At 65.6% G+C, this 56,281-nt stretch carries 51 protein-coding genes and 1 tRNA gene (1 of these 52 cut by a window edge); 16 read left to right on the top strand and 36 right to left on the bottom strand.

Going from position 1 to position 56,281, the window contains the following annotated elements; all coding sequences use genetic code 11:
• The 10 genes from HALO32_RS11420 to HALO32_RS11375 all read right to left on the bottom strand — a co-directional run.
• Positions 1 to 1,255: the 5' portion of a complex I subunit 5 family protein gene (locus HALO32_RS11420; protein ID WP_151444001.1), read on the bottom strand. Its footprint begins 251 nt before the window's first position; only the first 1,255 of its 1,506 coding nucleotides appear in the window; it begins with the start codon at positions 1,253 to 1,255; its stop codon lies beyond the left edge, outside the window.
• Complete coding sequence (locus HALO32_RS11415; protein WP_151444000.1) at positions 1,252 to 2,724, bottom strand: complex I subunit 5 family protein; 1,473 nt, start codon at positions 2,722 to 2,724, stop codon at positions 1,252 to 1,254. The genes HALO32_RS11420 and HALO32_RS11415 overlap by 4 nt, the downstream gene beginning before the upstream one ends.
• Positions 2,721 to 3,392: a hydrogenase subunit MbhD domain-containing protein gene (locus HALO32_RS11410; protein WP_225809954.1), complete on the bottom strand. Its 672-nt coding sequence runs from the start codon at positions 3,390 to 3,392 to the stop codon at positions 2,721 to 2,723. Before HALO32_RS11410 ends, HALO32_RS11415 begins: the two co-directional genes overlap by 4 nt.
• A gap of 7 nt (positions 3,393 to 3,399) precedes the next feature.
• Positions 3,400 to 3,621 carry a hypothetical protein gene (locus tag HALO32_RS11405; protein ID WP_151443999.1) on the bottom strand — a complete coding sequence of 74 codons (222 nt, stop codon included), beginning with the start codon at positions 3,619 to 3,621 and terminating at the stop codon, positions 3,400 to 3,402.
• A gap of 78 nt (positions 3,622 to 3,699) precedes the next feature.
• On the bottom strand, positions 3,700 to 5,025 hold the full coding sequence (locus HALO32_RS11400) for a sensor domain-containing diguanylate cyclase (RefSeq protein WP_192576491.1): 1,326 nt from the start codon (positions 5,023 to 5,025) through the stop codon (positions 3,700 to 3,702).
• A 127-nt stretch (positions 5,026 to 5,152) separates the two neighbouring features.
• On the bottom strand, positions 5,153 to 5,821 hold the full coding sequence (locus HALO32_RS11395) for an alpha/beta hydrolase (protein WP_151443997.1): 669 nt from the start codon (positions 5,819 to 5,821) through the stop codon (positions 5,153 to 5,155).
• Positions 5,822 to 5,896: 75 nt separating this feature from the next.
• Entirely contained in the window at positions 5,897 to 7,666 is a 1,770-nt protein-coding gene (locus tag HALO32_RS11390; RefSeq protein ID WP_151444034.1) for an SLC13 family permease, read from the bottom strand.
• Positions 7,667 to 7,855: 189 nt separating this feature from the next.
• Entirely contained in the window at positions 7,856 to 8,062 is a 207-nt protein-coding gene (locus tag HALO32_RS11385) for a cold-shock protein (protein WP_040185674.1), read from the bottom strand.
• A 200-nt stretch (positions 8,063 to 8,262) separates the two neighbouring features.
• Complete coding sequence (locus tag HALO32_RS11380) at positions 8,263 to 9,924, bottom strand: GMC family oxidoreductase (RefSeq protein WP_151443996.1); 1,662 nt, start codon at positions 9,922 to 9,924, stop codon at positions 8,263 to 8,265.
• A gap of 61 nt (positions 9,925 to 9,985) precedes the next feature.
• Positions 9,986 to 11,497: a CoA-acylating methylmalonate-semialdehyde dehydrogenase gene (locus HALO32_RS11375; protein ID WP_151443995.1), complete on the bottom strand. Its 1,512-nt coding sequence runs from the start codon at positions 11,495 to 11,497 to the stop codon at positions 9,986 to 9,988.
• A 179-nt stretch (positions 11,498 to 11,676) separates the two neighbouring features.
• Here HALO32_RS11375 and HALO32_RS11370 point away from each other — a divergent pair, with 179 nt between their 5' ends.
• Together HALO32_RS11370 and HALO32_RS11365 are read left to right on the top strand one after the other, a co-directional pair.
• Complete coding sequence (locus HALO32_RS11370; protein WP_151443994.1) at positions 11,677 to 12,579, top strand: LysR family transcriptional regulator; 903 nt, start codon at positions 11,677 to 11,679, stop codon at positions 12,577 to 12,579.
• Between the two features lie 28 nt (positions 12,580 to 12,607).
• The gene (locus HALO32_RS11365; protein ID WP_151443993.1) at positions 12,608 to 13,390 is read left to right on the top strand and encodes a TSUP family transporter; all 783 of its coding nucleotides are present in this window, start codon (positions 12,608 to 12,610) and stop codon (positions 13,388 to 13,390) included.
• An 87-nt stretch (positions 13,391 to 13,477) separates the two neighbouring features.
• Here the strand turns inward: HALO32_RS11365 and HALO32_RS11360 are convergent, their stop codons facing one another.
• The gene (locus HALO32_RS11360; protein WP_151443992.1) at positions 13,478 to 13,951 is read right to left on the bottom strand and encodes a PepSY domain-containing protein; all 474 of its coding nucleotides are present in this window, start codon (positions 13,949 to 13,951) and stop codon (positions 13,478 to 13,480) included.
• 110 nt (positions 13,952 to 14,061) lie between these two features.
• Here HALO32_RS11360 and HALO32_RS11355 point away from each other — a divergent pair, with 110 nt between their 5' ends.
• The 3 genes from HALO32_RS11355 to HALO32_RS11345 are packed head-to-tail and all read left to right on the top strand — an operon-like array spanning position 14,062 to position 16,426.
• A complete protein-coding gene (locus tag HALO32_RS11355; protein ID WP_151443991.1) occupies positions 14,062 to 14,409 on the top strand; it encodes a PepSY domain-containing protein in 348 nt (115 codons plus the stop codon).
• On the top strand, positions 14,406 to 15,077 hold the full coding sequence (locus HALO32_RS11350; RefSeq protein ID WP_151443990.1) for a response regulator transcription factor: 672 nt from the start codon (positions 14,406 to 14,408) through the stop codon (positions 15,075 to 15,077). Before HALO32_RS11355 ends, HALO32_RS11350 begins: the two co-directional genes overlap by 4 nt.
• A complete protein-coding gene (locus HALO32_RS11345; protein ID WP_151443989.1) occupies positions 15,074 to 16,426 on the top strand; it encodes a sensor histidine kinase in 1,353 nt (450 codons plus the stop codon). Before HALO32_RS11350 ends, HALO32_RS11345 begins: the two co-directional genes overlap by 4 nt.
• Before the next feature lie 15 nt (positions 16,427 to 16,441).
• Here the strand turns inward: HALO32_RS11345 and HALO32_RS11340 are convergent, their stop codons facing one another.
• From HALO32_RS11340 to HALO32_RS11315, 6 genes are all read right to left on the bottom strand, one after another.
• The gene (locus tag HALO32_RS11340) at positions 16,442 to 17,356 is read right to left on the bottom strand and encodes a cation diffusion facilitator family transporter (RefSeq protein ID WP_151443988.1); all 915 of its coding nucleotides are present in this window, start codon (positions 17,354 to 17,356) and stop codon (positions 16,442 to 16,444) included.
• 38 nt (positions 17,357 to 17,394) lie between these two features.
• Positions 17,395 to 18,183, bottom strand: coding sequence for an ABC transporter permease (locus tag HALO32_RS11335; protein ID WP_407646855.1), 789 nt, complete (start codon positions 18,181 to 18,183; stop codon positions 17,395 to 17,397).
• 31 nt (positions 18,184 to 18,214) lie between these two features.
• A complete protein-coding gene (locus HALO32_RS11330) occupies positions 18,215 to 19,102 on the bottom strand; it encodes an ABC transporter permease (protein ID WP_151443986.1) in 888 nt (295 codons plus the stop codon).
• Positions 19,095 to 20,303: an ABC transporter ATP-binding protein gene (locus tag HALO32_RS11325; RefSeq protein WP_325063457.1), complete on the bottom strand. Its 1,209-nt coding sequence runs from the start codon at positions 20,301 to 20,303 to the stop codon at positions 19,095 to 19,097. The genes HALO32_RS11330 and HALO32_RS11325 overlap by 8 nt, the downstream gene beginning before the upstream one ends.
• Complete coding sequence (locus HALO32_RS11320) at positions 20,296 to 21,411, bottom strand: substrate-binding domain-containing protein (protein WP_151443985.1); 1,116 nt, start codon at positions 21,409 to 21,411, stop codon at positions 20,296 to 20,298. Before HALO32_RS11320 ends, HALO32_RS11325 begins: the two co-directional genes overlap by 8 nt.
• A 157-nt stretch (positions 21,412 to 21,568) precedes the next feature.
• On the bottom strand, positions 21,569 to 22,135 hold the full coding sequence (locus tag HALO32_RS11315) for an NnrU family protein (protein WP_151443984.1): 567 nt from the start codon (positions 22,133 to 22,135) through the stop codon (positions 21,569 to 21,571).
• A 122-nt stretch (positions 22,136 to 22,257) separates the two neighbouring features.
• On the opposite strand from HALO32_RS11315, the gene HALO32_RS11310 reads away from it, so the two are divergent.
• On the top strand, positions 22,258 to 24,201 hold the full coding sequence (locus tag HALO32_RS11310; protein ID WP_151443983.1) for an alkaline phosphatase D family protein: 1,944 nt from the start codon (positions 22,258 to 22,260) through the stop codon (positions 24,199 to 24,201).
• Here HALO32_RS11310 and HALO32_RS11305 read toward each other — a convergent pair.
• A complete protein-coding gene (locus tag HALO32_RS11305; RefSeq protein ID WP_151443982.1) occupies positions 24,189 to 24,659 on the bottom strand; it encodes a phosphatidylglycerophosphatase A family protein in 471 nt (156 codons plus the stop codon). The genes HALO32_RS11310 and HALO32_RS11305 overlap by 13 nt on opposite strands.
• Positions 24,660 to 24,762: 103 nt before the next feature.
• Here HALO32_RS11305 and HALO32_RS11300 point away from each other — a divergent pair, with 103 nt between their 5' ends.
• The 3 genes from HALO32_RS11300 (at position 24,763) to HALO32_RS11290 (ending at position 28,494) form a co-directional block, all read left to right on the top strand.
• A complete protein-coding gene (locus tag HALO32_RS11300; protein WP_151443981.1) occupies positions 24,763 to 25,383 on the top strand; it encodes a gamma-glutamylcyclotransferase in 621 nt (206 codons plus the stop codon).
• Entirely contained in the window at positions 25,380 to 26,633 is a 1,254-nt protein-coding gene (locus HALO32_RS11295; protein ID WP_151443980.1) for a threonine ammonia-lyase, read from the top strand. Before HALO32_RS11300 ends, HALO32_RS11295 begins: the two co-directional genes overlap by 4 nt.
• Before the next feature lie 121 nt (positions 26,634 to 26,754).
• Positions 26,755 to 28,494 carry an isocitrate/isopropylmalate family dehydrogenase gene (locus HALO32_RS11290; RefSeq protein WP_151443979.1) on the top strand — a complete coding sequence of 580 codons (1,740 nt, stop codon included), beginning with the start codon at positions 26,755 to 26,757 and terminating at the stop codon, positions 28,492 to 28,494.
• A gap of 98 nt (positions 28,495 to 28,592) precedes the next feature.
• On the opposite strand, the gene HALO32_RS11285 is transcribed toward HALO32_RS11290, so the two are convergent.
• A complete protein-coding gene (locus HALO32_RS11285) occupies positions 28,593 to 29,813 on the bottom strand; it encodes a GGDEF domain-containing protein (protein WP_151443978.1) in 1,221 nt (406 codons plus the stop codon).
• Positions 29,810 to 30,301 carry a molybdopterin-dependent oxidoreductase gene (locus tag HALO32_RS11280; protein ID WP_151443977.1) on the bottom strand — a complete coding sequence of 164 codons (492 nt, stop codon included), beginning with the start codon at positions 30,299 to 30,301 and terminating at the stop codon, positions 29,810 to 29,812. The genes HALO32_RS11285 and HALO32_RS11280 overlap by 4 nt, the downstream gene beginning before the upstream one ends.
• Before the next feature lie 387 nt (positions 30,302 to 30,688).
• Here HALO32_RS11280 and ggt point away from each other — a divergent pair, with 387 nt between their 5' ends.
• Positions 30,689 to 32,428 carry a gamma-glutamyltransferase gene (gene ggt, locus HALO32_RS11275; RefSeq protein WP_151443976.1) on the top strand — a complete coding sequence of 580 codons (1,740 nt, stop codon included), beginning with the start codon at positions 30,689 to 30,691 and terminating at the stop codon, positions 32,426 to 32,428.
• Between the two features lie 40 nt (positions 32,429 to 32,468).
• On the opposite strand, the gene HALO32_RS11270 is transcribed toward ggt, so the two are convergent.
• The 3 genes from HALO32_RS11270 to HALO32_RS11260 all read right to left on the bottom strand — a co-directional run bounded on the left by HALO32_RS11270 (position 32,469) and on the right by HALO32_RS11260 (position 35,424).
• Entirely contained in the window at positions 32,469 to 33,638 is a 1,170-nt protein-coding gene (locus tag HALO32_RS11270; RefSeq protein ID WP_151443975.1) for an alpha-hydroxy acid oxidase, read from the bottom strand.
• A 362-nt stretch (positions 33,639 to 34,000) separates the two neighbouring features.
• Positions 34,001 to 34,327, bottom strand: coding sequence for a rhodanese-like domain-containing protein (locus HALO32_RS11265; RefSeq protein WP_151443974.1), 327 nt, complete (start codon positions 34,325 to 34,327; stop codon positions 34,001 to 34,003).
• A gap of 194 nt (positions 34,328 to 34,521) precedes the next feature.
• On the bottom strand, positions 34,522 to 35,424 hold the full coding sequence (locus HALO32_RS11260; RefSeq protein WP_151443973.1) for a LysR family transcriptional regulator: 903 nt from the start codon (positions 35,422 to 35,424) through the stop codon (positions 34,522 to 34,524).
• Between the two features lie 156 nt (positions 35,425 to 35,580).
• Between HALO32_RS11260 and HALO32_RS17970 the strand changes: the two genes are divergently transcribed.
• Positions 35,581 to 35,748: a hypothetical protein gene (locus HALO32_RS17970; protein ID WP_192576490.1), complete on the top strand. Its 168-nt coding sequence runs from the start codon at positions 35,581 to 35,583 to the stop codon at positions 35,746 to 35,748.
• A gap of 313 nt (positions 35,749 to 36,061) precedes the next feature.
• Here HALO32_RS17970 and HALO32_RS11255 read toward each other — a convergent pair whose 3' ends face one another.
• Positions 36,062 to 36,517 carry a PAS domain-containing protein gene (locus tag HALO32_RS11255; RefSeq protein WP_151443972.1) on the bottom strand — a complete coding sequence of 152 codons (456 nt, stop codon included), beginning with the start codon at positions 36,515 to 36,517 and terminating at the stop codon, positions 36,062 to 36,064.
• A gap of 33 nt (positions 36,518 to 36,550) precedes the next feature.
• The gene (locus HALO32_RS11250) at positions 36,551 to 37,009 is read right to left on the bottom strand and encodes an SRPBCC family protein (RefSeq protein ID WP_151443971.1); all 459 of its coding nucleotides are present in this window, start codon (positions 37,007 to 37,009) and stop codon (positions 36,551 to 36,553) included.
• 448 nt (positions 37,010 to 37,457) lie between these two features.
• On the opposite strand from HALO32_RS11250, the gene HALO32_RS11245 reads away from it, so the two are divergent.
• Entirely contained in the window at positions 37,458 to 38,147 is a 690-nt protein-coding gene (locus HALO32_RS11245; RefSeq protein ID WP_151443970.1) for a pirin family protein, read from the top strand.
• Positions 38,148 to 38,250: 103 nt separating this feature from the next.
• On the opposite strand, the gene HALO32_RS11240 is transcribed toward HALO32_RS11245, so the two are convergent.
• From HALO32_RS11240 to HALO32_RS11200, 9 genes are all read right to left on the bottom strand, one after another.
• Positions 38,251 to 41,490 carry a type I restriction endonuclease subunit R gene (locus tag HALO32_RS11240; protein ID WP_151443969.1) on the bottom strand — a complete coding sequence of 1,080 codons (3,240 nt, stop codon included), beginning with the start codon at positions 41,488 to 41,490 and terminating at the stop codon, positions 38,251 to 38,253.
• A 187-nt stretch (positions 41,491 to 41,677) separates the two neighbouring features.
• Positions 41,678 to 42,334 (bottom strand): SOS response-associated peptidase, encoded by a 657-nt coding sequence (locus HALO32_RS11235; protein ID WP_151443968.1) that lies wholly within the window; start codon positions 42,332 to 42,334, stop codon positions 41,678 to 41,680.
• A gap of 70 nt (positions 42,335 to 42,404) precedes the next feature.
• On the bottom strand, positions 42,405 to 42,605 hold the full coding sequence (locus HALO32_RS11230; protein WP_151443967.1) for a hypothetical protein: 201 nt from the start codon (positions 42,603 to 42,605) through the stop codon (positions 42,405 to 42,407).
• Positions 42,602 to 44,059, bottom strand: coding sequence for a restriction endonuclease subunit S (locus HALO32_RS11225; protein WP_151443966.1), 1,458 nt, complete (start codon positions 44,057 to 44,059; stop codon positions 42,602 to 42,604). The genes HALO32_RS11230 and HALO32_RS11225 overlap by 4 nt, the downstream gene beginning before the upstream one ends.
• A complete protein-coding gene (locus tag HALO32_RS11220) occupies positions 44,056 to 46,035 on the bottom strand; it encodes a type I restriction-modification system subunit M (RefSeq protein ID WP_151443965.1) in 1,980 nt (659 codons plus the stop codon). The genes HALO32_RS11225 and HALO32_RS11220 overlap by 4 nt, the downstream gene beginning before the upstream one ends.
• Positions 46,036 to 46,138: 103 nt before the next feature.
• Complete coding sequence (locus tag HALO32_RS11215) at positions 46,139 to 46,909, bottom strand: DUF7662 domain-containing protein (protein WP_151443964.1); 771 nt, start codon at positions 46,907 to 46,909, stop codon at positions 46,139 to 46,141.
• Positions 46,910 to 46,966: 57 nt separating this feature from the next.
• Positions 46,967 to 47,350, bottom strand: a complete 384-nt coding sequence (locus HALO32_RS11210; protein ID WP_151443963.1) for a hypothetical protein — start codon at positions 47,348 to 47,350, stop codon at positions 46,967 to 46,969.
• Positions 47,351 to 47,379: 29 nt separating this feature from the next.
• A complete protein-coding gene (locus HALO32_RS11205; RefSeq protein ID WP_151443962.1) occupies positions 47,380 to 48,207 on the bottom strand; it encodes a type IV toxin-antitoxin system AbiEi family antitoxin domain-containing protein in 828 nt (275 codons plus the stop codon).
• A gap of 187 nt (positions 48,208 to 48,394) precedes the next feature.
• Positions 48,395 to 48,471: transfer RNA gene (locus tag HALO32_RS11200), tRNA-Ile, on the bottom strand.
• A 161-nt stretch (positions 48,472 to 48,632) separates the two neighbouring features.
• Here HALO32_RS11200 and fhuF point away from each other — a divergent pair.
• The gene (gene fhuF, locus HALO32_RS11195; protein WP_151443961.1) at positions 48,633 to 49,373 is read left to right on the top strand and encodes a siderophore-iron reductase FhuF; all 741 of its coding nucleotides are present in this window, start codon (positions 48,633 to 48,635) and stop codon (positions 49,371 to 49,373) included.
• 74 nt (positions 49,374 to 49,447) lie between these two features.
• Here fhuF and HALO32_RS11190 read toward each other — a convergent pair whose 3' ends face one another.
• Both HALO32_RS11190 and HALO32_RS11185 read right to left on the bottom strand, forming a co-directional pair.
• On the bottom strand, positions 49,448 to 51,652 hold the full coding sequence (locus tag HALO32_RS11190; RefSeq protein WP_151443960.1) for a TonB-dependent siderophore receptor: 2,205 nt from the start codon (positions 51,650 to 51,652) through the stop codon (positions 49,448 to 49,450).
• A gap of 113 nt (positions 51,653 to 51,765) precedes the next feature.
• Complete coding sequence (locus HALO32_RS11185) at positions 51,766 to 53,571, bottom strand: ABC transporter ATP-binding protein (protein WP_151443959.1); 1,806 nt, start codon at positions 53,569 to 53,571, stop codon at positions 51,766 to 51,768.
• Positions 53,572 to 53,717: 146 nt separating this feature from the next.
• On the opposite strand from HALO32_RS11185, the gene HALO32_RS11180 reads away from it, so the two are divergent.
• From HALO32_RS11180 to HALO32_RS11170, 3 genes are all read left to right on the top strand, one after another.
• Complete coding sequence (locus HALO32_RS11180) at positions 53,718 to 54,488, top strand: ATP-binding cassette domain-containing protein (RefSeq protein ID WP_151443958.1); 771 nt, start codon at positions 53,718 to 53,720, stop codon at positions 54,486 to 54,488.
• On the top strand, positions 54,481 to 55,365 hold the full coding sequence (locus tag HALO32_RS11175) for an ABC transporter substrate-binding protein (RefSeq protein WP_151443957.1): 885 nt from the start codon (positions 54,481 to 54,483) through the stop codon (positions 55,363 to 55,365). The genes HALO32_RS11180 and HALO32_RS11175 overlap by 8 nt, the downstream gene beginning before the upstream one ends.
• Positions 55,355 to 56,281, top strand: a 927-nt coding sequence (locus HALO32_RS11170; protein WP_151443956.1) for an iron chelate uptake ABC transporter family permease subunit, incomplete at its 3' end; no start/stop codon positions are given. The genes HALO32_RS11175 and HALO32_RS11170, both read left to right, overlap by 11 nt.

Genomic DNA, 56,281 nt, shown 5'->3' with positions numbered 1-56,281 from the left:
CGACCAGCACGGCGATCACCCAGGGCATGCCGGCCTGAATCGCCCCCGTGCCCAGATACCACTTGCTGAAAAAACCCACCACCGGTGGCAGACCGATCATGCCCAGCGCCCCGACAGTGAAGGCCAGACTGGTCAGCGGCATGCGCCGTCCGGCGCCGTCGAGATCGTCGATGCGGTGTATGCCGAGCTCTTCGGCGTAGTTGCCGGCGCAGAAGAACAGCGTGACCTTCATGAGGCCCTGGTGAAGCAGATGCGAGAAGGCGGCGATGGTGCCCAGCGGGCCGAACAGGCCGATACCCAACACGATATAGGCGACCTGGCTTACCGTGGAATAGGCCAGTCGCGGCTTGAGCTCCTGCTGGGCCAGGGCACGCAGCGAACCATAGAGGATGGTCACCGAGGCCACGGCCACCAGGCCGGCCAGCAGCCCGAGTTCGGCACTCAACTCGATACCGTACACGTCATAGACCAGCCGCACGATGCCGAAGGCACCGGCCTTGACCACCGCCACGGCGTGCAGCAGGGCGCTGACCGGCGCCGGCGCTACCATGGCCCGCGGCAACCAGCCGTGCAGCGGCACCAGGGCCGCCTTGACACCGAAACCGGCGATCAGGACCCAGAAGAGGCCCACCAGCAGCGGTCGGCGATCGAGGTCGAGCCCGGCAAGAATCTCCCGTTCACCGAAGCGGATATCCCCGGCCAGGACATGCAGGGCGATCATCCCGATCATCAGCACCAATCCTGCGGTCAGGGTGAAGCGCAGGTAGACCCCACCCGCGGCCAGCGCCTTCGCGGTGCCCCGATGCACCACCAGGGGATAGGTCGAGAGGGTCAGCAACTCGTAGAAGATCAGGAAGGTGAAGAGATTTCCGGCCAGGCTGATGCCCAGGGTGCTGGCGACACAGAGACTGAAGAAGCCGAAGAAGCGCTTGCGGTTGGGGGAGTCCTCCAGGTAGCCGATGGCATAGATGGTGGTAAACAGCCAGAGCAGAGAGGAGAGCCCCGCGAACATGATCCCCAGAGCGTCGGCGCGCAGCACGAAGGCAAGCCCCTCGAGGACCGGGAACTCGAGAGCGTAAGCGTGGCCACGACTGAGCCCCCAGACCATCCAGGCCACCAGCGTCAACTTGACCAGGGCCGCACCGAGGTTGAGACCGGTACGCGCCCGGAAGGCCCGTTCGGGCAACAGGAAGATCAGCAGCGCAGTGAACAGCGACGTGCACAGGGTTGCCAGCAGAAGCACGCCACCGCTCATGGCATGCCTCCGGCACGGATCAGCGCCAGCGGCCAGTCGGCTCCGAGCCCCAACCCCAGGGCGGCGAGCGCCAACAGCAGGGCAATGAGATTCATGCCTGCGGGCAACGGCTGGACCTCCTGGCGAGTCGCGTCCTCGACGAAGGCGCAGCGCAAGACTCGGAAGACATAAGCGGCAGAGAGCAAGGTACCGGCCACCAGCACCGCGACCCAGAGCCACTGCCCGGCGAGGATCGCCGCCTGCAGCAGCAACCATTTGGCGGTGAAGCCAGCGCTGGGCGGCAGCCCCATCAGGGTCACGGCGGCAATGCCGAACGTCATCAACGGAAACGGCAGCTGCCGGCTAGTCCCCGCCAGGTCGGTGAGGCGGCCCTCACCGGCGGCCAGCACCAGGTTACCGGCCGCCATGAACATCGCAGCCTTGGCCATGGCATGCGCAGCCAGCTGCAGCCAGGTGGCCTGCCACGCCAGGGTTGCCACCGCCGCCGAGGTGCCGGCCAGCAGCGGGAAGGCCAGCATCAGGTATCCCAGCTGCCCCACCGTGGACCACGCCACCACCTGCTTGAGCGCCTGGGCCCGCCAGGCCTGTAGCCCGCCCCAGACTACCGCCATGCTGCCGAGGAGCCCGAGCAGCCAGGCCGCGGCCACGGCTTCCGGCACCAGCCGCTGCCACAGCTGCATCAGGATGAAGAAGGACGCCTTGACCACCAGGGCGCCATGCAGAGCGCTTACCGGGGTCCATGCACTGGCGTGAACCGGTGCCAGCCATCCGTGCAGCGGGAAGATTGCCGCCTTGAGCAGCAGGCCGGCGGCCAGCAGCGCCATGGCGATGCTGGTCACCGTTCCCGGCTGGGTGGTAGCTGCCAGCCCGGACAGGTCCAGCCGTCCCGAGACCCCCAGCAGCAGCGCCACGCCCAACAGCCAGGCCAGCGAGCCCACCAGGGCGTAGAGCAGATAGCGCATGCCCGCTACTAGTGCCGCCTGCTTGCCGGGCAGCAGCATCATGCCCACGGCGCACAGCCCCATCAGCTCCAGTGCCACATAGAGGGTCAACAGATCGGCGGCCACCCAGATGATGCCGAGCGCCGTGGCCAGGCCGCCCAGCAGTGGCCAGAAGCCGGCGAAGGTTCGCTCGGCCACTGCGATGGCCCGCCGATGCCCGACCGCGTAGGTCGCGCTGGCCAGCAGCAGCAGCTGAGTCAACAGCAGCAGCAACCCCCGCAGGCCGTCCAGGCGCCAGTAGAGCAACAACTCGCCCAGTGACCAAACGCCCTCGAGTTCGCCTCCCATAGCGACGCGATGCAGCAGCCAGAACGTCGCCAGCGGCAAGGGAGTAATGACCAGGAGCAACGGCCGCATACGCTGCGGAGGAAAGCGCCACGCCAGCAGACCCAGCAGTGAGGGAATCAGCAGCGCTACCCATAGCACCGCCGTCTCTGCGGCCAGAGGAACGGCCGATAACACACTCATCGTCTCTCATCCGCTTCGACGCCAAGCGTCACACGGCCGTCCAGGGCATGGAGCCGGCGCAGGAGGGCCGCACCTAGCACCGAGCCGATCAGGGCCACCACCAATCCCACCAGGATCAGCCCCTGAACTTCGACCGATGGGCCCGCCAGGCCAGCAAGCAGCAGGAAGACCCCTGAGCCCAGCACGTTGAAGGCCAGCAGGCGACGCAGCAGGTGCAGGTGATGAGCAAAGGCCCACAGGCCCAGGGCCATGATGGCCAACCCCGTGGCCAAGAGTGGCTGTCGCGTCAATTCGTCCGACGCGACGAGCTCGCCATCCCCCGAGATCCCCCACACCGCCACCCCGGCCAGAGTCAGCCAGACAAGGGCGGCCAGCCAGCGAACCGGAGCCTCGTGGCGAGGGCGACGTTCCTGGTCATGTACAGGAAGGGAGGGCCGGGTACCCGGATAGCCCAGACCATGGAACAGGGCGAGACCGGTGAGCAGCGCGCCCAGCATGGCCTCGACCAGTGCCAGCCAGGGTGCATCGAGCCGCCACCAGGCCAGCGACATCAGTAACGCGAAGGCGATGAAGGCCAGACAGGCTCTCAGCAGGTGACGGTCCAGGAGACAGGCCGCCGCCAGGAACACTAGCAGGCTGGCAGGGAAGAGTTCCTCCGGCAGCGACACCGCCGACTCAGCGGTTGACGCGGTTGACGGCCTTCTCGATCAAGGCCTCGCTCTCGCTGCACGGGCCCTTCTTGAGGACGGTCTGCGCCTCGTGCCAGAGGCAGATGAAGCGATGGCAGGAGGCACAGTGCACCTCGTCATCCGGGTTCTTCACCTGGGAGACCCGCATCAGGTGGCTGCCGCAGCTCGGACAGGCGACCGGCAGGCGAAAATCTTCCGACAGGGACATGGCAATGCTCCTCGTGTGGCGTGGTGGATAGCCCCTATCCTGCCGATATCCTCAGCAATTCTCCAGCCATCCGGAGCGTCATTGCTGCTCCCCCTCACGGACTCCGGGAACGTCCGTCGGTCCCGCCAGTCGATTGCGTCCCTCATGCTTGGCCCGATAGAGCGCCTGGTCGGCCTGAGACAGCGCCAGGTCAAGGCTCCCCTCGGGAGGCAGCACCGCCAGCCCCAGGCTGACCGTGATGCGCAGCGTGGTGTCAGCTATCTCGATCTCGATCGCCTCCACCTCGGCGCGCAGGCGGTCGAGTACGCTCCAGGCATCCTCGGGCAAGGTGTCCACCAGCATGACGACAAACTCCTCACCGCCGAGGCGAGCAAGGAGGTCGTAGGGGCGCAGGCAGTCACGACAGGTCGTGGCGAAGGCCTGCAGCGTCAGGTCACCGACCGCATGACCATGAGCGTCATTGATACGCTTGAAGTGGTCGAGGTCGAGCATCGCCAGGGGCACCGAGCGGCCCTGGCGGGCGGCTCGGGCACGCACGGCCTCGCCGGCATCGAAGAAGGCCCGGCGATTGAGCACCCCAGTGAGCATGTCGGTGCTGACCAGACGCTGAGTGCGTTGCTCTTCCTGCTTACGCGAGGTGATGCAAAGCAGAAGGCCATCCCACAGGGTGATGCCATCGCCACGGCGAGTAGGGCTGGCCCGCCCCTCGAGCCAGCGGGGACCCTCAGGGGTGTCGAGACGGAACTCCAGTTCCCAGGGTTGCAGGCTCACCGCGGACTGAGCCAGGGAAGTGACCAGCGCTTCCCGGTCCTCACCCTGGACCCGCTCCAGCAATGCGTCGGCGCGGTCCATCACCGCGCCAGCCGACAAGCCGGCTAGCGCCCGCAGCCCGTCACTGAAATAGAGAAAGTCGAGCCTGCCCCGGGCATCCTGACGAAGCTGGAAGACCACCCCGGGAAGCCGCGAGAGAGTTCCCTGCAGGCGCTCCAGCAGGGTGTGGTCATGCAGGGCTCGTTGACGCAGCTCGGTGACATCATGGAGGGTCACCAGCAGCCGCAACGGCTCGCTCGAACCAGAGGCGAGGGGTTGAAATACGGCATCCTGGTGGATCAGCCGTCCATCGGCTCGGCGACACAGCAGCACGCCCTGCCAGGGTCGGCGGCGTGCGACACAGTGGGCCAGGGCATGGCTGATGTCGCCATGCAGCGGGTCAACGTCCAGGGAGGTGATGCGGCGACCGATGAGGGCCTTGGCAGGAGAGCCGCAATACCGCTCGCACCCCGGGTTGACGCGCAGGACGACGCCGTAAGCATCGGTAAGCAGCGCGACCCCCGGGAAGTCATCGAGCAGCACCTCAGCCAGCGACCCCCGGCCCGCCCTTTGCGTGCTCCATGTCTGCCACATGTCCCTGATTCGTGCCATACCCCACCCTGGGAGTTACCCATCGGTATCGAAACGGGGGCTCCTTCCCCCCTCTCTTTCACACCCTACCCCAGGATGGCAGGCAGCACATGCAGAATTGCCAATGTCCTCAGCGGGCGAGTCGCTCGGCGAGCCAGCGGCCGATATCGGCGATCTGCTGCGGGCAGAGCGCGTGAGCCATGGGATAGCGGCGATAGCGTGCCGGATAGCCGAGGGATTTGACCTTCTCGAAGCCGGCCTTGCCCAGCGACTCGGGGACCACCGGATCGAAGCTGCCGTGATGTACCTCGATGGGCAGGTCACGATTGGCATCGGAGATCTCGATGCTATCGGGGGTGGCAAAGTAGGTGGAGAGAGCCAGCAGCCCGGCCAGCGGCGACTCGAAGGAAAGGGCCGCCTGGTAGGCCACCGCGCCGCCCTGAGAAAAGCCCGCCAGGATGATGCGACGACTGTCGATACCCTGGGCGATCTGTGCCCGCATCAAGGCCTGGATGCGTTCGGCGGAGGCCATCAGCTGTGGCTCGTCGATCTGGCGATCGAGGCTCATCTCCTTGATATCGTACCAGGCAGGCATGACCATGCCGCCGTTGATGGTCACCGGGAGCCGTGGCGCATGGGGCAGAATGCAGCGCACGTTGACATCGTCGGGCAGGGGCAGCGCCGGCACTAGCGGTTCGAAGTCGTGTCCGTCGGCGCCCAGACCGTGAAGGATGATGAGACAGGCATCAGCGGGCTTGCCGCTTCTCGGTTCGATGATCAATTCATCGGGTTGGCTCATGATCAGGTTTCCATGGTCGATCAAAAAGCGACACCCTACCGCAATAGCGAGCAGACGGCGAGGCAAGTCGCGACGTCAGAATGGCCAGATCAGCGGAATCAGGGCCAGGGCCACCACGGCGGTCAGCAGATTCAAGAACCCGCCGAGGCGCAGGAAGTCAGTGAAGCGATAGCCACCGGGACCGAAGACCATCAGGTTGGTCTGATATCCGATGGGCGTCAGGAAACTCGCCGAGGCGGCAAACATCACCGCGACCACGTAGGGCATCGGACTCACGCCGAGATTCTCGGCGCTGGCCATGACCACCGGGAAGGTGATCACCGCGGCAGCGTTGTTGGTCACCAGGGACGTCAGCAGGGTCACCAGCACGTAAACCGCGCCCAGTAGCAACCAGGGGCTGCCGTCGGCCAGGCCCAGGGCAATATCGGCCAACATGGCTGCCGCCCCCGAGCTTTCCAGCGCCGCGCCGAGGCCGAAGGAGGCGGCGATGGTCAACAGCACCTGGGTGTCCAGGCCCCGCTTGGCTGCGCCTACCGTGCAGCAGCCAGTGGCCAGCGCCAGGGCTGCGCCCAGCATGGCGGCATTCATCATGCTGGTCACGCCCAGCGTGGCCAGCAGCACCACGCCGGCCAGGATGGCCCAGGCCAGCCAGGCCTTCTCGTGGACCGGGCGGGCCGAGCCGTTGACCTTGCTGATCAGCAGGAAATCCCGTGACTGGCGATGACGCTCGATGAAAGGCGGGCGAGCCTCCAGCAGCAGCACATCGGCGGGCTGCAGGCGAATCTGGCCGAGATTGCCGGCAACCCGCTCGCCGCCGCGGCACACCGCCAGCACGGCGGCGCCATAGAGGGTCCGGAAGTGACCGTCACGAATGCGCCGGCCGATGAACTGGCACTGGTCGGAGACCACCGCCTCCACCAGGCGGCGCTCCTTGAAGTCCTTCTCGAGGTTGGACTCGCCTTGCCGAGTCGGTACCAGGCCGCGAATCTGCTGCAATTCCACGGCGCCCTCGCTGGTGCCGGCAAACACCAGCCGGTCGCCGCCCTTGAGTCGCTCGCCCGGCCCCACCACGCTGACGATGTTGCCCTCACGTTCGATCTCGACCAGGAACAGCTCCTGGAGGTGGCGCAGCCCGGCCTCCTCCACCGTGCGATCGACCAGCGGACCGTCGGTATCCACCTCCATCTCGATGGTGAATTCGCGGGGATTCTCGAAGACCGCCTCCGCCCCGCGCCGCGCCGGCAGCAGCCGCGGTCCCAGCAGGACCAGATAGACCAGCCCCACCAAGGCCACCGGCACTCCTACCCAGGCAATATCGAACAGCCCCATGGTCAGCGCCGGGTCACGATCGATCAGCAGGCCATGCACGACCAGATTGGTGCTGGTGCCGAACAGGGTAATGGTGCCGCCGAGGATGGAGGCAAAGCTGAGCGGCATCAGCAGACGATGCGCCGGTATGGCCACGCGCCGACTCCAGCTCAGCACGGCCGGGATGAAGGTCGCCACCACGGGCGTGTTGTTGATAAGGCCGCTCAGCGAGGCCACCGGCAGCAGCAGGCGCATCAGCGCCCGCCCCTCGCTGCGAGGGCACCCCAGCACATGGCGGATGATCAGGTCGATGCCGCCGGTCTCGCGGATGCTGGTGACCAGCACATACATGAAGGCCACGGTGAACAGGCCCGTGCTGGAGAAGCCCGCCAGGGCCTGGCCAGGGTCGATCACGCCCAGTGTAAGCAGCAGGATCACCGCGCCAAGCAGCACGATATCAGGGCCTAGGCGCGAGAAGGCCATCAGCGGGAAGACGGCGGTAACGACGACGAGAGAGAGCCAGGCATCCAGCGGCATGGGCAGATCCGGTGGCGAAGAGGTAAAGGCCTCCATTGTGACCGTCACTGGATATTCTAAAAAGTTATTTTTAGAAATCTATCTATAATTAATTAGTATAATAATTCGAATGCCGCATACGAGAAAGGCCCGCTTTCGCGGGCCTTTCTCACCTGCCGTGAGGCAGGTCACATCAGGGTCGGTCGACGTTCAGCCGATGACCTGGATGTTGGAAGCCTGGAGGCCTTTCTTGCCCTGGGTGACGTCGAAGGAGACCTTCTGACCGTCTTGCAGGGACTTGAAGCCTTCGGCCTTGATCTCGGAGAAGTGAGCGAACAGGTCGTCACCATTGTCGTCCGGAGAAATGAAGCCGAAGCCTTTGGTGTCGTTGAACCACTTAACTGTGCCAGTAGCCATTATCGAATTCCTCGAATAGCGTGAGATAGTGCCGGGAAATACCCGAGTTGCAGTGGGTAAAACAAGAAACTTACACCGGGAGATCGACGCTATGAGCTTTCGATGACCACTTGCGATGTTCCAGTTGCTAACCTACTGCGCGCATAGTGCGCCGATGCCGGGCGCAGGTCAAACACTAATTGAGATAAATGACCTCCGTGTTACCCCGCGTCGAGAATCCACCGCGCGGCCTTCTCGGCGATCATCAGCGTCGGCGAATTGGTGTTACCGCTGGTGATGGTGGGCATGACACTCGCGTCCACCACGCGCAGTCCCGCCACCCCGCGCACCCGCAGGTGAGAGTCCACCACCGCCATGGGGTCGTCATCGCGCCCCATCTTCGTGGTGCCCACCGGGTGGAAGATGGTGGTACCGATATCACCGGCCAGGCGGGCCAGGTCATCGTCACTCTGATATTCCAGGCCCGGCTTGACCTCCTCGGGCGAGTACTTCGCGAAGGCCGGCTGCTCGGCAATGCGCCGGGTGACCCGCAGCGAATCCGCCGCCACCTTGCGATCTTCGGGAGTGCTCAGGTAGTGGGTCGCAATGGCCGGCGCCTGGCGCGGGTCGGCGCTCTTGATGCGCACCGTGCCGCGACTGGTCGGATTGAGGTTGCACACGCTCGCCGTGATCGCCGGGAAGTCATCCAGCGGTTGACCAAAGGCGGGAAGACTCAGCGGCTGGACGTGGTACTCGATATTGGGATGTTCGAACGCGTCGCTGCTGCGCGTGAAGGCACACAGCTGCGAGGGCGCCATGCTCATGGGACCGGAGCGCTTCAGGACGTATTCCAGACCGATCCTCGCCTTGCCCATGAGAGAGTTGGCCATGGTGTTGAGAGTCTTCGCGCCCTTCACCTTGTAGACCGAGCGGATCTGCAGATGGTCCTGCAGGTTCTCGCCGACCCCCGGCAGGTCATGGATCACCCGAATATCGTGCTCGCGCAACAGGTCGGCGGGACCGATACCGGAGAGCTGCAGCAACTGGGGCGAACCGATGGCGCCGGCAGAGAGAATCACCTCGCGGTGGGCCCGCACCGTCATCGACTCGCCGCCGCGCTCGACACGCACGCCGGTGCAGCGCGGTTCATCGCCCTGGCCGGACTCGTCATCTGGCTGAAAGTCGAGCCCCAGCACCTGGGTGGAGTGCCAGAGAGTGAGGTTGTCGCGCTTCTCGACCCCGCGCAGAAAGGCCTTGGAGGTATTCCAGCGCCAGCCAGCGCGCTGGTTGACCTCGAAGTAGTCGACTCCCTCGTTGTCGCCGCGGTTGAAATCGCGGGTCCGGGGGATGCCGGCCTCCACGGCCGCGGTGGCAAAATCGTCGAGCACCTGCCAGCTGAGACGCTGCCTCTCTATCCGCCACTCGCCACCGTGGCCATGGTAATCGCGGTGCGCCGCGTCGGCGTCACCGCCAGCATCCAGACGACAATGATCCTCGTGCTTCATGAAGTCGGGCAGGCAGTTCTCCCAGCGCCAGGCGTCGTCGCCGGTGGCCTCAGCCCAGCCGTCGTAGTCGCGCGACTGGCCACGGATATAGAGCATGCCGTTGATGCTGGAACAGCCGCCCAGGGTCTTGCCTCGGGGATAGATCAGCGAACGGCCATTGAGGCCGGGGTCAGCCTCGGTGCGAAAGCACCAGTCGGTACGCGGGTTGTCGATGCAGTAGAGGTAGCCCACGGGGATGTGAATCCAGTGGTAGTTGTCGCGGCCCCCTGCCTCGATTAGCAGCACCCGGTTGGCCGGATCGGCGCTCAGGCGGTTGGCGAGCAGGCAGCCGGCGGTGCCGGCGCCCACGATGATGTAGTCGAATTCTTGTTCAGCCATGGCGTAGGACCTCCTCTTCACGCTGCCGACGGCGCCTCTGTCCGCGCGATGGTAGTCAGTCTTATTTATGCGTCGGCATGGCGAACTCGGAGCCGCCATGTATGGAGTCGGACCAGCGCTGCATGATCGACTTCTGCTTGGTATAGAAGCGCACGCCCTCTTCACCATAGGCGTGGGTGTCGCCGAACAGCGAGCGCTTCCAGCCACCGAAGCCGTGCCAGGCCATGGGCACCGGGATCGGCACATTGATGCCGACCATGCCGACCTGGATGCGACGACCGAATTCACGGGCCACGCTGCCGCTCTCGGTGAAGCAGCTCACGCCGTTGCCGAACTCATGGTCATCGATCAGCTGGATGGCGGTGGCGATGTCGGGCACCCGAACGCAGACCAGCACCGGGCCGAAGATCTCTTCCTTGTAGATGGTCATCTCCGGCGTGACATGGTCGAACAGGGTGCCTCCCATCCAGAACCCCTCGCGGCAATCCTCGCCGGTGGCACCGGTGTCGAAATCGCGGCCATCGACCACCAGTTCGGCGCCCTCGCTCACGCCCTTCTCGATGTAGCCGGTGATGCGCTGGTGGGCCTGGGCAGTGACGATGGGGCCCATCTCGGCATCCGGCTCCAGGCCGTTCTTGACCTTGAGCGCACGAGCGCGCTCGGCCACCCGTGGCACGACCTGGTCGGCCACCTCCCCCACCAGCACCGCCACGCTGATCGCCATGCAGCGCTCGCCGGCACTGCCGTAGGCGGCGCCGATCAGCGCATCCACCGCCTTGTCGAGGTCGGCATCGGGCATCACCACCATATGGTTCTTGGCGCCGCCCAGGGCCTGGATGCGCTTGCCATGGCGGGCTCCCCGCTCGTAGATCAGGTTGGCGATGGGCGTGGAACCGACGAACGACAGCGCCTTGACGTCGGGATGGTCGAGCAGCGCCTCCACCGAGTCCTTGTCCCCCTGCACCACGTTGAAGACGCCATCCGGCAGTCCCGCCTGCTTGAGCAGCTCGGCGATCAGCAGCGAGGCGCTGGGATCCAGCGGGCTCGGTTTGAGGATGAAGGTGTTGCCGGTGGCGATGGCGAGGGGGAACATCCACATCGGCACCATGACCGGGAAGTTGAACGGCGTGATACCCGCGACCACGCCCAGCGGCTGGCGCATCGTCCAGTTGTCGATGCCGGTGCCGACCTGCTCGGTATAGTCGCCCTTGAGCAGCTGCGGGACGCCGCAGGCGAACTCGACGATGTCGATGCCGCGAGCCACCTCGCCCTGGGCATCGCTGAACACCTTGCCATGCTCGAGGGTGATGGCACGGGCCAGCTCGTCCTTGTGCTCATTGAGCAGCTGGAGGAACTTGAACATCACCCGAGCGCGGCGGATCGGCGGGGTATCGGCCCAGGCCGGAAAGGCCGCCTCGGCGGCGGCCACTGCCGTGTCCACGTCGGCACTCGAGGCCAGGGCCACCTGGCCGGTCACCTGGCCGGTGGCCGGGTTGGTCACGGCCTGGAGCTGGCCGGATTCGCCGGCTGACATTTGCCCGTTGATATAATGCTGGATACTGGCTGTGCTCATGGCGGCCTCGTCGCGTCGTTGTCGGAATCGGGGATGGGCGTCCGTTTTCGGTGATGGGAAGTGACAGAACTGGACCCATTGGCGCCAAGATTAGCCGCTTGAACGCCAGGTTCAATTGAGAAATTCAAAACCAGAGTATAAGTTCAGCTGATATCACACCACATCGAGGAAGCGACACCGTGCAGGACCTCCAGACCCTGCGTGCCTTCGTCACCGTGGCCCGGGAAGGCAGCGTCTCCCGCGCCGCCGAGCGACTGCACCTGACCCAGCCGGCGGTAAGCCTGAAGCTCAAGCAGTTTCAGGCAAGCCTCGGCCTTACGCTGTTCCAGCGCCGCCCCCAGGGGCTGGAGCTCACCGCCGACGGTCGCGCACTGCTCGAGGCCGCCGAGAAGGCGCTGGCGACCATGGCCGCCTTCGAGCAGAGCGCCCGGGCCTTGCACAGCACGCTGCGCGGCCGACTCAAGATCGGTACCATCGTCGACCCGGAGTTCATCCGCCTTGGGGCCTTCCTGCGCCGCCTGGTGGAGCGCGCCCCGCAACTCGAGACCGAACTGCACCACGGCATGAGCGGCAGCGTGCTGGAGTGGGTGCGTCGCGGGGAACTGGATGTGGGCTTCTTCTTGGCCCCACCCGGCGCTGGGCCGGGCATCGCGGAGATCGCCCACCGCGAGCTCACGCACTTTCACTACTACGTGATCGCCCCGACCGGCTGGGACAGCCGCCTGGCCGGCGCCGACTGGCCCCGGCTGGCCAGCCTGCCCTGGATCACCACGCCCGAGAACTCCGCCCATCATCGCCTGCTGGACGGCGTGCTCGGCCCGCTGGGCATCGGGCCCAACGGCGTGGCCCAGGTCGATCAGGAAGCCTGCATGCTCGACCTGGTGCGCGCCGGCGTGGGCCTCAGCCTGGCCCGTGACGCCCTGGCGATGGCCGAGCGCCAGGAGCGCGGCCTGGTGATCGCCGAGGACGTGCGCCTGCCCTGCGCGCTGAGCTTCGTCTGGCGGCGCGACCGTGGAGAGGAGGCGGTGATTGCCGAGGCACTGGAAGTACTCACCGGCGTCTGGGGAGCCGTGGCGCCATGACATCTAGATACGGGAAAGGAGCGCCCTGATGGCCGACCTCGAGATCCACCAGCTTGTGCTGATCGGGCTGATCTTCGTCTGGAGCGGCTTCGTGCGCACCAGCCTGGGCTTCGGCGGCGCCGTGCTGTCGCTGCCGTTTCTGCTGCTGGTGCTCGACGAGCCGCTGGTCTTCCTGCCGATCATCGCCATTCAGCTGTTGATCTTTTCCAGCTGGATCGCCTGGCGCGGCCACCGACAGCTGGTGGCCGACAACGCCGGCCAGGCGCCGACCGAGGGCAATATCGACTGGGGCTATCTGCTCAGGGCGATGAAAGTGATGATTATCCCCAAGCTGATCGGGGTCGTCGGCCTGCTGACCCTGCCGGGCAACGTCCTGACCAACATCATCTTCGTGATCGTGATGGTCTATGCGATCGGCTATGTGCTCGACAAGCCCTTTCGCAGCCGCAACCCATGGGTCGATGCGGTGCTGCTGGCGCTGGGCGGCTATGTCAGCGGCACCTCGCTGATCGGTGCCCCGCTGATTGTTGCGGTGTTCGCCACTCATGTGGCGGCCCATCAGCTGCGCGATACGCTCTTCGTGCTGTGGTTCATCCTGGTACTGATCAAGATGGTCTCCTTCGTGATCGCCGGCGTCGACCTGCAGCTCATCCACCAGCTGTGGCTGCTACCCTGCGCCCTGGTCGGCCATCTGCTGGGCGAGCGTGCCCACCGGCACATGCTCGCCAGCCAAACGAACCTCTACTTCCGGGTGCTCGGTGGCGTCCTCATCCTGGTCAGCGTGGTGGGGCTTGTCAGTTCGGCGGGGTAGCCGCATGCGTCGAGGGCCCCGCGCGATAGCTTCGCGCCGGGCCCTCTCCATGTCGTGAATCGCCGGGGCAAGGCCCCGGCGAGGGTCTCAGTTAAGCTCCACTTCGCCCGTGTCGCGCTCGCCCTGGCGACTCCTGATCTCGAGCTCACGACCCTGGGTGTCACGACCCTCGACCTCGATACGACCCTCGCGGTCGACCTCGATCTCCTCGAACTCGGCCAAGCCCTCGGCCACCGCGGCCTCCATGGCGAGGCGAACGTCTTCCTCGCTCATGCCCCAGGCGTCACCCTCGCGACGCTTGCGCTCCTCCTCGAGGGATTCACCGCTCTCCAGCGACAGCCGAACCTCGGCCTGCCACTCGTCATCAAGCCAGCCCTCGATTTCCACACTGTTATCGTCCTTCACCTCGATCTCGCCGAAGTGGGTAAAGCCGAAGGCGCTGGCCTGAGCCAGGATGTCGTCGAGACGCTCCGCCGGCAGGCGGCTCTCCTCGGCGTGAACCAGGGTAGCAGCGGCCATCAGGCTGGCCAGGGTAGCGGCCAGGATCATCGTATGTTTCATGGATCATACCTCCGTTCATGGGTGCCATTGCGTTTTATCACCGGGCCCCTTGCCGTGACCTGACGGGTCCGTTCATGCTGCATTCATGTTCGACCTGGCACCCTGCAGCCATGATGACTCGACGCTTTCTCTCCCGCCTGCGCCTGGCAACGCTGGGCATCCTCCTCGCCCTGTCGGCCGTCTCCCCCGCGACGGCAGACGAAGGGTGGCACGACCTTCACGAGGCGGTTCGCGACGGCCGAATCGTGCCTCTGCCCGACATTCTCGACTGGCTGGAGGCCCACTACATGGGCCAGGTACTGGAAGTCGAACTGGAGCGTGACGAGGGCTGGATGCGCTATGAGGTCGAGATGCTTGGCCCTCAGGGCCAGGTGGTGGAGTTCGAGTTCGATGCCACCAACGGCGAGCTGATCGGCATGGAGGGCGTGAACATCAACGGCATGAGGCGTGGGAAATGAAGGTGTTGCTGGTAGAGGATGACCAGGCGCTGGCCGAGGCGCTGCGCGAAGCCCTGGGTGATGCCGGCGTGCTGCTGGAGACCGCCGCCACCGGCGGCGAGGCGGATTTCCTGGTGCGCACCGAGGCCTACGACGCGGTGATCCTCGACCTGGGCCTGCCCGATGGCGATGGCAGCCGCTGGCTGGCCCAGTGGCGTGATGACGCCATCGACACGCCGGTGCTGGTGCTCACCGCCCGCACTCGCTGGGCCGACAAGGCCGCCGGCTTCTCGGCGGGAGCCGATGACTACGTCACCAAGCCCTTCGAGACCGCCGAGGTCCTGTTCCGGCTGCGCGCCCTGGTGCGGCGCAGCCACGGCCATGCCCATCCCGTGCTGCGGATTGGCGACCTCGACTTCGACACCCACGCCGGCAGCGTCACCCTGGCCGGCCGCCCGGTAAGCCTGACCGCCCAGGAGTCGCGCCTGCTGGCCTACCTGGCCCATGCCGCGCCTCGTGTGGTGACCCGCAGCGAGCTTGCCGAGCACGTCTATGATCGCGATCACGAGCCGGATTCCAACGTCATCGATGTCCAGATCAGTCGGCTGCGTCGCAAACTGGGCGCCGCGCGCATCCAGACCCATCGCGGTCAAGGGTATCGCCTGGCCGAAGTCGACGAGACGCCATGAGCCGACTGCGGGAGCTGTCGCTGGCCAATCGCCTGCTGCTGGCGTCTCTGCTGACCCTCGCCGTTGCCCTGCCGCTGGCCGGTACGGGACTCTCCCACTACTTCCGCACGACAGCGACGGACGCCTTCGATGAACGCCTGGAGGCGCTGCTCAACGTGGTCGTCGCGGGCCTCGCCTGGGAGCCGACACAGCAGCGCCTGGTGCATGAACGCTCCCTGGGCGATCCGCGCTTCGAGCAGGTCCTGTCCGGCTGGTACTGGCAGATCAGCGATGGCGCCGAGCGAGTGCTGACCTCTCGTTCGCTGTGGGACCAGCGCCTGCCGGTCCGCTCCCATCGCGACGTGATCATCCGCGACCTGACAGGCCCGCGCGGGACGCCACTGCGCGTCATCGAACGCGATATCCGCCTGACGGCGCTGGACGGCCCCCTGCACGTCAGCGTGGCGATCTCTCGCAAGACGCTGGACGCGACGCTCGCTCGCTTTACCCGACTGGTTACGCTCTTCCTGGTCGTCCTGGGCCTGCTGCTGCTGGTCACCCTGGCCTTGCAGATTCGCTGGGGTCTCGCCCCGCTGCGACGGATACAGGCCGACCTGCAGCAGGTGGAGAACGGCGATGCCGAACGTCTCGATACCCGCCTCTCTCCTGAGCTCGCACGCCTGGCTCGGGCCATGAACGGGGTACTGGATCGCGATCGACGACTGATGAGGCACGCGCGTCACACCGCAGGCAACCTGGCCCATGCACTGAAGACCCCGCTAAGCGTGCTGACTACCCTGGCCGACGGGGTCGATGAGCCGCGACGCACAAGGCTCCGCGACGAACTGACTCGCATCGATGAGGCGGTGCGCCATCACCTGGCCAGAGCGTCGGCAGCCGGGGATGCCACCCTGGCCCCCCGGGTCGTCGCCAGCGACGTGCTGGCACCCATCCTCTCGGGACTCGGCCGCCTGGCCGAGCGACGCGGCATCACCCTCAGTCACGACTTACCGGCCGAGATGCGAGTGCGCATGGAGGCCCAGGACCTGCAGGAGCTGGTTGGCAACCTGCTGGACAATGCCCTGCGCTGGGCCGAGAGCCGCGTTGAGTTGCGCGGTGGCAACGATGCCGGGGGGAGCTGGATGGAGATCGAGGATGACGGGCCAGGCATGGACGAGGCGCAGCGCCGGGACGCGCTCGCGCGCGGTACTCGCCTCGATGAGCAGCGGCCCGGTAACGGCCTGGGCCTGGCCATCGTCGCCGACCTGGTGAAGCTCAACGGCGGCCGACTGACGCTCGATCGCTCGCGGCTCGGGGGCCTGGCGGTGCGCATCTGGCTGCCTGGCCGCCCCTTTCAGCCCGCCGACTGACGCACCGAGTACGAATCAGCCTCGGCGAAACGCGCCCGATTCGGGCTCGTCGGGACACTGATGCTGACTCTCAAGCTGGATGGTGGCGTGATCCAGGCCATAGCGCTCCGCCAGCAGGGTGCGAATCGCCAGCAGCGCGGCCTCGCGATCCTCGCCCTCGTCGATGGCCGCATGCAGCGACACCAGATGGCGACCCGGCGTCACTGACCAGACATGCACGTGATGCACGTTGCAGACCGCCTCGAGCTGCTCGGGAATCTCGCAGCGCAGCGTCGCCGCGTCCAGACCGTCCGGGGCGCCCTCCAGCAGGATATGGCCGGACTCCCGGGTCAGCTTCCAGGCGCTCCTCAGGATCAGCGCCGCCACCAGCAGCGAGAGCAGCGGGTCGATGGGTGTCCAGCCGGTAGTCAGTATCACCAGGGCGGCGATGATGGCCGCCACCGAGCCCAGCAGATCGCCCAGCACATGCAGGGCGGCCCCGCGGATATTGAGGTTGTCGCGGTCGCCGCCGTGGAGGATCGCGAACACCACGATGTTGATCACCAGCCCCAGCACGGCGATGGTCAGCATGGGGAGGCCCATCACCGCCACCGGTGACAGGAAGCGGCGAATGGCCTCGATGGCGATCCACACCACGATAGCGATGAGCGTCACGCCGTTGACGAAGGCGGCGAGCGTCTGCACCCGGTGGTAGCCGTAGCTGCGCTTCTCATCGGGCGGCCGTCGACTGATCCAGGCGGCGAACCAGGCCAATCCCAGGGCGGCGGTGTCGGTGAGCATGTGGCCGGCGTCGGCCAGCAGTGCCAGCGAGCCGGATAGGATGCCACCGACAACCTCGGCGACCATGAAGCCGCCGGTGAGCAGGATGGCCCATAACAGCCTGCTCCGGCTGTCGTCTCCGGTGTGGTGATGCGAGTGATCGTGCGCCATGAACCCTCCCGTGGAAGGCTCCCAGCATAGCGCAGCCGTTAGACGCCCTTCACGCTCCGCGCCGTTTCCCGGCGCCGCTTGACCTCGTAGGCCACGGCCAGCACCACCGTGACGAGGATCAGGATCAGCCCCAGGGCATTGACCGCCGGGGTCAGGCCGGTACGTACCTTGGAGGCGATATAGACCGTCAGGGTGGTGTCGTAGCCCACCACGAACAGCGAGGTGTTGTAGTTCTCGAAGGATTGCAGGAAGGCGATCACCGCCGCCGAGTAGATGGCCGGCTTGAGATAGGGCAGCAGGATGCGCCGGAACATCTGCCACTGGCTGGCGCCCAGGTCCAGGGCGGCGCGTTCCATGGTGCGGTCGAAGCGCTGCAGCCGTGCGGTGACCATCAGCATCACGTAGGCGGCGATGAAGGTGGACTGACCGAGCACGGTGAGGAAAATCCCCCCGCCGACGCCGAGTTGGCGCCAGAAGATCAGCGTCGAGATACCGATGATCACCCCGGGCGTGAGCAGCGGCGAGAGGATCAACGCATAGATGAACGGCTTGGCACGGCCGGAGACGGTATTGAGGAAGAGCGCCGTGGCGATGCCGATGGGCACGGCCAGGCAGAGCACGCCGACGGCGACGATGGCGCTGTTGCCCAGCGCCTGCCACATGCCGCCGTCGGCGGCGAGTTCGCCGAACCACTTCAGGGTGGTGCCATCCCAGGGGGTCACGGTGGGAAAACGGCTGTCGTTGAAGGTGGCCGCGGCCATCACCAGCAGCGGCAGGAAGAGGTAGGCAAAGAACACCACCACATAGAAACGCAGGCCCAGGGCCATCAGTCGCTGTGAGCTCACGCCCGGCCTCCCGTCATTTGGCGATATCCCCCAGGCCCACCTTGAAGAACCTCATGACCAGCGACATGAAGCCGATGCACAGCACCAGCAGCAGGAAGGCGTAGGCGGCGCCCTGGTTCCAGTTGCCGCCCTCGAAGAACCAGTTGTAGATGATCTGGGTGAACCAGCGGCTGCCCGGCGAGCCGAGCAGCGCGGGTACTGCATAGCTGCCTGCGGCCAGCATGAAGGTCATGATGCAGCCGGTGGCGATGCCGGGCTTGGCGTGGGGAATGACGATGCGTCGATGGGTTCGGATCGTACCCGCGCCCAGGTCCCGGGCCGCACGTACCTGGTTGTCGTCCAGGCTCTCGATGGCGTTATAGACCGGGAAGACCATGAAGAGGATATAGGCGTAGACCATGCCCACCATCACCCCGGCGTCGCCGCTGAGGAAGCGGATCGGCCGCTCGATCAACCCCAGCATCATCAGCACCTCGTTGAGGGGGCCACGGAAGGCCAGGATGATGAACCAGGCGTAGGTGCGCAGGATCTCGTTGATCCAGAAGGGAATGATCAGCAGCAGTATGCAAAGCGCCGCCTGTCGCGGCGTGGCTACCTTGGCCAGGTACCAGGCCAGCGGATAGCTCACCGCCAGCGTCAGCAGGGTCACCAGCACACTCGACCACAGGGTCTTGAAGAAGATGACCCGGTGGATCTCGTTGTTGAGCAGGGTGGCGTAATTCCCCAGCGTCCAGCCATCCTCGGGGCCACCGCGCTGGTCGGGCAGCAGGTTGGGCCGAAAGGAGTAGTCGATCATCTGCAGTTGCGGCAAGGTGACCAACAGGATCAGCCAGATGCCCAGCAGGCCCAGGATGGCCATGGCCAGCGGGCCGCCGAAACGCGCCTGCAGCTGCCTAAGCATGGGACCCACCGTCGGGCATGGCGCGCTGCTCGGTTTCCACCATCTCGCCGGTATCCTCGTCGAGCACGGGGCTGCCGTCATCGGGTAGCACCACGGCATCGGCCGGGTCATAGCCGAAGGTCATGCGCTGGCCGATATCGAGGGAATCCGCGTACTGCCGTGACACCTCGTGGCCCAGCTGTACCCGCAGCTTCTCCCCGGAGGCCTCGAGCCGCGTTTCCAGCATGACCCAGGCGCCCTCGAAGTGCACCGCCTCGATGGTCGCCGAAAGCCGGGGGCCGGCGTCCCCTTCCCCGATCGGCTTCAGGTGTTCCGGGCGCAGGAAGAGCGCCGCCCGATCGCCATTGCCCAGGATCACCGTCTCGCCGGCCATGCCGGCCAGTTCCCCCAGGTTGCCGGCGTCGAGCCTGACCCTCTGGCCCTCGCGTTCGATCACCCTCGTCTCGAGACGGTTGTTCTCGCCGACGAAGGCCGCCACGAAGCCGGTGGCCGGTGAGCGGTAGAGCGTCATGGGATCGGCCACCTGCTGGATGCGCCCCGCCGACATCACCGCCACCCGATCGGACATGGTCAATGCCTCGCCCTGATCGTGGGTGATGTAGATGAAGGTGATGCCGGTCTTGCGCTGGATCGCCTTGAGCTCGGCGCGCATGTGCTGACGCAGCTTGAGGTCGAGCGCCGAGAGCGGCTCGTCGAGCAGCAGCACGCGTGGTTCCACCGCCAGGGCCCGGGCGATGGCCACCCGCTGCTTCTGACCGCCGGAAAGCTCGCCGATCTGCTTCGGCCCACTGCCTTCCAGAGCCACCAACGCCAGCAATTTCTCGGACGCCTCGCGACGGGTGCGCTTGTCGACCCCGCGCACCTCCAGCCCGAACTCGATGTTCTCGAAGACCGTCATCAGCGGGAAGAGGGCCAGGTTCTGGAAGATCATCGCCGTGGGTCGTCGATTGACCGAGACCTTTCCCATGGCCTCATCACCGATCCACACCCTGCCCTCGGTAGGCGTCAGGAAGCCACTGATCATGTTGAGCAGGGTGGTCTTGCCGCAACCCGAGGGGCCAAGAAAGCTGAAGAACTCCCCCGACCCGATCTCGAGCGTCGTTTTCTCGATGGCGGTGAAGTCGCCGAAGCGCATCACCACCTCGTCAAGCCGGACGCTACCGTCCATGGTCACCTCGTCGATGGCGTTACGCTCAGGCACTCAGGTAGCGATCCTGGTACTCGTTGCGCAGCGCCACGTACCAGGGCTCCTGGATCGGCCACCACCAGAGGTTGGCCAGGTCCTCGTCGGTATAGGACTCGGTGAAGAAGTTGCGCGTCGCCTCGGGCAGCAGCTCGGTGGCCCCCTTGGCGGTCGAGTTGTAGCCGGTGGCCTCGACGAACATGGCGCCCGCCTCGGGAGTGTAGTACCAGTTGATCAGCTCGTAGACGGCATCCGGGTTCTGGGCGTTACGCGGGATCACGAAGCCTTCCATCCACGCCAGCGCCCCCTCCTTCGGCGCACCATAGGCAATATCCTCGCCCTCCTGCTGCAGGCGGAAGGCGGTGGAGTCCCAAGTCTGTCCGATGATCGCGCCGTTGGTGCGGAAGGCGGCCTGGGCCTCGTTCTCTGTGTTCCAGAACTGCACCAGCATGTCCTTGTGCTTGACCGCCTCCTCGAGGATGACATCGAAGTTGGCGCGCATCGCCTCCTCGCTCTTGTAGGAATCGAGAAGCGGGTAGGGTAACCGGCCTTCACGCTCCAGCCACAGGCCGATGCCGACCAGCGCGGAATGACCGCGCACGGTGACGCCCTGGCCATGCTCGGGATTCCACAGGTCGGCATAGCTCAGATTGGCGCGGTCGATGTCGGCGAAGCGGCGGTGCCAGCTGATTGCCTCGGTACCCCAGTCGCTGGGCGCAAAATAGCGCTTGCCGTCCACCACCCCGCCGGTCTCGGAGCCTTCGATGGCGCTGTCCAGGGCGCCATCCCAATTGATGCGCGACGTGTCCAGGGGCTGGATCAGGTTGTAATCGAGATAGCCGGGCACCCTATCCACGGTCGGCATGATCACGTCGAAACCCTCGCCATCACTGGCGCGCAGCGAGTTCATCAGCTCGTCGTTGGTGCCGTAAGGCGTGAAGGTAGCCTTGATGCCGGTCTTCTCGGTGAAGTCCGCCAGCATCTGGTCGTTGAAGTAGCCCGCCCAGGCATAGATACGCAGGGTCTGCTCCTGGGCCAGCACCGTGTTGATATAGAAGGACGGCACGCTGGCAACGGCCCCGGCGGCCAGGCTGCCTTTCAGAAAACGGCGACGTGTGATCGACATGACGAACTCTCCATGGTGGGTAGGGGGCACCCCGTTATCGCGCGGCGATGTGACGACGACATGACCTTCCGATGACAGTTCAGCGTCGCCTCAATCAGCGTAGCACCATATAGAGAAATGCCCAGCCGCCAGTTCAGGCGGCCAAGCTAGTAGCTTTTTACATTACCGGCACGCCAGTGACCCACACGTGCAGGTGGAAGGCGAAGAGGTAGTAGGCCACCAGGCCGATGACCACGGTGGCGGCGGTGCCGACCATGCCCGGGGCGGCGGTGTCCGGCCGCGGACGACGACGCGCCGCGCGGAAATCGAACACGGCCCACAGCAGGAAGGCCCCGAAGAAGACGATGTCGCCCAGCCGGCCGTTGGCCAGCAGGTGAGCGAAGGCCCAGAGCTTCACCGCCAGGATCATCGGATGGCCCAGCCTGGCCTTGAGGTGGTTGCCCGGCACATAGGCCGCCACCAGCAGGATGAAGGCGGGAATCATCAGCAGCGAGACGGCATGGCGCAGGCCCACCGGGGGCTGCCAGACCCAAACCGGATCCAGTCGCATCTGGCCGTAGCCCCAGATCGCCAGCGCCAGGCCAATGATCGAGACCACCGAATAGGCCGCCTTCCAGGGCAGCTCGCCCATTCGCTGAATCTGGGTGGCTCGCCAATCGTCGGCGACGATGCGCACCGAGTGCATACCGAGAAAGATCAGCAGGCCGAGTATCATCACGGTCATGGTCGAAGTCTCCGTCAGGGGATAAGGTCAATGTGGAACGAAACCGCAGCCAGCCTAGTCGGTTGGCCTGATCACGACCAGTGCCGTCGAGCGCAGCGGCATCAACGACGCCAAGGATTGCCATGTCCCGAGATACCGCTCCCCTGCCCGAGGTCCTCGCCGGCCCCATTCTGCGGCGCCTGAGCGCGGAGCGCCTGGTGATCTGGCTGGTAGGCTCGCGCCCGCTCGAGCTCAGCCTGATGCTGCACCCGACCGGACAGCCGCCGCGTCGCCTGGCCCTGAAGGCGCCACCCCTGCAGCGCCTGCCATTGGGCCAGCATGCCTGGCTGCACCTGATCGACGTGGGCCTCGGCAAGCCACTGCCTTGCGGCGTGCGCATCGACTACGACCTGAAGATCGCCCCGGAAGGGAGCGACAGCGGGAGCGGCGGCGGCGGCATCGCCGACTGGGCGCCTCACCTGCTGCACGAGGGCGCCACCTATCCCGGCTTCGTGCTGGCCGACAGCCACCGCCGTCTGCTGCATGGCTCCTGCCGACGGCCCCATTACGACGGCCCCGACGGCCTGGTGCGCGCCGACGCCTGGCTGGCCGAGCGCCGAGAAGCGCCCGAGGCCTGGCCCGCCTGGCTGCTGATGACCGGCGACCAGGTCTACGCCGACGACGTCGCCGGCCCGATGCTGGTGGCCATCCACGTGTTGATCCGCCGCCTGGGCCTGTTCGACGAGTCACTCGAAGGCGCCACCGTGGCCGACAGCCAGGCCCTCTACACGGACGCCGCCACCTACTACCGACGCGAGGCGCTGCTGCCGGATATCGAAAGCAGCGAGGACCTGCGCGAGCGCTTCTTCGGCGGCGTGCGCAAGCCGGTCTTCACCTCGGCCAATGCCCACAACCACCTGATGAGCTTCGCCGAGGTGATCGCCATGTACCTGCTGGTCTGGTCGCCGGTGCCCTGGCGGCTGGTCGGAATGGCAGAGCCGGCACTGGACGAAGCGCACGCGGCGCGCTTCGGCGAGGAGCGAGCGGTCATCGAGCGCTTCGCCGAGGAGCTGCCCGCTGCCGCCCGGGTGATGGCCCACCTGCCCTCGCTGATGATCTTCGACGACCACGACATCACCGACGACTGGAACCTCACCGCGGACTGGGAGCGCACCGCCTACGGGCACCCCTTCTCGCGGCGGATCATCGGCAACGCCCTGCTGGCCTACCTGCTCTGCCAGGGCTGGGGCAACGACCCGGACCGCCTGGCCGAGCCCCTGGCTGAGGCCGCCACGCTGCTGGAGTCGGCGGCCAATCGAGAGGGCTGGCTGCCCGCCGGGGAGCAGGACGCCGTCATCGAGAGGCTGCTGCGCTTCCAGGGTTGGGAGGTGGAGGTCGAGGGCGAACCGAAACTGGTGGTGCTGGATACCCGCACCCGACGCTGGCGCAGTGAACGCAGCCCGAAGCGCCCCTCCGGCCTGATGGACTGGGAGGCCCTCTCGGACCTGCAGCAGCAGATCCTCGGGGCCAGATCGGTGGTGATCGTCTCCCCCGCCCCGATGTTCGGCGTCAAGCTGATCGAGGCCATACAGCGGCTCTTCACCCTGGCCGGCAAGCCGCTGCTGGTCGACGCCGAGAACTGGATGGCCCACCGCGGTGCCGCCAGCGTGATGCTCAACATCTTCCGCCATTCCCGCACCCCGGGGCACTACGTGATCCTCTCCGGCGACGTGCACTACTCCTTCGCCTACGACGTTCACATCCGCCAGCGTCGCGAGGGGCCGAGGATCTGGCAGATCACCTCCAGCGGCATCAAGAACGCCTTCCCCGACACCTTGCTCGACTGGTTCGATCGTCTGAACCGTTGGCTCTATGCCCCACGCTCGCCACTCAACTGGTTCACCCAGCGCCGACGCATGATGATTGCGCCGCGCGACCCGGATCGCGCCAAGGCCGGCGAGCGGCTATGGAACGGCGCCGGCATCAGCCTGGTGGAGCTTGACGACCAGGGCCGGCCGAGCGACATCCGCCAGCTCGATGCCCGCGGCTTCGACGTCGTCTTTCCGCCGCGCGATCAGGAGCGCTGACGGCGTCGCCACAGGACGAGACCGCCGGCCACCACCAGCCAGGTCATGGCCGCCGCTGCGCTGTCGTCGAGCACGATGCCCAGGCCACCGGATACCGCCTCGGCCTGGGCCGCCGGCGGGGGCTTGGTGGCATCGAAGAGCCGGTAGACCACGAAGGCCCCGGCCAGGGCCGCGGGATGTCGCGCCGCCGACTGCCCCAGCACCGCCACCGGGAAGGCGACGATCTCGTCGAGCACGATGCGTCCGTCATCCTTGCCGCCCAGCGCCTCCGCGGCCAGGTGGCAGACCGGCACCGCCGCCACCAGCATCGCCGCCACCAGGGCAAGCTGAAGACGGAGAGACCGGCCCAGCAACCACCAGGCCAGCGGCAGACCCAGCAGCGACCCGACGGTACCCGAGGCCCAGGGCGAAAGCCCCGTGCCCAGGCCGGTGGCCAGCCACATCACGACGTTATCCATGTTCTCCGCTCCCTGAGCGACCGATACCGGCCGAAAAGCCGCCAAGATACCCGCCGGCCCGGCGGACGTCGACATTCGTCATCAGCCGACGCATCATTCAGGGATGACACTCGACACGACCCACCGCAACCAACAGATGACCCACTTCGACGGCCACGACGAGATCTGGCTGTTCGGCTACGGCTCGCTGATCTGGAAGGCCGATTTCCCCTTCCTCGAGCGACGCCCGGCATATATCCATGGCTGGGTGCGCCGCTTCTGGCAAGGCTCCCACGACCACCGCGGCACCCCCGAGGCACCGGGCCGCGTGGTCACGCTGGTGCGCCAGCCCGGTGCGACCTGCCATGGCATGGCCTACCGCATCACCCCCGAGGTGCTCGGCCCGCTCGATGTCCGCGAGAAGAACGGCTACCTGCGTGAGGTCACCCGACTGCACTTCGGCGACGATGCCTCGCCGACCAGCGCCGAGGGGCTGGTGTATCTTGCCACCGAGGACAATGCCGCCTTTCTCGGCGAGGCCCCGCTCGACGCCATCGCCGAGCAGGTCGCCATGGCCCACGGCCCCAGCGGCCCCAACCGCGATTACCTGGTCAACCTGGCCCAGGCGCTGCGCGAACTCGGCGTGGACGACCCCCACGTGTTCGCCCTGGCAGCGCGTCTGCCCCACCCGGCAGGCGCTCGCTGCCCCGACAAGAGCCCACCCACGGAGACGACCCTCCCATGAGCGTGACCCTCGACGACGTCCAGCAGGCCGCCGCACGACTCCAGGGGAACGTGGAGCGCACCGCCTGCCTGCACTCCACCACCCTCTCGCAGCTCACCGGCTGCGAGGTGTACATCAAGTTCGAGAACCACCAGTTCACCGCCTCCTTCAAGGAGCGCGGCGCCCTGAACCACCTGCTCTCGTTAAGCCCCGAGGAGCGCGCCCGAGGCGTGATCGCCATGTCGGCGGGCAACCACGCCCAGGCGGTGGCCTATCACGCCACTCGGCTGGGCATCCACGCCACTATCGTCATGCCTCGTCACACCCCCAATCTCAAGGTGCGCAACACCCGCAACTTCGGGGCTGAGGTGCACCTGGAGGGTAACGGTGTCGACGAAGCCGGGGCCTATGCCCGGCGCCTAGCCGAAGAGCGCCACCTGGTCTTCGTTCACCCTTACGACGATGAACGGATCATCGCCGGCCAGGGCACCATCGCCCCGGAGATGCTCGAGGAGGTTCCCGACCTCGACTGCCTGGTGATCCCCATCGGCGGCGGCGGGCTGATAAGCGGCAATGCCGTGGCAGCCAAGGCGCTGAAGCCCGATATCGAGATTATCGGCGTGCAGACCTGCCGCTTCCCGGCCATGCAGCAGGCACTGGCCAACGAGACGATCCACTGTGGCCTGGCAAGCCTGGCCGAAGGCATCGCCGTGAAACAGCCCGGCGCACTGACCCGGGAGATCGTGCGCGAACTGGTCAGCGACATCGTGCTGGTGGACGAGCCCGAGATCGAACGCGCCATCCTGATGCTGCTGGAAATCGAGAAGAGCGTCGCCGAAGGCGCCGGTGCCGCGGGCCTTGCCGCCCTGCTCACCGACCCCGCGCGCTATCGCGGCCGCAAGGTGGGACTGGTGCTGTGCGGCGGCAACATCGACATGCTGGCGCTCTCCTCGGTGATCCAGCGCGGCCTGGTACGTACCGGGCGCATCGTGCGGGTGCGGGTCGGCATCTCCGACGTTCCCGGCTCGCTCGCCGAGCTCACCCGCCTGCTCGCCGAGCAGCGCGCCAACGTCATCCAGATCGCCCACCAGCGCACCTTCACCGACCTCTCGCTGCGCGCCACCGAGGTCGAGGCCACTCTCGAGACCCTGGGCAGTGACCATACCCGCGAGGTGATCGCCGCACTGCGCGCCGAAGGCTACGACCCGGTACTCCCCGCCAACGAGGTTCACCCGGACGAGCGCTGGGCCACCGACCCTGAAGGGCATTGACTCACGCCCTGCTGGCCCGGCGAACGATGACCCGAGCGCCTGGCGAACGGTTGACGGCCGGCGTACCCTATGCGCATTCCAACATCGCAGCGGTTTCCATCGTCTCAACAAGGGAAAAGTGATGAGCAGCAAGATCAACGTGAAAGCCCCCCTGGTCATCCTGCACGGCGACGAGATGGCGCAGGTGGCCTTCGAGAGAATCCTCGACACCTTCGTGACCTCGCCGCTGGACATCGAGCTGGTGGAGGTCGACCTGACGGCGGAGAATCGCCTGGTCACCAACGGCCAGGCGGTGATCGATGCCATCGAGGCGCTCAAGCGCTATGGCGTGGGGGTAAAGAATGCAGGGATGACGGTCAACCGCACCCAGCTGGGTGAGCTGCTGTCCGCTCACCCCGAGCTCGACGGCACCACCCTGCATCCCTTGGCCACCAAGTCGCCCAACGGCGCCATCCGCAAGGGCATCGGCGGCAACATCACCCGCGAAGATATCCAGTTTCGCAACCTGCAGTTCATCAAGCCGGAATGGGTCGGCCGCGACATCGAGGTCGACACCATGGAGGTCGGCGGCAGCAAGGACAGCTTCAACGAGCTCTCCCGTGCTACCGGCATCGTCAAGCTGATGTTCGTCGGCGCCAGCGGCGATCCGATAGAGCTGCACCGCCGCGAGGTCAAGAAGGGCGACCCCTGGCTGCTCGCCACCAACGACATCGACGAGATCAAGGCCTGGGCACACCGCTTCTTCCAGCGCGCCATCGACGAGAAGCGCGACATCTACCTGGGCCTCAAGGACACCGTGATCGCCGGCTACGACGGCGTGATGCGTGCCGCCATTGAAGGCATCTATGAGAGCCACTACCGCACCCAGGTCGAGAAGCTGGGGCTCAGCTACCACTACGAGCTGATCGACGCCCAGGCGGCGCGCATCGTCGCCAACCCGCCGGAGCGGGCGCTGTGGGGCGTGCCGGATAACACCACCGGTCGCAAGCTCTACAAGCTGGTCGAACAGCTCAAGCAACACGGCATCCCCACCCGCAAGGCGCACGTCTCGCTGTCGCGGATGAGTGCCGGCGGCGGCGATCAGTACGGCAGCTACAACGCCCCCGCCGCGGAAGACGGCATCCTCAAGGTCATCGTCGATGGCGACGAGAAGCATGCCCGCCACGTCAAGCGAGGCGACCCCATCCTGCTGATGTCCAACGACCATGAGGCGATCAAGGACTGGATCACCCAGGTGTTCCGTGACGCGTCGCGCAAGGACAAGGAGGTCTACTTCGGTCTCAAGCGCGAATACATGAACTACGACGAGGTGTTCAGCACCGTGATCACCGACGTGCGCAAGGAACTCGCACAGGCCGACACCCCGCCGCCGTCGTTCATGATCATGCGGCCCTCCAGCCAGCTCATCAAGATGATCACCGATCCGCCGCGCAACGCCCTCTACCCGGCGCAGAACCTCGACGGTGACATCTTCTCGGATATCTCCGCGGCGCTCGGCGGCAGCCTGGCCACCGCCAGCTCGATCATCGAGAGCAAAAGCGGCACCATGCTCTTCGAGGCACCCCACGGCACCGCCCACGACCTCTACCTGAGGTACCTGGAGAGCGACGGCAAGGAGGCGCATTTCAACTCTTCGGCGCTGATCTTCGCCGTGGCCAATGCCCTGGAAACGCTCGGCGAGCGCGAGAGCAACGCGGCCCTGATCGATTACGCCACGCGCCTCAAGGCCGCGCTGATCGATACCGTGGCCGACGGCATCATCACCGGCGATCTCAAGGGCAAGACCACCGACCCCGCGGCGGAAACCATCGTCGACATGCAAGGCTTCCTCGACGCCGTGGCAAGCCGCCTGCAGGCTTGACGCCACGACAGCGGCCTCGCGCCTTGCCTGGCCGAGGCCGCCGAATGTGTATCACGAGACAGGCAAGGCTCAGCGCATGCTTCCGTTCTGCAACATCGTCATGAGCCTCCCGCCCAAGGTTGCTGAGTGATGCCCATGCCATCATGTCGGTCCGCCCCGTCGGTGTCAGGGGCTGCCGAGACTTGATCACGTTCGGTCACCACCCGGTCGCGCCCGCTCTCCTTGGCCCGGTAGAGCAGTTGATCAGCACGACTGTAGAGCCGATCGAAGCCCATCTCATCACCTACCTCGACCACTCCGATACTCACCGTCAGCCGGCGGTGGGCCGCCGGACCGGGTAACGGCATCGCTCGGGTCGCGCGCAGGATTCGTCCGGCCAGGGCCTCGGCCCCCGCCAGGTCGCTGTCGGGCATCAGGATCGCGAACTCTTCACCGCCCATTCGCGCCACCGTGTCGACCCGCCGTACATGCCGTTCCAGCGTGCGGGAAAAGGTCACCAGGACAGCGTCGCCAAGCGGGTGGCCGAAGTCATCGTTGATCCGCTTGAAGTGATCGAGGTCCAGCAGCATCAGGCTCAGAGGCGTACCGTGGCGTCGACGCCACTCGAACGCCTGCTCAGCGGTTTCCCGCAGCCAGCGGCGGTTGCTGAGGCTGGTCAGCTCGTCGGTCCGGCTCTGCAGGCGCATGGTCTCCCGCTGACGATGCAGACGAAGCAGCATCAGCATCACGGCGCCGACCGCCAGCAGGAGCATCAGGAGCAGCAAGGCCACGGCAAGGGTCAGCCGCCCCATCAACACGCGCTGTTCGGCCGAGGCCTGGTGGAGCTGTTCGTTCAGCTCGCTGTAGGCCCAGGCCAGGCCCTCCTCGATCTCCATGCCTAACGCCAGGATGGCCTCGCCGTCCGCCTCGTCGAGCCCCTCCTCGGGAACGCGATCGACAGCGGTCTCCAACGCAGGTAGCCGCGACTCCACATAGGAGAGCTCTTCGAACAGCTGTTCATAGCTGGCCGGCACGAGTTCGCTGCCGCGAAGCTGCCGCTTGACACTCTCGATACGGCGAGGAATCCGCCACAAGACGTCATGGACCTGTTCCAGATGCATCCGGTCCGAGTGGTCGATCATGCTGTCCAGTCCCATGCGCAGTGCTGCGGGGTCCTGCTGGGCCCTCACCACGTCGGTGACCAGCGCCGTGTAATCGGCCCCGACATGCTGACGTGCCTGAGAGACGTAGTAGCCGAAGGCCAGGGCACAGAGGGTGGCAATCAGGCTGAACACCACGACCAGGCGCATCCCCAGGCCACGGCTCGAGCCCGGTTTCATCGGGTACTGATCTCCTGGATCGACCAGATCCAGCGTGCCGTCGAAACACGGCCCTCCAGCGCGGCGGCGGCGTCCTCGGGCACGATCAGCATCAAGGGCCCCAGCATATCTTCACTGAGGGGCTCGCCATCGAACCGCGTGGCCAGCAGATAGCGTTTCTCCTGACGCTGGGCCGGTGTCAGGAAGCTGGTGTAGCCGTCGAGAGCGAGGAACCTGACGCGACGCGCCTCCTCGAGGCCCTGGGCGGCGAGGAAGTCGTTCAGCCAGACGCCCGCAAAGGTGCCCTCGAGGCCTTCCGGATGGTGCATGTCCACCTCATGAAGGCCCGGCTCCTCGATCTGTTCGAGGGTGAGTTCACGGGACTCGGTGCCCTCTGTCAGGGTCAGCACCGGTGAGGAAGCGTCGGCCAAGGCACTGCCGGCAACGGACAGCAGGAGAAACCAGCCAACCAGGAAGCTGGCGTAAAGAGGGAGGGCACTGATACGCATGGAAACTCCCCTATCGGGATAGACAAAATGGGGTGACAGCAATGTCAGGCGACTCGCCCGGCCAATAGCGCGAGACGCGTTTGGCGTGACCAACACGAATCGTCTTCACCAGTGTCCACTTTTTGCGACATTAGCACCACCAACGTAGCGCCAACCCGGCATTTTGGATACCTCAGGAGCACGCGACGTCTGGCAACAAGATTCAGGAGGGTACAGCCGCTTACGTTAGCGGCCCGGCTCGGCCTCTGGCCAAGCTGGCAGTAAATCCCCCGCTTGCTAAGGTGAAGGCGTGGGCAAGCATCCCGCTCACCGCCGCCTCGTGCCCCATTCGGGACGACGGGCCCTTACTCAGCCCCTCCTCCTGCACAACAAGAAAGGACTAACAACATGACGACAGCATTTGATACCCGACACGCCCGACAAGCGCTAGCCGCCGGCCTGGTCATCGGCGGCCTACTGATGACGCCCACCCTGTTCGCCCAGCAGGCCATCCTCGAGGGCGAGCGTTTTCATCCCCAGGAGAGCGCTCGTGGCATGGTCGCCACTAGCCATTTTCTTGCCTCGGAGGTGGCTCGAGACGTGCTCGCCGATGGCGGCAATGCGGTGGATGCCGCCGTGGTGGCCGGTTTCGCCCTGGCGGTGACCCAGCCGCGCTCGGGCAATATCGGCGGCGGCGGCTTCATGCTGATCTCCGATGAGAACAGCGGCGACGTCATCGCCATCGACTACCGCGAGACCGCGCCTGCCGCCGCCTTCGAGACCATGTTCCAGGACGAGAGCGGCGATGCCGTGCCCCAGCGCTCCCGCTTTACCCATCTCGCCGCGGGCGTACCGGGTACCGTCGCCGGCTTGGCCCTGGCGCTGGAGCAATACGGCACCATGAGCCTGGCCGACGCCCTGGCGCCCGCCATTCGCCTGGCCGAAGACGGCTTCGCGGTGCCTGCGCGCTTCGTCCAGGGCCTGCGGGACACCCGAGAGCGTTTCGAGGCCTGGGATGCCAGCATGGCCAAGTTCTTCAAGGAGGATGGCAGTGCCTATGAGGTGGGCGAGGTCTACCGCCAGCCGGATCTCGCCGCCACCCTCAAACGTATCGCCGCGCTGGGGGCGCGCGAGTTCTACGAAGGCGAGACGGCGGAGATGATCGTTGCCGAAATGCAGCGTCACGACGGCCTGATCAGCATGGAGGACATGGCGAACTATGAACCGGCGATCCGCGAACCGAGTCACGGCACCTACCGGGGCCACGATATCTATGCGATGAGTCCGCCCTCTTCCGGCGGCGTGCATATCGTGCAGATGCTCAACATCCTCGAGGAGTATCCCATCAGTGAACTGGGCTTCGGCTCCGCGGAAAGCATGCATCTGATGGCCGAGGCGATGAAGCGTGCCTACGCCGACCGCTCGGAGTTCCTCGGCGATACCGATTTTGTCGACGTCCCCCTCGATGGCCTCACATCCAAGGCGTATGCCGCGGAGCTGCGCGGCCAGATCGGTGACCAGGCCACGCCCAGCAGCGAGATTGCGCCCGGCAACCCCTTTGACTATGAGTCCAACGAGACCACCCACTTCTCCATCGCCGACGGAAACGGCCTGGCGGTCTCCAACACCTACACCATCAACTTCAGCTATGGCTCCGGCATCGTGGTCGACGGCGCCGGCTTCCTGCTCAACAACGAGATGGATGACTTTTCCGCCAAGCCCGGGGTGCCCAACGCCTATGGCTTGATCGGGGGTGAAGCCAACAAGGTCGAACCCGGCAAGCGCATGCTCTCGTCAATGACCCCCACCATCGTCAAGCGTGACGGCAAGAATTTCCTTATCACCGGCAGCCCCGGCGGCTCGCGCATCATCACCACCACCCTGCAGGTGCTGATGAATGTCATCGACCACGACATGAACATCCAGTCCGCGGTCAGCGCGCCCCGCATGCACCATCAGTGGTTGCCCGACGAGATTCGCGTCGAGGCCGGCTTCAGCCCCGATACGCTCGAGTTGCTCGAGGAGCGCGGCCATACCATCAACCTCCAATCTGCCATGGGGGCCGCCCAGTCGATCACGATCCGGGACGGCATGTTCTACGGCGGCGCCGACCCGCGCCGCTCGACCTCCTCCGCCATGGGCTTGTAAGCCCTCATGCCCGTGCCTGGTTCGCCAGGCACGGGCACGCTCAGAGCTTGACGGTGGGATCGGCAAAGCCCTGCGGCACATAGAGGTTGTGCGTCCCGAGGTTCTTGACGTCGGTCTCGCCGCACAGGGCCATGGTCGTATCCAGCTCCTTGTGGATGATCTCCAGGGCCTTTGTCACGCCTGCCTCTCCGGCGGCACCCAGGCCGTAGGTGAAGGCGCGGCCGATATAGGTGCCCTTGGCTCCCAGCGCCAGCGCCTTCAGCGCATCCTGGCCGGAGCGAATGCCCGAATCGAAGTGGACCTCCACCTGGTCGCCCACCGCCTCGATGATCGATGGCAGCATGCGGATGGAGCTGACGGCCCCGTCCAGCTGGCGCCCGCCGTGGTTGGAGACGATGATCGCATCGACCCCGACCTCCACCGCGCGCCGCGCATCCTCCGGCGTCATGATGCCCTTGACGATCAGCTTTCCGCCCCACCATTTCTTGAACTGGGCGATACGCTCCCAATTCAGCGACACATCAAACGCTTCCGCCGTCCAGGTGGAGAGCGACGACGGGTCCGTCACCCCTTGGGCATGGCCGACGATATTGCCGAAGGAGCGGCGCTTGGTGCCCAGCATCTCCAGCCCCCAGGGGATCTTGGTGGCCATGTTGGCGATCGAGCGGGCGGTCAGCTTGGGCGGCGCCGATAGCCCATTCTTGATGTCCTTGTGGCGTTGGCCCAGCACCTGCAGATCGACCGTGACGACAACCGCGGAACACTGGGCGGCCTTGGCCCGCTCGAACAGGCGACGCATGAAGTCGTCGTCCTTGAGGGTGTAGACCTGAAACCAGAACGGCTTGGTGGTGTGCTCGGCCACATCCTCGATCGAGCAGATCGACATGGTCGAGAGCGTGAACGGCACACCGAACGCCTCGGCCGCCCGCGCCGCCTTGATCTCACCGTCAGCCGACTGCATGCCCGTCAGCCCCACCGGTGCCAGCGCCACCGGCATGGCCACCTCCTCGCCGATCATCTGGCTGCGCGTGGTGCGTCCGGCCATGTCGACGGCCACCCGCTGCTTGAGATGGATGTGCTGGAAGTCGCTGCTGTTTTCGCGAAACGTCTGCTCCGTCCAGCTGCCGGATTCGGCGTAGTCGTAGAACATCTTCGGGGTGCGACGCACATAGTGACGTCGCAGATCTTCAATATTGGTATAGACAGGCATGTGCTCTCCTGAACAAAGGGGATTCCCGTCGCGGTCGATTCGCCACGGGTGCCGACGAGTTCCGATCTGACGAGCGCCCCTGCAGGCCCGCCGGCGCGGCGTGTGTCCAAGACACGAGTCGGATCACTGTAGCACCTGCGGCGCATTCCGCCGCGAGAAGCCGCCGAGCCACCACCCTCCGCGCGTTGATCTGTCAGAATGGACGACATTTGCAGGGGCGTAGCCGGCCCATGGCCATGGACATATACCACACGGGCGCTCAACGGGAGGCACAGCTGGCAAACGCTTCCCGGCACAGTGCTGAGAGACGAAACGGGCGGCTCACAAGAGCCGCCCGTAGCGTGTGCCGTCATCCGGATCGGTCAGGCCGCGTCGCGCTGCTCGAACCAGTCCTGGGTGCCGCCTTCATAGTCGTATACCTGAGTGAAGCCGGCTTCCTCGAGCTTCCTGGCCGCCTTGGGAGAGGCGTCGCAATCGAAATTGGCGCAGTAGACCACGACCTTGCGATCCTTGCTGCCGACGACGTCAACCACCTTGTCGACGAAGTGCTCATCCTTTACCGGAATGTTGATCGACGTACGGATGTGCTGCTCGTTGAAGGCCTCCCGTGGCAACACATTGATGAGCACGAAATCTTCATGCTCGGTCTCGTTCATGATCTTGAGCTCGTCGCGGGTGATCGCTTTCATATCCACCTCCTCTGCGGTAGCGGATTCAGCATTCACATCTTCTCTCTACCCCTCAAGATAGAAGCCAACTCTTTATTTTACAAGGATTTTTTGTTCCGGGAAGACATCGACCCAGGCTTCTGCATCGCACCCCGGGCGGAGACAGCCGCCATCCTTGAGGGATGGCCTCGGGTGCCCGGCATCCCCCGGGCCCGCTAGCGGCGCAGCTCGCGAAATGCCTTGACCACATGGCCGGCCAGCTCCTCGCTGGCTTCTCCCGCGCCACTCCGGTGCACCAGAACGACATGATAGTCACCGAGCGCCGGCAGCCCGACCTCGCGCGAGAGTTGGCGCAGCGGCGGCCTCACCAGGCCCAGGGGAAAGGGCGCCACGGCGAGGTCGGCGAGTATGGCAGCCTGCTGGCCAGCACAGTGCTCGCTGGTGTAGGCGATGCGGTAGGCTCGGCCGACATCATCGAGGCCGGCCAGCGCCCTGTCACGCCAGGGACAGCCCTGCCCCGCCAGGGCCACCGGCAGCGGGGAGCGCCAGGCCGCCACGCCACCTTCGCGACCGGCCCAAACCAGTGGCTCGGTATGCACGATCTCGCCCTGCGACGCCACCTGGCCGGCGGTACCGGCGGTCATCAGGATCAGGTCGAGTTCGCCAGCCTCCAGCCGGCGCTGCATGGCCACGCTGCCGCCGACAACGACATCGACCTGCACCGCCGGATGGGTGCGCGCAAACTGCGCCAGCACCCCGGGCAGGATGCGTGAGCCCAGGTCGTCAGGGGTACCGAAGCGCACCGTGCCCTCTACCGGCGGAGAGAGGAAACGCGTCACGGCCTCCTCGTTGAGTTTGAGCAGACGCCGCGCATAGCCCAGCAACACCTCGCCTTCCGGAGTCAGCCTCACCTGGCGCGCCTCGCGCACGAACAGCCTCTGCTCCACGGTGTCTTCCAGCCGCTTGATCTGCATGCTCAATGCCGAAGGAGTGCGGGACACCTGTTGCGCGGCACGGGTGAAGCTGCCGCTTTCGGCAATCGCCACGAAGGTACGCAGCACCTCGGTATCCAGCAGTGGCAGCGGTCCGGCATGGGCCGTCGAGGAAGAGCGCGACATGGCAACACCTTTCAGAATTTCTTAATGGTAAATGTAATTCTTTTCGTTGGATTCAACGAATATCATGCACCATGCTGTTCATGAGGTCACGACAACATCCTCGTACCTCGAACCATGGATCGCCTTAATCGGCGACCGACCAGAGGAGGCATCGTCATGCGTCAACTCGACCCGACTCGCAAGCTCGACACCGCCGCAGAGCGCCCCGATCACACTGCCATGCCGAGGTTCTGCATGCCCGCCATGCCGCCACTCGGGCTGGTGGCGTCCATCGAGAACCGGCTGCGAGCCTGGCGGCAAGGCAACCACCAGCGTACCCATTGAGGCAAGCGGGTCACCGCCGGTATTCACCACCGGCCTATCTGGGTAGCCACCCAACGCCCCGGCGCCAGGATGCCGACAAAGGCACCAAGCGAGCCCCCTGACACAACCTGTGCCTGGGGGCAGTCGCTGACGCGAACCTGGCTGGAAGGGATTGAGGAGGTCATGCACGATTCGGCCCTGACGCCGGGGGCGTCACCCTGATTCATCGCGCTTCAATAGGGACGTTGAGGTCGCGACTCGCTCGCCCTCGCCCCATGGGCATCGCGAACGGGAGGGCATCACGAACGGTAGGGGCGCCTCGACAGGGTATCGCTCACGTTGCTGAAGACGCATTCAGGATGTTTTCAAGACGCGCGATCTCGATGCGGGCGTTGACGAGTTCGCTGACGTCATACTGCACGCCGAGGTAGTAGATCAGCTTTCCCGAATCATCCCACAGCGGCTGGATCGACAGCCGGTTGTGAAACAACGTGCCGTCCTTGCGGTAGTTGCGCAGCGTCACCTCCACCGGCTCGTGCACCCGCAGGGCCTCGCGAATCTCATCGAGCGCCGGCTGGTCGCGATCCTCGCCCTGCAGGAAGCGGCAATTGCGCCCGAGGATCTCTTCCTGGCTGTAGCCCGTCAGTTGCTCGAAGATACTGTTGGCATAGACGATGGGAGAGTCCGGCTGGTCCGGGTCGGAGAGGGTCACACCGTTCACGCAGGTATCCAGGATCTGCGTCAGCACATGCGGGATGATGCCGGTGTCTTTGTCGGGAATGAATAGCATGATGTCTCCAACCAAGGGCGCTGGGTAAACGAATTAGTCCTTCGGCTTCTGGCCGAGTTCCCGCTCGGCCAGGAGGCGCAGGTCGCGCACGACCCGCTCCGTGCCGTCCTTGACCGCCAGGCGAATGAGCTTTTCGAACGGGCGCATGGCAAAGTTCAGCTTCGCCAGTTCGAAGCTGAAGGTCAGTCGCGTATGGCCCTGCTGCGGTTCGAAGAAATAGTTGATCTCGAACGGATCTTTGATGCCCTTGAAACAGACACGGCGCTGAGGTTCGAGCGCGATGACCTTGAAATCGGCCTCGGAGCGGCGCCCCTGATCGATTCGCACCTGCCGGGCCTTCCAGCCGACGGCCAGTGGCCCGCTGCTCAGGGGCGTCAGTTGCTGGACCTCGGGCGACCAGCGCGGATAGTTGCGGACAAAATCGGTCACAACGAAGCCGAACACAGCAGGCACCGGGCAGCGAATCAGAGTACTGGACTGGGACTTAACCATCGATCAAGCGATTCCCATGAAGACGGGTGACGGGAGTTCGCAACGCGGGGGCATAGGCGTAAGAGACACGTCATCGAGCCTGGCTGCCAACACGACCAGGCTTGACGATAGCAGCATTTTCCCGGTGAAGCTCCATGGATCATTTGCCCGAGCCCATGCCGGTTCACTCCGTCAGGTGCCTGCACGGAGGACGGGGCTGCGCTCGCCCTCCCCATCCCGGTCACTCACCTGGCATAAAGCGAGGCACACGATGAGTTCCCTCCCGCACCCCCTGGGCGGCGGATTCGACATCGCCGCATCAACGGACCTGGATACGACTGTCTCGCGGCGTGCATGAATGCCGCGCAGGACTCAAGCGCGTCGTTGACGCAGCGGGACAGTGGCTGGTGCCATCAAGGTGGGGTACCTTGAAAGCACCGCCATGCTGCCCCCTATAGAGGAAACTTCGATGATCATTCGTCACGCCAACGAGCGCGGCTATGCCGATCACGGCTGGCTGAAGTCTCGTCACACCTTTTCGTTTGCCGACTACTTCGACCCGGACCACATGGGCTTTCGCAAGCTGCGGGTGATCAACGAGGATCGCGTTCAGGGCGGCCAAGGCTTCGGCACCCACCCCCACCGTGACATGGAGATCCTCTCCTACGTGCTGGAAGGCGAGATGGCCCACCGCGACAGCATGGGCAACGGCGCGATCATGCGCCCTGGCGATGTGCAACGCATGTCGGCCGGCACCGGCGTGCGGCACAGCGAGTTCAACAACGACCCCGACCGTGAGTTGCACTTCCTGCAGATCTGGATCGAGCCGAAAGAGCGGGGTATCCCCCCCGACTACGAGCAGAAGGCCTTTCCCGCCGAGCAGCGCCAGGGGCAGTGGCGGCTGGTGGTGTCACAGGAGGGGCGCGACGGCTCGGTGAGCGTGAACCAGGACGTCAACCTCTACGCCGGGCTGTTCGATGCCGGAGAGCGAGCGCCAACGCCTGCGGTGCGCCACGCCTGGCTGCACGTGGTACGTGGCGAGGCGGAGATCAACGGTCGGCGACTCTCGGCCGGCGATGCCGCTGCCTTCCAGCCAGGAGAGACCATCGAGGCGGTGGGCGTAAAGGACGCGGAGATCCTGCTCTTCGACCTGGCCTGACCGGTATTCGGCGTGACAATGGGGGCGGTAAATGCCCGGCTTTTTATATGGTTCGCTGGTTATCGGTCTGTCACATAACCGGTGGCGATGATCCGTCTACTGCCTAAACTCGAGCCTCCCGCCCCGCCAGCAACTTCAGAATCAACAACGCAAACTGCCTGCCAGTCTCCTCATCCTCCAATAGCGGCATGCTGAGCTTCTCGTGGTCACTCATGGCGTCGAGCACGGCGTCGGTGACTCGCTTGGGAAAGAGGCCGTGCATGACCTGACCTTCACTGTGGTTGCGGACCTGGGTCATCACCGCCTCGTCGCGTTCGATACGGTCGGCGATGCCGTTGGCGAAGTGCAGCTTGTCCTCATCGCTGACTTCGGCGCCGTAGAGATCATTGAGCTTGTCGATGATCTCGGCCAGGCGCTGCTTTTCGGGGTCATAGGGCTTGCCCGAACCCACCTCGGTGATCGGCTTGAGCCCGTAGTCGCCGCTCTCCTGCTCGAGCTGCAGGCGCTGCTCGGCCCGCTTGGTGAGGCGGTAGTGGGTCAGCGCCAGTTCGCTGACGTCGATGGGCTCCTCTTCCTGCAGGCGGTCCGTGCGCAGCAGCGGGTGGAGATGGCGCGCGAACACGCAGAGTTGCTCGAGTTCCACGTCATCGAAGCTGACGATCTGCGACAGGAACTCGTAGGCGCGCACGAAGCTCTGCAGGTTCTTGCGGAACAGGTCGAGCTCGTCGCGGGTCTTGCCGGCATCTTCCAGCTCCTGGTCGGCGCGTTTCAGGCCCTTGTCGTCGCCCTGCTGCTCGGCGCAGCGGCGTTCCTCCTTCCAGACCTGCAGCTGCTCGAGGATCGCCCGGTAGCGGTGCCGGAAGCGATCCTGGGCGGGACGACAGTAGTAGCTGAGGCTGGCAGACGGCGCCTTGGGATCGAAGAAGGCCTTGGCGAAGCCCTCGACCTCCTCGCGGTAGTAGATCCCGCTGGCGTCGAGGCTGCGCTGCAGGTCGAAGACCACCTGGGGGTCGGAGACGTCGGCCAGCTCGGCCTTGCGGTAGTAGGGCGCGAAGGCCTCGAGGATCTCCTGGGGATCGTTGAAGAAGTCGAGGATGAAGGTCTGCTTGCCGGGGAAGGTGCGGTTGAGCCGCGATAGGGTTTGCACGCAGTCCACGCCCTGCAGCTTCTTGTCCACGTACATGGCACACAGCTTGGGCTGGTCGAAGCCGGTCTGGAACTTGTTGGCGGCGATCATCACGTTGAAGTCGCCGGTATCGAAGGCGTCGGCCAGGTCCCGCCCCTTGAGGCCGGGGTTGAGGATCGTGCTGGTCTCGGACACCTCCTCGGGGATCTCCTCGTCGGGCGGCACCGTGCCGGAGAAGGCCACCAGCGGGTGAACGTCGTCATAGCCCTGCCGGGCGATGTAGGCCTTCATGGCCAACTGGTAGCGCACCGCCTCCTGGCGGCTGGCGGTGACCACCATGGCCTTGGCCTGGCCGTCGAGCAGGTGGCGCACGTTGGCGCGGAAGTGCTCGACGATCACCTCGACCTTCTGGTTGATGTTGTAGGGGTGCAGCCGCACCCAGCGCGCCAGGGTCCGGGAGGCCTTCTTGGACTCGACCTCCTCGTCGTCCCCCTCGGGATGGGCCAGCTTCCAGGCGGTGCTGTAGGTGACGTAGTTCTGCAGCACGTCGAGGATGAACCCCTCCTCGATGGCCTGGCGCATGGAGTAGAGATGGAACGGCTCGGGCAGGTTGTCGGCACTGGCCGGCAGCGAGGGATCCGGCGGCCGGCCGAACAGCTCCAGGGTCTTGGCCTTGGGCGTGGCGGTGAAGGCGTAGTAGCTGATCCGCTCGCTGGGCCGCCTGGCGGCCACAGCGGCATCCATCAGGGCCTCGGCGCTCACTTCAAGCTCGCCGTTGCCCTCGCGCCCTTCCAGCTCGCCGCTGCCCTCGCTTGCGTCATCTTTCCCCTGAACTTCTCCCGCAGCGGCCAGCAGGGCCTTGAGCTTGCTGGCCGAGCTGCCCGTCTGCGAGGAGTGGGCCTCGTCGGCGATCACCGCATAGCTTCCCTCGGCCAGGGCCGGACGCCTGTCGAGGGCGTCGAACAGCGCCGGGAAGGTCTGGATGGTGACGATGATGATGCGGGTGTTGGTGGCCAGCGCCTCGGCGAGCTGCTCCGACTTGCTCAGGTTGCCGACATCGCGGGTGATGGGCTTCACCACGCCATGGGCATGCTCGAACTGATAGATGGTGTCCTGCAGCTGGCTGTCGAGCACGGTGCGGTCGGTGACCACGATCACCGAGTTGAAGCGCTTGTGGCCGGCGTCGTCGTAGAGGTTGGCCAGCTGGTGGGCCGCCCAGGCGATGGAGTTGGACTTGCCCGAACCGGCGCTGTGCTGCACCAGGTAACGACGTCCCGGGCCCTCGTCGCGCGTCGCTTCGATCAGCCGGTTGACCACCTCCCACTGATGATAGCGCGGGAAGATCAACGTCTCCCTGGTCTGGCGCCGGCCGTGGAAGTCCTCATAGGGTTTCTTCTCCAGGTGCAGGAAGCGGCCCAGGACCTTCAACCAGGCGTTGGGGGCGAAGACCTCCTCCCACAGGTAGGCGGTGGCGTAGCGGTTCTCGTCCGCTGCGGGCGGGTTGCCGGCACCGCCCTCCTCAGTGCCGCGGTTGAAGGGCAGGAAGAAGGTCGCCTCCCCGGCCAGCTTGGTGGTCATGGCCACCTGCTCCTGGCTGACGGCGAAGTGGACCAGGGCGCCGCGCTTGAAGGTCAGCAGCGGCTCGGGCTTGCGGGTGACGGGATCCTTGATCGGCCGGTCACGGCGATACTGGCGCTTGGCATTCTCCACCGACTGCTTGAACTCGCTCTTGAGCTCCAGGGTGGCGGTGGGTAGGCCATTGACGAACAGCACCAGGTCGAGGCGCGGGTTGTAGCTCTGCTGGCCGGTGCTCGTCTCGCGCGCGTGGGGCGAGTAGGCCACTTCCGGGACGACCCGCAGGCGGTTGGCGCGGGAGCGGGCCAGGGCATCGGGGTTCATGCCGTGGTCGGGCGGAAAGCTGCACAGGTCGAACGACACGCCAGGCACCTTGAGGCCATGGCGCAACACCTCCAGAGTGCCCGCCTTGTCCAGCTCGCGCACCAGCTTCTGCACGAACACCGTCTCGGGTGCCTGGGGATTGGCCTTGCAGAACTTGGCCCAGCGCTCGGGCTGGGCCTCCTGCACATAGGCGAGCAGATCCTCGGTGTACAGCGCATTGCCGCGGTCATAGCCGCTGGCCGGCCCGGTCTTCCAGCCGCCGGCCACCATGGCGTCGATGATGTCCTGCTGGAACGGCGCTTCCCTGCTGTCCGCCATATCATCCCCTGCGCTTGGCGTGGCTTTTGAACAGACTAGCGCTTCGGGGATACAAGGAGAAGGCGACTTAGGCCGAGGCGCCCCCGCCGGTTTACATTGAGCGACGAAAGTGGCCGCAGAAGCTGATTTCACGGTTATGTCTAAACCGTGCCCTCTCCACCGGCAGCAAGAGCCTCAAAAGAGCGCCTTATGAGACAGGCTCGATCATCGCCGGATCATCCTCCACCGGCTTGTTGACACGGGTGCTCACCGGCCAGTGGGTCAGCTGGTCGTGCGGGAGATGATGGACCCGCTGGCGGATCGTCTCGCGGTCGGTCAGCTCGGGATCGAGCCAGGGCTCAAGGCTCTGCTGATCCAGGATCAGCGGCATGCGCGAGTGGATCGCCTGGGCGACGCCGCGGGCAGGCTCGGTGAGGATCGCGCAGCCGGGCTTGCCGTCCGGGCGCTCCATCCAGATCCCGGCGAACCAGAGTGGCTCGTCGTCACTGCGGGTCAGGTAGTGGGGCTGCTTGCGACCGTCCACGGTTAGCCACTCGTACCAGCCGTCTGCCGGCACCAGGCAGCGGTGATGGGCAAAGGCGCCGCGAAAATAGGGAGAAGTGGCGACCTTCTCGACGGTGGCGTTGATGGGCTGTGGGGCCTTGTCGTCGGCCCAGTGGGGCCGATAGCCCCACCACAGCGCATCGAGGGCCAGTTGGGCGCTGTCATCATGCCGGCGCACCGCGGTGATCCAGGTGCCCGGCGCGACGTTGTAGCGTGGTAGCAACTCACCCTCGGCCAGCGGTAGCTTGAGAGAGCGTGCCAGGCTGGGGAAGTCGCTATACAGGGCAAAGCGGCCGCACATGAACAAGCTCCGTCAGTTCGGTTGGCTGTAAAAACCTCCCGGCACAACAAGTCTGCAAATATGGGGTTGGTCACCCATGATGATCATTGGCTCCTTCGGGACCCTTGGTGTCCTCAGGGTAACGAGGGGCATCCTCACCGATGAAGACAGGCTTTCCGTCCTGCCAGAACACGGCATACTGACCGAGGCGCCGCTTGCGCTCCAATGTTTCAGCCACGGCAGCACGAAGGCTATCGAGCATTTCCTGCGTATCCGGTGGAAGTTGGGTCATACAGCCTCCGTTTGAGCGGCCTCGATGGATGCCGTTGAGCCTGCCGGCGGCTGCCAGCCGCTCACGTCGATCTTGCCAGTGACGGCAGCAGAGATCAGGGCGGATCGCCGCTCTTTCAGCAGCTCCATATTTCGGTTTGCTTCATCAATGAGTTGATCAAAAATACAAGATTCATGATCTATGTAGTCTGCGATGCTAACCTGCTCACCAACCGGGGGTTGAAAGAGCCAGAATTCCATCGCATCTGCAATGTTAAACTGCTTCTGAGCCGCCCCGTACTGGACTATTTCTACCTGATGACGAATCAGACGACTGTTCATTGCGGAACAAAGCCACCGAGAGTCGTAGTCACCTTTCTTGATAAGCATGACGGAGGCACAATTTCCACCTTCACACTCTGGTGGAACCACAGCTGTTACGCCCGGATACCCCACGCGCATCGTCACAACATCACCGGCTTCCAGCATAGTTTTTCTGTTACGGCGGCTATCCTCTAGCGAGATTTTTCGGGCTTTATCAACCACAATATAACCTTCTCTCACCTCCCCCCCATAAATGAATGGAAGTCCCTCTTCCGCAAGGTAATTACTGGGATTGACGACAATGCCAACTGTGATGAATGGCGTTACATTTTTCAGCCGCTTCCTCACCCAATGCGCCGGCACTTCCCCCAGCCACTCCACCCCGGAGTCTTTCATCGGCACTTCGGGGTCGAGGCCCTTGGTCACGGCATGGGAAAGCACCGCCTGGCGCTTCTCCTTCAGCAGCTTGATCAGACGCTGCTGCTGCTCCACCAAGGCGTCGATGCGAGCGGTTTCGTGGTCAAGGAAGGCCTGAATTTCTTCTTGTTCCTTATAAGGGGGCCAGGCGATAGAGAAGTTTCGGACAAAGTCATCCGGCACGCGCTTCTGACCACCGGCGCCGTACATCGATGACTCACCGAGGACCCGAAAAGGCTCGGACGAGACGACCCGATATAAATAGTTACTCGTGGTTAGCCTGGCCTTGGGCCGCATCACGATGAGCTCTGTCGTGCCAAATCCAACACGATTCTCGAGGCCACGCATGACGGCCCCTTTCCCATTTTCAAAGCAAGGTGTGATCTTCGCTATGGTGACATCGCCCTCCCGAACAAAGGTATACCCAGCCAAAACCTCACCTATTGGCCGCGTCTGATCAAGTGACAGCGACCCATCTTCCCCCACAGCTTCCATGGGGATGAAGCTCACAGAGCTCTCCGCAGGCAGTGACCGCACCTCAGATTTGGACGGGTTGAGTTCAGCAACGTACCTCAGACGTTTCACCTCCCAATGCGCCGGCACCTCCCCCAGCCACTCGACGCCGGAGTCCTTGTATTCGGGATATTGCGGAAATTTACTCGGGCTATCCCTGCCCTCGCCCTTCGGGCCAGTCGCTTCGCGCCTGTTCAAATTTGATCCCGTCAAATTTGTCATGCCGACAGCTCCTCGATCATCTGCTTGATCCGGTCGGTGCAGGCCTTGAGGTCGGCGTCGATCTCCTCCAGCGGGCGCGGCGGGGTGAACTGGTAAAAGTGCCGGTTGAAGGGGATCTCGAAGCCGACGATGCCGATGCGGCCGTCCAGCGGGTCGCGCTTCTCCTCGTCGATCCATGCATCGGGGACGTGGGGCTTCACCTCGCGCTCGAAGTAGTCGAACACCGACTCATCCAGCGGCACATTCTCGTTATCGCGCAGGCCGGTGTCCGCCTCGGGGTTGCCGTTCTTGTCGAGGCAGATGTCCGCCTCCGGGTCGCGCTCGGAAAGTGCATTGAGGATCGCCTTCTGCACCGGGGCGCCGACCTTGAGGCCCGCCGCCTTGAGCGCGGCCTTCAGCGCCCTGGTGAAGGCGTCTCGGTTGGTGAAGCGCTGCTCCGGGTCCAGGGTGGCGCAGGCGGCCATGATCGCCTCGCGCTCGCCCTCCGCGAGCTTCTGGAGCGGCTTCTCGTCATCGAGCCGGGCCAGGCGCTCGGGGCTGGCCTGGAAATTGAGGCGCAGCGGGCGCTCCACGGTGATGCGCCGGTAGCCGAAGGCCTCCACCGGGAAGACCTTGCTCTCCTCGCTCTCCTGATAGGCGCCGTAGAGTCGCACGATCTCCTCGATGTCGCGGTCGGCGACGAACTGGCGCTTGCTGCCCAGCGACTTGCGCATCTTCGAGGCCCGGCCGGTGGCGTCGATCAGCTGCACCTGGCCGCGGCGCTCGGCGGGCTTGTGGTTGGAGAGGATCCACACATAGGTGGCGATGCCGGTGTTGTAGAACAGATCCGTGGGCAGGCCGACGATGGCCTCCACCAGGTCGTGCTGCAGCAGGTAGCGGCGGATCTCGGATTCCCCGCTGCCGGCGCCGCCGGTGAACAGCGGCGAGCCGTTGAGGATGATGCCGATGCGCGAGCCGCCCTCCTGGCGGGGGCGCATCTTGCTGACCAGGTGCATCAGGAACAGCAGCGAGCCGTCGGAGACCCGCGGCAGGCCGGGGCCGAAACGACCGTCATAGCCCTTGTGCTTGTGCTCGTCGGTGACCTGCTTCTGGACCTTCTTCCACTCCACGCCGAAGGGTGGATTGGCGAGCATGAAGTCGAAGCGCTGACCGGCCAGCTGGTCGTCGGAGAGGGTGTTGCCGAGCTTGATACGCTCCACCGCCTGGCCCTTGATCAGCATGTCGGCCTTGCAGATGGCATAGGACTCGGGGTTGAGCTCCTGGCCGTGCAGCGAGACGCTCATGCCGCCGCTGACCTGCTGCAGATATTCGTCGCTCTCGGAGAGGAAGCCGCCGGTCCCCGCCGTGGGGTCGTAGACGGTGACGATGCCGCCACTGGTGAGCTTGTCGTCCTGGCCGGTGAGCACCAGCGAGGTGGTCAGGTGGACGATGTCGCGCGGCGTGAAGTGCTCCCCCGCCGTCTCGTTGGAGCTCTCGGCGAACTTGCGGATCAGCTCCTCGAAGATGGCGCCCATGCCGTAGTTGCTGACCCGCGCCGGGCTCAGGTCGATGGCGACGAAGCGCTGCACCACCTGGTAGAGCAGGTTGTTGGCGTTGAGCTGCTGGACGAAGCTCTCGAACTCGAAATGCTCGAAGATCTCCCGGGCGTCCTGGCTGAAGGCCTGGACGTAGCTCATCAGGTCGTCGGCGGTCTGGGTGTCGGAGAGCGTGGCCAGCGACAGCCGCGAGGCATTGAAGAACGGCTGCTCGGCAGAGCGCAGCAGCAGCTTCTCGCGCACCGCCTCGGGCTTGGCCTGGTGGGTCTGCGCGGCGGACAGCACCTCGGACTTGGTGGGCTCCAGCACGCACTCCAGGCGCCTCAGCAGGGTGAAGGGCAGGATGATGCGGCCATACTGGGACTGCTTGAAATCGCCGCGCAGCAGGTCGGCGACCGACCAGATGAAGGCGGCTGTCTGGGAGTGACTCTCCGTGTTCACGATGCGTCCCCGCGTTCTGGGTGCTGATGAAAATAAAGTCTAATTAGGTATGATACACGGGGCTCCATTCGGCCCCGGTAAGGCAAGCTGTCACTGAAAGAGATCAGCGATTAAGGCTTTCGACTTCCTCGCCTCCTTCCGCCACGATCGCAGCATGCTCAAATAAGCGCCGGGTCGCCTTATCCGTGAAGTTAACCGGCAGCAGGTCACAGGCTACCACCATGCGATCAGCGTCAGTCATGATATCGATCTCGATACGCTGCCCTGCTTCGAGGTGCTCCTGCAGCAAGGCATTGATCCTAATATTGGTCGCCTGGCTTAGCCCCGGGTTGGCGTAGTGGGCGAAGCGCCGCCGTAACCTGACCGTTTCGCCGATATAGTGGCGGCTTTGCCCTGCCCCCTGCAGGCGAAACCGGTAGAGCCCTGCGATGTCCGGCACCGCCGGAAAAGCGAGCTTTCTGCTATCATCCAGCATCAGCCGTCCCAGCACGCGCCATGTCATGCCCACAGAAAGCTCCAGCGGGTTAATGCCGCCCGCTTTCGGCAGAGTGCTGACATCAAAATTATCCATGGTCCCCCCTGCACGCTGCGAGTTCTGTTCTGATTTCGACGCAGCCCTCCCGCTAACGCCCGCATCCCGATAGAACGTGACGGTTTCTCCGGTCAGGTTAAGATCGCCGGTCCGCCAGCCCGCTGAGAGCCAAGCCATGGCTTGCCGGCCCTGATGCGCGTCATTTGCCCACCAAGCCGGATACAGCCGTGCGCTAGCAGGTAGCGCAAAGCCCAGGATGAATTCCAGCTGCCTGAAACCGGCATGCCACTCGGGTCCACTCAGCGACTTCAGGTACGCACCTAGCTTGTCGTATTTGCTCATAGTTGCATCCCGTCATGTGATAGGGATCAACGCCGTATGGCTGAAACCAGCCCAGCCTCACGCTGAAAAGATTTTGTTCAGCGCCTTGATAATCGACTCCCGCGTACCAGGCCCCGCCCTGGTCAGATTGAGCGCCCGCCACCGCACCGCCGGCAGTCGATCGAGACCTTCAATGCCAAGCACCTCCCATGCTGGACTGCCTTCATAAAATGAAATCAGGAACGCCTTGTGCTCTTCCGGCATGCCTGACAGAACCATGCTGACGAGCCGACCCCTGGCCTCCAGAAGCATTTCGAGCGATACAGGCCGCTCCGTCATCCCAGCAAAGTCGGTCTCGTATATGGCGCGGATATCTTTGGTGGGCGGCGCTAACAGGGAATGGGGCGAATGATCGTGGCTGATCAGATAGACGATGAGCGCCGTGCGCAGCGACCGAGACAAGCAGCTGCACCTGCTGCCGGAATGTCGGATCAAAGGGCATCCATGTCCTCCGGGACGGTAATCTGATACGTCTTGTTCAGCTTACCGCCCCTGGCGATCATCCGCTTTCCCTTGCCCAGATCGATCTTGCCGCGCTCGATCATGTCCAGCCACTGATGGCGGTGCCGATCGGCAAAGAAGAAGAACAGCCGCTTCACCTTGACGCTCTGCGCTTCTTCGAGCAAGGCCTGCATCTTGCGCGGCCGCAGGGTCACAAGCCCTTCCATGAACTTATCCACCATATCGAATGACGTGCTCCCCGGAAGCTCGTCGATCAGCTCGAGAATCGCCCGCTCGGGGGCTGAGCGCACCAGCGGCCAGCTCCACGGCCCCCACTCATCGATATCCAGCGCCCCCGGCAGACGGGGCGACGCCTCTGCCGGGTCCAGAGAGAGTTGATCGCTGTAACCGGACAGCGCCGGCAGGAAGCGTGAGCGGTTATGCACGATAAAGGCCGGCATATCGGTAAGTTTCGAAAGCCAAGAGGGAAGCTTGCGGTCGGTATAGAGATGCACAGCCTGCTGCGCCTGATAGAGATAGTGAGAATAGCCCCGCATCTCCAGGGCGGTCCGCCCGCCGACCGAGACGGGATAGCCCAGCAACACCTGTAAGGAGATGACGACCTGCTCCCAGCGCAAGACGCCACTAGGCCGCCAATACACACCCCTTACGGGACTGTCCAGCCACCCGCCGGAGACGTACTGGCTGCGCAGCGACCGCGAGTACCCGTGTGCCTCCAGCCACACGGCATCGACTAGGAGCCCTTCCGGCAAGAGACGCTCCAACTGGTTTATCTTTCCACGCTTCAGTTCGCTCATCCTTTACAAATTAGCATAATTGCAAACCAAAAGGATGGTTTAAACTGAAAGAGAAAAGAACAGCTCAGCTATGCAAATAGCTTTATGTATAAACCACAAGCAGGTAACACCGTTATAGCTGCGTTCTCACCGGGTAATGCACTTGATCCGTATGTCCGGTGAACGGGCAACCCTATGTGAGGTGTGATGGTGGGCCCAGCTGGACTCGAACCAGCGACCAAGGGATTATGAGTCCCCTGCTCTAACCAACTGAGCTATAGGCCCTTGCAGCGGATGGCGCCGAGCGGCGACGCCGTATGATAGCGAATGGCGATGGAGGTGACCATAGCCGGCTGCGCTTGTCTGGCCGGAATACCCTGCCGCCCTTTATTGATAATGATTATTGTTTGTATAATGAGACTTTCCGCGGTTCCGGTGGTCTCGCCATGCCCTCTTCCCTGGCCCGGCTCTACGTCGGCCCCCTGCAGCACCTCGCGCCGCCGACCATCGCGCCGGCAGCGCCCGAGGGCATGCCGGCCCGCGAGCTTCTCGACCCGGCACGCCTGGCGGCGCTGCTGGAGCGTTTCGGCGCCCGGTACGGCCACGGCGACCGCCGGGCGGTGGCTTCGCTGTGGTCGAAGTGGCACTTCAGCGCCCTGGCGGCCCACGGCCTGGCCGCCAACCTGCTGCTCGAGCGCGACCTGCCGCTGGGGCTCGATGAGCTCCATCTCCAGCAATCTCCCGAGGGGCAGACCACCGGCCTGGTGCTGCGCCATGCCGGCCGCCCCCTGGCCGAGCTCGCGCCCCACTCGCGCTTCGCCACCCTGCTCGACGATCACCTGACGCCACTGGTCGAGGCCCTGGCCGCGGTCAGCGGCGCCTCTCCCAGGGTGTTCTGGAGCAACGCCGGCAACTATATCGAGTACTTCGCCGGCGCCCTGGCCGACCATCCCATGGCCACGCCGGACGCCGCTGAACCCGCCCGGGCGCTGCTGGCGAACCGCACCCTGCCCGGCGGCCGACGCAACCCGCTCTATCGGCCGGTACGCTATGTCGAGGGCGATGACGGCACCCTGCGGCGGGTGCGTCGCCTGTGCTGCATCCGCTACCTGATCGACGAGCTGGGCGTCTGCGGCAACTGCCCGCTGGCCTGCCGTCACAGGGCCCGCGCCGCCGAGACACCCTGACCGCCACACCATCGCCAGGGCCCACCCCGTTGCCGGGATGGGCCCTCTTGGCATGCCTGTTGCGGCAGAAAGGCTCAGTAGCGCCAGGTCAGGTTGGCCATGACATGGCGCGGGGCGCCGTGGAAGGCCTGATCCCACTTGAGGCTGGTCAGGTACGCCTCGTCGGTGACGTTGTTGAGGTTCAGCGAGCCGGTCAGGCTGTCGCTGAAATCGTAGCTCGCCATCAGGTCGACTAGGGCGTAGGCCTCCTCGCGGGTCTTGCCCTCGGCGAAGTCGCGGTCACGCTCGATATCGTCCTGCCAGCGCAGTCGCGCGCCCAGCTTGAGGGCGTCCAGGGCGGCCGGCCGATAGCTGGTGGTGGCGCGCACCAGATGACGCGGTATATAGGTGTTGGTGGCCTCGCCGTCGGCGTCCTCGACCTCCAGGTAGGTATAGCCGACGCTGGCCTGCCAGCCCGGCGCCAGCTCGCCGGCGAGCGTGACTTCGACGCCCTCGCTGGTGATGCCGTCGCCGCCCGTGAAGAAGGCGGTACCGTCGGGCCGGGTGCCTGCCGGCTGAGCGACGTTGTCCTGCTCGGTGCGGAACAGCGCCAGCGAGGCATCGGCGCCGCCGTCGAACAGCTCGGCCTTGAAGCCGACCTCCTGGCTGACGCCGTCGACGGGATCGAGATAGTCGCCGTTGCGGTCGATCTCGGTCTGCGGATCGAAGATCTCGGTATGGCTGGCGTAGAGGGACGCCCGGTCGGTGACGTCATAGATCAGGCCGGCGTAGGGCGTCAGCACACGGTCGTGGTCGCTGGCCTGGGAGACCCCGTACTGTTCGCCGGTCGTGTCGGCCCAGCTCAAGCGGGCACCGGCCACCGCGGTCCAGCGCTCGGCGAGGTCGAGCTTGGCCGCCCCATAGAGGCTGCGCTCCTTGACCGTGGCATCACCGTCGGTGCCGGGGAAGGCCACCCAGGCATCGGGTTCGGGGTAGCGGCCGTTCCAGTCGTCCAGCGGCGGCAGGCCCTGGCCGCCGGCATCGAAGCTCGCCGTGGGATAGCGAGAGAGCTGCTGGTTGCGGCTCTGGCTCCAGTCCGTGCCGAGCACCAGCTGGTGGCTGCGCCCGAAGGCGTCGACGTCACCCTTGGCATGCAGGTCGGCCACCCACTGCTCCAGGTGACGGTCGTAGCGGCTGAGGGTCAGCTGGTCGTCCGAAATGCGCCCGGTGGCGGCATCCGGCGTCTTGTAGATGTAGAACAGCTGGGTGTCGGAGCGCATGTCCAGGTGGGTGAGCGTGCCCTTCAGCGACCAGCGATCGCCGAGTGCCTGCTGCACCTCGAGGAAGCTGCGCTGGGTCTCCACGTCCCAGTAGGACCAGTCGGGCGCCGAGCTGGTCGCAACATCATAATCGGTGGGGTTGCCGGCCGAATCATAGAGCGGCAGCGAGCCCCACATGTTGCCGTCGGTGTCGTTCTGCTGCCAGGTGTGGCCCAGGGTCACCAGGGTGCTGTCGGTGACATCGGCTTCCAGCACGCCGTAGAGCAGCCCCCGCTCGCGGCTCAGCCGGTCCAGGTAGGAGTCGCTCTCCATCCCCGCCGCCACCAGGCGCCCGCGGACACGCCCTGCCTCGTCCAGCGGCCCGGCGACATCGGCCTCCAGGCGACGCTGGTCCCAGGAACCGACGCTCGCCGAGACCGCGGCCTGGGGCTCGTAGGTGGGCCGCTTGCGCACGAAGTTGACCGTCGCCGCCGGGTTGCCCGAGCCGGACATCAGCCCGGTGGCCCCGCGCACCACTTCCACCCGGTCGTAGATGGCGGTGTCCATGTCGCCGTGAACGTTGTTGTAGGGCATCGGCACGCGCACCCCGTCGACCTGGAAGTTGGAGATCTCGAAGCCCCGTGCCGTGTAGTAGGTGCGATCCGTCTCCAGGCGCTCCACCGTGACCCCGGGGGTGCTCTCCAGGACGTCGTTGGTGGTGTCGAGGCTGAAGTCATCGATCTGCGCCCGGGTCACGGTCGAGACGGACTGGGGGGTCTCGCGGGGCGTCAGGTCGAGCCGGGTCGCGGTGCTGGTGAGCGGCACCCGGTAACGCGCCGTGCCCTCGGTGATGACCGACAGGGCCTGGGCCTCGACGGTGAGGGTCTCCAGGTCGGTGGCCGCCTCCGGGGCGGTTGTCCCCTGCTGGGCCAGAGCAACCGGGGAGAGCAGCAGGCTGCCGGCGGCGGTCAGGCCCAGGCAGCCACGGATGGCACGGGTCAACGGATGGATGTCGCCACGGCGGCGGGAAGGGAACGGCATGACGGGACGAGCCTCGCGTGATGGATTCGAATACTTATGATAATGATTCGCATCATGTTTAACAACGATAATTCACCGTTGCTGGGCACGGGGCCCTGCCGGCCCCGATGCCGTCACGCCAGGGAGGCGTCCGCCGCCTCGATCTCGCCGGTCTGTACCCGCCACTGGGCGGCATAGCGCCCGTTGTGTGCCAGCAGCTCGCCATGGGTGCCGCGCTCGACCACCCGCCCGCCGTGAATCACGGCGATCTGGTCAGCGTGGACGATGGTCGAGAGCCGGTGGGCGATCATGATCACGGTGCGCTGGTGGGCGATGCGCTTGAGCGAGCGCTGGATGGCCGCCTCGGTCTCGTTGTCCACGGCGCTGGTGGCCTCGTCCAGCACCAGAATCGGCGGATCCTTGAGCAGCGCCCGGGCCAGCGAGAGGCGCTGGCGCTGGCCGCCGGAGAGGCGCACGCCGCGCTCCCCCACCGGGGTGTCGAGCCCCTGGGGCAGCGCCTGGATGAACGCCCAGGCTTCGGCCGTCTGCGCCGCGGCGATGATGTCGGCCTCTGGGGCATCGGGGCGGCCGTAGGCGATGTTGTCGCGCACCGGGCCCTCGAACAGGTAGACGTCCTGACTGACCAGGCCGATGGCCCGGCGCAGCGAGGTCAGCTCGAGCTCGCGGATCGGCTGGCCGTCGATGCGGATCTCCCCCGCCGCGGGGTCGTGGAAGCGCAACAGCAGCTTGATCAGGGTCGACTTGCCCGAGCCGGTGGCGCCGACCAGGGCCAGGGTATGGCCCGCCGGCACCGCCAGACTGACCTCGCTGACCCCCTCACCGCTGCCCGGGTAGCGGAAGCTCACGTCGGCGAAGGTCACCTCGCCCCGCACCGGCTCCGCCAGCGCCCGCCCGCCGTCGTCGCGCACGACGATCGGCTCGGCCAGCAGGTCGAGGATGCGCCGCGTGCTGGCCATGGCGCGTTCGAAGAGGTCGATCACCTGGGCCAGGCCGGTCAGCGGCCACAGCAGCCGCTGGGTGAGGAACACCAGCACGCCGTAGGCGCCGACGTTCAGGTCGCCCCGCAGGGCCATCATCCCGCCCACGGTGAAGGTGGCCAGGAAGCCGGCCAGGATCGCCATGCGGATCACTGGGATGAAGGCCGAGCTGATGCGAATGGCCCGACGATTGGCCTCCACGTAGGCCTCGCTGGCCTGGCGCAGCCGCTCGGCCTCGCGGGCCTCGGCGGTGAAGCTCTTGATGGTGGCGATGCCGGCCAGGTTGTTGGAGAGCCGGCTCGACAGGTCGCCGACCCGCTCGCGCACCTCGGCATACAGTGGCCCGGCCTTGCGCTGGAAGTAGAAGGCGCCCCATACGATCAGCGGGATCGGCGTGAAGGCAAGCAGCGCGATCAGCGGCGAGAGCACGAAGAACACCGCCCCCACCGCCACCACGGTGACGCCGACCTGGATCATGGCGTTGGCGCCGCCGTCCAGGAAGCGCTCGAGCTGGTTGACGTCGTCGTTCATGGTCGCCACCAGCTGGCCGGAACTGCGCGACTCGAAGAAGCCCATATCGAGCCGCTGGGCATGCTCGTAGGCGTCCTGGCGCAGGTCGGCCTGCAGCCGCTGGGCCAGGTTGCGCCACAGCACCTGGAAGAGATACTCGAACAGCGACTCCCCGGCCCAGATGAAGAAGGTCAGCGCGCCGAGGATCAGGATCTGCTCCCGGGCGGACTCGAAGCCGAGCCCCGCCACGAAGCTCTGCTCCTGGTTGACCACCACGTCGATGGCCACGCCGATGAGGATCTCCGGGGCGATATCGAACAGCTTGTTGATGACCGAGCAGGCGCTGGCGGCGATGATCCGGCGGCGATAGCCGCGGGCATAGCGCAGCAGGCGCGCCAGGGCCCGGAAGCTGGAGGTGGTGGCGTCAGACATGAGGGAAACGGCGTCCTGAAGGATGAAACGCCACAGCATACCGGGAAGACGCCCGGCCCGAAACGGATCTTATTGATAACCATTATCATCAAAGGTAAGGTAGCGCCCATCGCCCCTCCCCTGGGCTCGCTGAAGGAGCGCCCTGCATGTTCGAACTGCGCGGAGCCGGTTTCGCCATCGCCGACCGGCCGCTGCTCGCCGCCACCGACCTGACCCTGGAGGGCGGCCGGGTGCACGGCCTGATCGGCCACAATGGCTCGGGCAAGTCGACCCTGCTCAAGCTGCTGGCCCGCCAGCAGCCGGCGAGCCGCGGCGAGCTGCACTTCGCCGGCCGCCCCCTGGCTAGCTGGGGTCAGCGCGAGTTCGCCCGCCGGGTGGCCTACCTACCCCAGCAGCTGCCCGCCACCGAGAACCTGCTCGGCCGCGAGCTCGTGGCCATGGGCCGCTACCCCTGGCGCGGCCTGCTGGGCCGTCACACCCGCGAGGACGCGGCGGCCATCGAGCGTGCCATCGCCGCGACCCACACCGAGGCCTTCGCCGACCGCCTGGTCGACACCCTCTCCGGCGGCGAGCGCCAGCGAGTCTGGCTGGCCATGCTGCTGGCCCAGGGCAGCGACTTCCTGCTGCTCGACGAACCCCTCGCTGCGCTGGACATCGCCCACCAGGTGGAGGTGCTGGCACTGATCCGCGAGCTCAGCCAGACGCTGGGGCTCGGCGTGGTCATCGTGCTTCACGACGTCAACATGGCGGCGCGCTACTGCGACCACCTGGTCGCCCTGCACGGCGGGCGCGTGCTGACCCGGGGCACGCCGGCCGAGCTGATGGACGAGGTCACCCTGGAGGCCATCTACGGCATCCCCATGCGCGTCATGGCGCATCCCGCCAGCCAGCATCCCGTCGCCCTGGTCCATGCCTGACGCGCTCGCCCGGCTGCTCCGCGGCCTCGTTCCCGGGCTGCTGCTGGCCCTGGTGCTGGTGCCGACACCCCGCGCCCTGGGCCAGCCGGCCGTCGCCACCCTCGACTGGACCCTGGCCGAGACCCTGGTGGCGCTGGGCGTCACCCCGGCCGGGGTCGCCCAGCGCGACGCCTACCAGGCCTGGGTGCGCGCACCGCGCCTGCCCGAGGCCACCGTCGACCTCGGCCTGCGCAGCCAGCCCAACCTGGAGCTGTTGGCTAGCCTGGCGCCGGAGCGCATCCTGATCTCGCCGATGTTCGCCCACCTGGCGCCGCGGCTGTCGCGTATCGCCCCGGTATCGACCCTGTCGCTCTACACGCCGGACCGCGAGACCTGGCCCCAGCTACGCGAACTGACCCGCGAGGTCGGTCGCCTGGCCGAGCGAGAGGCGGCCGCCGAGCGGCTGATCGCCGAAACGGAGACGCGCCTGGCGGCTCTGCGCCACCGGCTGCCCGCGCGGGTGCCGCCGCTGCTGGTGGTGCAGTTCATGGACGAGCGGCATGTCCGGGTGTTCGGCGAGGGAGGCCTCTACCAGGCCGTGATGGAACGCCTGGGGCTGGAGAACGCCTGGCGTGGCGAGACCAACGCCTGGGGCTTCTCGCTAGTGGGCCTCGAGCGGCTGGCCGGCCTGGAAGCGCGGCTGGTGGTGGTCGAGCCCTACCCGGTGGGCGTCGAGACGGCGCTGGCCGACAGCGGCCTCTGGCAGCAGCAGCCCAGCGTGCGCAATGAATCCCTGATCACCCTGCCCCCGGTGTGGAGCTTCGGCGCCCTGCCCTCGGCGCAGCGATTCGCCGACCACCTGGTCGCCGCCCTGACAGAGGCCCCCCATGGCGACTGAGGCCACCCGCCTCCAGGCCCCCGGCCTGGTCTGCCTGTTGCCGGGCCTGGCGCTGCTGGCTCTGATACTCGGCTCGCTCGCCGAGGAGGGGCTGTTCGATGGCCTGCGGGCGCTGACGACCGTGACGCCGGCGAGCCCCGAGGCGCTGGTACGCCACTACAGCTGGTGGCCACGGCTGGCCATGTCGCTGCTGGCCGGCGGCGGCCTGGCCCTGGCCGGGGTGCTGATGCAGCAGGTGCTGCGCAACCCGCTGGCCGCGCCCACCACCCTAGGGGTCGCCAGCGGCGCCAACCTGGCGCTGATGGCCGCCACCCTGCTCGCCCCGGGCCTGCTGCTGGCCGGACGCGAATGGGTGGCCCTGGCCGGTGGCGGCGGCGCCATGGCGCTGGTCTTCGCGCTGACCTGGCGCCGCGGCCTCTCCCCCGCGGTGGTGGTGCTCGCCGGCCTGGTGGTCAACCTCTACGCCGGGGCCCTGGGCATGGTGCTGCTGCTCTTCCACCAGGAAACCCTGAAGGGGCTGCTGATCTGGGGCGCCGGCTCTCTGGCCCAGAACGGCTGGGACGACGCCGCCTTCCTGGCCCCTCGGCTGCTGCTGGGTGGCTTGGCGGCCTGGCTGCTGCTGCGCCCGCTGACGGTGCTCGAACTCGACGACGCCAGCGCCAGGAGCCTGGGCGTCTCGTTGAAGCACCTGCGCCTGGCGGGGCTGGGGTTGGCGGTCTTCCTTACTGGTTGTGTTGTCAGCGTGGTGGGCGTGATCGGCTTCATCGGCCTGGCGGCGCCCAATATCGTGCGCCTGGCCGGCGCGCGCCGCCTGGGGGCGCGCCTGCTCTGGTCGACGCTGCTCGGCGCTTTCCTGCTGGCCACCACCGACCTGCTGCTGCAGCGCTTCGCCGGCACCCTGCCCACCCTGATCCCC

Source organism: Halomonas lysinitropha, assembly GCF_902500215.1.
Lineage (GTDB): Bacteria > Pseudomonadota > Gammaproteobacteria > Pseudomonadales > Halomonadaceae > Halomonas > Halomonas lysinitropha.
The sequence above is the reverse complement of the archived record's forward strand: the minus strand, read 5'-3'. Positions and strand labels throughout refer to the sequence as shown.

What these genes read in the sequence shown, in the direction of transcription:
- HALO32_RS11415 (WP_151444000.1), bottom strand. Translation starts at nt 2,724, where the DNA reads ATGAGTGTGTTATCGGCCGTTCCTCTGGCCGCAGAGACGGCGGTGCTA.
- HALO32_RS11405 (WP_151443999.1), bottom strand. Translation starts at nt 3,621, where the DNA reads ATGTCCCTGTCGGAAGATTTTCGCCTGCCGGTCGCCTGTCCGAGCTGC.
- HALO32_RS11400 (WP_192576491.1), bottom strand. Translation starts at nt 5,025, where the DNA reads ATGTGGCAGACATGGAGCACGCAAAGGGCGGGCCGGGGGTCGCTGGCT.
- HALO32_RS11395 (WP_151443997.1), bottom strand. Translation starts at nt 5,821, where the DNA reads ATGAGCCAACCCGATGAATTGATCATCGAACCGAGAAGCGGCAAGCCC.
- HALO32_RS11390 (WP_151444034.1), bottom strand. Translation starts at nt 7,666, where the DNA reads ATGCCGCTGGATGCCTGGCTCTCTCTCGTCGTCGTTACCGCCGTCTTC.
- HALO32_RS11385 (WP_040185674.1), bottom strand. Translation starts at nt 8,062, where the DNA reads ATGGCTACTGGCACAGTTAAGTGGTTCAACGACACCAAAGGCTTCGGC.
- HALO32_RS11380 (WP_151443996.1), bottom strand. Translation starts at nt 9,924, where the DNA reads ATGGCTGAACAAGAATTCGACTACATCATCGTGGGCGCCGGCACCGCC.
- HALO32_RS11375 (WP_151443995.1), bottom strand. Translation starts at nt 11,497, where the DNA reads ATGAGCACAGCCAGTATCCAGCATTATATCAACGGGCAAATGTCAGCC.
- HALO32_RS11365 (WP_151443993.1), top strand. Translation starts at nt 12,608, where the DNA reads ATGGCCGACCTCGAGATCCACCAGCTTGTGCTGATCGGGCTGATCTTC.
- HALO32_RS11360 (WP_151443992.1), bottom strand. Translation starts at nt 13,951, where the DNA reads ATGAAACATACGATGATCCTGGCCGCTACCCTGGCCAGCCTGATGGCC.
- HALO32_RS11355 (WP_151443991.1), top strand. Translation starts at nt 14,062, where the DNA reads ATGATGACTCGACGCTTTCTCTCCCGCCTGCGCCTGGCAACGCTGGGC.
- HALO32_RS11350 (WP_151443990.1), top strand. Translation starts at nt 14,406, where the DNA reads ATGAAGGTGTTGCTGGTAGAGGATGACCAGGCGCTGGCCGAGGCGCTG.
- HALO32_RS11345 (WP_151443989.1), top strand. Translation starts at nt 15,074, where the DNA reads ATGAGCCGACTGCGGGAGCTGTCGCTGGCCAATCGCCTGCTGCTGGCG.
- HALO32_RS11340 (WP_151443988.1), bottom strand. Translation starts at nt 17,356, where the DNA reads ATGGCGCACGATCACTCGCATCACCACACCGGAGACGACAGCCGGAGC.
- HALO32_RS11335 (WP_407646855.1), bottom strand. Translation starts at nt 18,183, where the DNA reads ATGGCCCTGGGCCTGCGTTTCTATGTGGTGGTGTTCTTTGCCTACCTC.
- HALO32_RS11330 (WP_151443986.1), bottom strand. Translation starts at nt 19,102, where the DNA reads ATGCTTAGGCAGCTGCAGGCGCGTTTCGGCGGCCCGCTGGCCATGGCC.
- HALO32_RS11320 (WP_151443985.1), bottom strand. Translation starts at nt 21,411, where the DNA reads ATGTCGATCACACGTCGCCGTTTTCTGAAAGGCAGCCTGGCCGCCGGG.
- HALO32_RS11315 (WP_151443984.1), bottom strand. Translation starts at nt 22,135, where the DNA reads ATGACCGTGATGATACTCGGCCTGCTGATCTTTCTCGGTATGCACTCG.
- HALO32_RS11310 (WP_151443983.1), top strand. Translation starts at nt 22,258, where the DNA reads ATGTCCCGAGATACCGCTCCCCTGCCCGAGGTCCTCGCCGGCCCCATT.
- HALO32_RS11305 (WP_151443982.1), bottom strand. Translation starts at nt 24,659, where the DNA reads ATGGATAACGTCGTGATGTGGCTGGCCACCGGCCTGGGCACGGGGCTT.
- HALO32_RS11300 (WP_151443981.1), top strand. Translation starts at nt 24,763, where the DNA reads ATGACACTCGACACGACCCACCGCAACCAACAGATGACCCACTTCGAC.
- HALO32_RS11295 (WP_151443980.1), top strand. Translation starts at nt 25,380, where the DNA reads ATGAGCGTGACCCTCGACGACGTCCAGCAGGCCGCCGCACGACTCCAG.
- HALO32_RS11290 (WP_151443979.1), top strand. Translation starts at nt 26,755, where the DNA reads ATGAGCAGCAAGATCAACGTGAAAGCCCCCCTGGTCATCCTGCACGGC.
- HALO32_RS11285 (WP_151443978.1), bottom strand. Translation starts at nt 29,813, where the DNA reads ATGAAACCGGGCTCGAGCCGTGGCCTGGGGATGCGCCTGGTCGTGGTG.
- HALO32_RS11280 (WP_151443977.1), bottom strand. Translation starts at nt 30,301, where the DNA reads ATGCGTATCAGTGCCCTCCCTCTTTACGCCAGCTTCCTGGTTGGCTGG.
- ggt (WP_151443976.1), top strand. Translation starts at nt 30,689, where the DNA reads ATGACGACAGCATTTGATACCCGACACGCCCGACAAGCGCTAGCCGCC.
- HALO32_RS11270 (WP_151443975.1), bottom strand. Translation starts at nt 33,638, where the DNA reads ATGCCTGTCTATACCAATATTGAAGATCTGCGACGTCACTATGTGCGT.
- HALO32_RS11265 (WP_151443974.1), bottom strand. Translation starts at nt 34,327, where the DNA reads ATGAAAGCGATCACCCGCGACGAGCTCAAGATCATGAACGAGACCGAG.
- HALO32_RS11260 (WP_151443973.1), bottom strand. Translation starts at nt 35,424, where the DNA reads ATGTCGCGCTCTTCCTCGACGGCCCATGCCGGACCGCTGCCACTGCTG.
- HALO32_RS17970 (WP_192576490.1), top strand. Translation starts at nt 35,581, where the DNA reads ATGCGTCAACTCGACCCGACTCGCAAGCTCGACACCGCCGCAGAGCGC.
- HALO32_RS11255 (WP_151443972.1), bottom strand. Translation starts at nt 36,517, where the DNA reads ATGCTATTCATTCCCGACAAAGACACCGGCATCATCCCGCATGTGCTG.
- HALO32_RS11250 (WP_151443971.1), bottom strand. Translation starts at nt 37,009, where the DNA reads ATGGTTAAGTCCCAGTCCAGTACTCTGATTCGCTGCCCGGTGCCTGCT.
- HALO32_RS11245 (WP_151443970.1), top strand. Translation starts at nt 37,458, where the DNA reads ATGATCATTCGTCACGCCAACGAGCGCGGCTATGCCGATCACGGCTGG.
- HALO32_RS11240 (WP_151443969.1), bottom strand. Translation starts at nt 41,490, where the DNA reads ATGGCGGACAGCAGGGAAGCGCCGTTCCAGCAGGACATCATCGACGCC.
- HALO32_RS11235 (WP_151443968.1), bottom strand. Translation starts at nt 42,334, where the DNA reads ATGTGCGGCCGCTTTGCCCTGTATAGCGACTTCCCCAGCCTGGCACGC.
- HALO32_RS11230 (WP_151443967.1), bottom strand. Translation starts at nt 42,605, where the DNA reads ATGACCCAACTTCCACCGGATACGCAGGAAATGCTCGATAGCCTTCGT.
- HALO32_RS11225 (WP_151443966.1), bottom strand. Translation starts at nt 44,059, where the DNA reads ATGACAAATTTGACGGGATCAAATTTGAACAGGCGCGAAGCGACTGGC.
- HALO32_RS11215 (WP_151443964.1), bottom strand. Translation starts at nt 46,909, where the DNA reads ATGAGCAAATACGACAAGCTAGGTGCGTACCTGAAGTCGCTGAGTGGA.
- HALO32_RS11205 (WP_151443962.1), bottom strand. Translation starts at nt 48,207, where the DNA reads ATGAGCGAACTGAAGCGTGGAAAGATAAACCAGTTGGAGCGTCTCTTG.
- fhuF (WP_151443961.1), top strand. Translation starts at nt 48,633, where the DNA reads ATGCCCTCTTCCCTGGCCCGGCTCTACGTCGGCCCCCTGCAGCACCTC.
- HALO32_RS11190 (WP_151443960.1), bottom strand. Translation starts at nt 51,652, where the DNA reads ATGCCGTTCCCTTCCCGCCGCCGTGGCGACATCCATCCGTTGACCCGT.
- HALO32_RS11185 (WP_151443959.1), bottom strand. Translation starts at nt 53,571, where the DNA reads ATGTCTGACGCCACCACCTCCAGCTTCCGGGCCCTGGCGCGCCTGCTG.
- HALO32_RS11180 (WP_151443958.1), top strand. Translation starts at nt 53,718, where the DNA reads ATGTTCGAACTGCGCGGAGCCGGTTTCGCCATCGCCGACCGGCCGCTG.
- HALO32_RS11175 (WP_151443957.1), top strand. Translation starts at nt 54,481, where the DNA reads ATGCCTGACGCGCTCGCCCGGCTGCTCCGCGGCCTCGTTCCCGGGCTG.